This is a genomic window from Mucilaginibacter sp. L196 (assembly GCF_009765905.1).
Taxonomy (GTDB): domain Bacteria; phylum Bacteroidota; class Bacteroidia; order Sphingobacteriales; family Sphingobacteriaceae; genus Mucilaginibacter.
The window spans coordinates 1,253,990-1,311,660 of sequence record NZ_LMUO01000019.1 but is presented as its reverse complement, the minus strand read 5'-3'; the positions used below and the strand labels follow the sequence as shown (position 1 = coordinate 1,311,660).

General features: G+C 40.1%; 48 protein-coding genes, 1 tRNA gene and 1 pseudogene (2 of these 50 running past the window's edge). 34 read left to right on the top strand and 16 right to left on the bottom strand.

Translation table 11 applies throughout. The features are described 5' to 3' along the window. The 9 genes from metN to GSQ74_RS21990 form a co-directional block, all read left to right on the top strand. Positions 1-121: the 3' portion of a methionine ABC transporter ATP-binding protein MetN gene (metN, locus tag GSQ74_RS22030; protein WP_305777736.1), read on the top strand. The gene continues 917 nt to the left of window position 1, outside the view; only the last 121 of its 1,038 coding nucleotides appear in the window; its start codon lies beyond the left edge, outside the window; the stop codon is at positions 119-121. Between the two features lie 10 nt (positions 122-131). Further along, positions 132-770 carry a methionine ABC transporter permease MetI gene (metI, locus tag GSQ74_RS22025; protein WP_371724791.1) on the top strand — a complete coding sequence of 213 codons (639 nt, stop codon included), beginning with the start codon at positions 132-134 and terminating at the stop codon, positions 768-770. A gap of 14 nt (positions 771-784) precedes the next feature. Next, positions 785-1,594, top strand: a complete 810-nt coding sequence (gene metQ, locus GSQ74_RS22020; RefSeq protein WP_158996348.1) for a methionine ABC transporter substrate-binding lipoprotein MetQ — start codon at positions 785-787, stop codon at positions 1,592-1,594. Positions 1,595-1,807: 213 nt separating this feature from the next. After that, the gene (locus GSQ74_RS22015) at positions 1,808-2,017 is read left to right on the top strand and encodes a CHC2 zinc finger domain-containing protein (RefSeq protein WP_158996347.1); all 210 of its coding nucleotides are present in this window, start codon (positions 1,808-1,810) and stop codon (positions 2,015-2,017) included. Between the two features lie 42 nt (positions 2,018-2,059). Further along, entirely contained in the window at positions 2,060-2,401 is a 342-nt protein-coding gene (locus GSQ74_RS22010) for a HopJ type III effector protein (RefSeq protein WP_158996346.1), read from the top strand. A gap of 189 nt (positions 2,402-2,590) precedes the next feature. Continuing rightward, a complete protein-coding gene (locus GSQ74_RS22005; RefSeq protein WP_158996345.1) occupies positions 2,591-3,178 on the top strand; it encodes a TetR/AcrR family transcriptional regulator in 588 nt (195 codons plus the stop codon). Positions 3,179-3,248: 70 nt separating this feature from the next. Then, complete coding sequence (locus tag GSQ74_RS22000; protein ID WP_254060947.1) at positions 3,249-4,433, top strand: efflux RND transporter periplasmic adaptor subunit; 1,185 nt, start codon at positions 3,249-3,251, stop codon at positions 4,431-4,433. A gap of 4 nt (positions 4,434-4,437) precedes the next feature. Further along, positions 4,438-7,587, top strand: a complete 3,150-nt coding sequence (locus GSQ74_RS21995) for an efflux RND transporter permease subunit (protein WP_158996344.1) — start codon at positions 4,438-4,440, stop codon at positions 7,585-7,587. A 23-nt stretch (positions 7,588-7,610) separates the two neighbouring features. Then, positions 7,611-9,008, top strand: coding sequence for an efflux transporter outer membrane subunit (locus GSQ74_RS21990; RefSeq protein WP_158996343.1), 1,398 nt, complete (start codon positions 7,611-7,613; stop codon positions 9,006-9,008). 315 nt (positions 9,009-9,323) lie between these two features. Here GSQ74_RS21990 and GSQ74_RS21985 read toward each other — a convergent pair whose 3' ends face one another. Beyond that, a complete protein-coding gene (locus tag GSQ74_RS21985; RefSeq protein WP_158996342.1) occupies positions 9,324-10,178 on the bottom strand; it encodes a YitT family protein in 855 nt (284 codons plus the stop codon). A gap of 273 nt (positions 10,179-10,451) precedes the next feature. Between GSQ74_RS21985 and GSQ74_RS21980 the strand changes: the two genes are divergently transcribed. After that, the gene (locus GSQ74_RS21980) at positions 10,452-10,934 is read left to right on the top strand and encodes a hypothetical protein (RefSeq protein ID WP_158996341.1); all 483 of its coding nucleotides are present in this window, start codon (positions 10,452-10,454) and stop codon (positions 10,932-10,934) included. A 30-nt stretch (positions 10,935-10,964) separates the two neighbouring features. Here GSQ74_RS21980 and GSQ74_RS22825 read toward each other — a convergent pair. Next, positions 10,965-11,051 (bottom strand): annotated as a pseudogene (locus tag GSQ74_RS22825) (helix-turn-helix domain-containing protein); the annotation flags it as partial. A 584-nt stretch (positions 11,052-11,635) separates the two neighbouring features. Between GSQ74_RS22825 and GSQ74_RS21970 the strand changes: the two are divergent. From GSQ74_RS21970 to GSQ74_RS21915, 13 genes are all read left to right on the top strand, one after another. Continuing rightward, positions 11,636-12,205, top strand: a complete 570-nt coding sequence (locus GSQ74_RS21970) for an RNA polymerase sigma-70 factor (RefSeq protein ID WP_158996340.1) — start codon at positions 11,636-11,638, stop codon at positions 12,203-12,205. A 79-nt stretch (positions 12,206-12,284) separates the two neighbouring features. Beyond that, positions 12,285-13,448, top strand: coding sequence for a FecR family protein (locus tag GSQ74_RS21965; protein WP_158996339.1), 1,164 nt, complete (start codon positions 12,285-12,287; stop codon positions 13,446-13,448). 122 nt (positions 13,449-13,570) lie between these two features. Beyond that, positions 13,571-17,116 (top strand): TonB-dependent receptor, encoded by a 3,546-nt coding sequence (locus GSQ74_RS21960; protein ID WP_158996338.1) that lies wholly within the window; start codon positions 13,571-13,573, stop codon positions 17,114-17,116. A gap of 16 nt (positions 17,117-17,132) precedes the next feature. Then, positions 17,133-18,887, top strand: coding sequence for a RagB/SusD family nutrient uptake outer membrane protein (locus GSQ74_RS21955; RefSeq protein WP_158996337.1), 1,755 nt, complete (start codon positions 17,133-17,135; stop codon positions 18,885-18,887). A 27-nt stretch (positions 18,888-18,914) separates the two neighbouring features. Beyond that, positions 18,915-19,445, top strand: a complete 531-nt coding sequence (locus tag GSQ74_RS21950) for a DUF1735 domain-containing protein (protein ID WP_158996336.1) — start codon at positions 18,915-18,917, stop codon at positions 19,443-19,445. Positions 19,446-19,740: 295 nt separating this feature from the next. Further along, complete coding sequence (locus GSQ74_RS21945; protein ID WP_158996335.1) at positions 19,741-20,520, top strand: glycoside hydrolase family 16 protein; 780 nt, start codon at positions 19,741-19,743, stop codon at positions 20,518-20,520. Between the two features lie 32 nt (positions 20,521-20,552). Next, positions 20,553-22,070 (top strand): alpha-L-fucosidase, encoded by a 1,518-nt coding sequence (locus GSQ74_RS21940; RefSeq protein ID WP_158996334.1) that lies wholly within the window; start codon positions 20,553-20,555, stop codon positions 22,068-22,070. 203 nt (positions 22,071-22,273) lie between these two features. Next, the gene (locus GSQ74_RS21935; protein WP_158996333.1) at positions 22,274-24,103 is read left to right on the top strand and encodes a family 20 glycosylhydrolase; all 1,830 of its coding nucleotides are present in this window, start codon (positions 22,274-22,276) and stop codon (positions 24,101-24,103) included. A 103-nt stretch (positions 24,104-24,206) separates the two neighbouring features. Beyond that, positions 24,207-25,787 carry a sulfatase gene (locus GSQ74_RS21930; protein ID WP_254060946.1) on the top strand — a complete coding sequence of 527 codons (1,581 nt, stop codon included), beginning with the start codon at positions 24,207-24,209 and terminating at the stop codon, positions 25,785-25,787. Positions 25,788-25,842: 55 nt separating this feature from the next. Further along, positions 25,843-26,784: a sulfatase-like hydrolase/transferase gene (locus GSQ74_RS22820; RefSeq protein WP_254060945.1), complete on the top strand. Its 942-nt coding sequence runs from the start codon at positions 25,843-25,845 to the stop codon at positions 26,782-26,784. Next, positions 26,771-27,367, top strand: a complete 597-nt coding sequence (locus GSQ74_RS22815; RefSeq protein ID WP_254060944.1) for a sulfatase-like hydrolase/transferase — start codon at positions 26,771-26,773, stop codon at positions 27,365-27,367. Before GSQ74_RS22820 ends, GSQ74_RS22815 begins: the two co-directional genes overlap by 14 nt. A 73-nt stretch (positions 27,368-27,440) precedes the next feature. Then, positions 27,441-29,465 (top strand): glycoside hydrolase family 2 protein, encoded by a 2,025-nt coding sequence (locus tag GSQ74_RS21920; protein ID WP_158996332.1) that lies wholly within the window; start codon positions 27,441-27,443, stop codon positions 29,463-29,465. A 30-nt stretch (positions 29,466-29,495) separates the two neighbouring features. Continuing rightward, complete coding sequence (locus GSQ74_RS21915) at positions 29,496-31,580, top strand: sulfatase-like hydrolase/transferase (protein ID WP_158996331.1); 2,085 nt, start codon at positions 29,496-29,498, stop codon at positions 31,578-31,580. A 512-nt stretch (positions 31,581-32,092) separates the two neighbouring features. Here GSQ74_RS21915 and GSQ74_RS21910 read toward each other — a convergent pair. From GSQ74_RS21910 to GSQ74_RS21895, 4 genes are all read right to left on the bottom strand, one after another. Then, positions 32,093-32,443 carry an acyltransferase gene (locus GSQ74_RS21910; RefSeq protein WP_158996330.1) on the bottom strand — a complete coding sequence of 117 codons (351 nt, stop codon included), beginning with the start codon at positions 32,441-32,443 and terminating at the stop codon, positions 32,093-32,095. Positions 32,444-32,459: 16 nt separating this feature from the next. Next, positions 32,460-34,676: a glycoside hydrolase family 3 C-terminal domain-containing protein gene (locus tag GSQ74_RS21905; protein WP_158996329.1), complete on the bottom strand. Its 2,217-nt coding sequence runs from the start codon at positions 34,674-34,676 to the stop codon at positions 32,460-32,462. 8 nt (positions 34,677-34,684) lie between these two features. Beyond that, positions 34,685-36,922: a beta-glucosidase BglX gene (gene bglX, locus GSQ74_RS21900; protein ID WP_371724783.1), complete on the bottom strand. Its 2,238-nt coding sequence runs from the start codon at positions 36,920-36,922 to the stop codon at positions 34,685-34,687. 226 nt (positions 36,923-37,148) lie between these two features. Further along, complete coding sequence (locus GSQ74_RS21895) at positions 37,149-38,795, bottom strand: DUF6377 domain-containing protein (protein WP_158996327.1); 1,647 nt, start codon at positions 38,793-38,795, stop codon at positions 37,149-37,151. A 510-nt stretch (positions 38,796-39,305) separates the two neighbouring features. Between GSQ74_RS21895 and GSQ74_RS21890 the strand changes: the two genes are divergently transcribed. Then, positions 39,306-39,494 carry a DUF3606 domain-containing protein gene (locus GSQ74_RS21890; protein ID WP_158996326.1) on the top strand — a complete coding sequence of 63 codons (189 nt, stop codon included), beginning with the start codon at positions 39,306-39,308 and terminating at the stop codon, positions 39,492-39,494. A 198-nt stretch (positions 39,495-39,692) separates the two neighbouring features. Here GSQ74_RS21890 and GSQ74_RS21885 read toward each other — a convergent pair. The 6 genes from GSQ74_RS21885 to GSQ74_RS21860 form a co-directional block, all read right to left on the bottom strand. After that, positions 39,693-39,782 (bottom strand) — tRNA-Ser (locus tag GSQ74_RS21885). A gap of 105 nt (positions 39,783-39,887) precedes the next feature. Further along, positions 39,888-40,865 carry a YihY/virulence factor BrkB family protein gene (locus tag GSQ74_RS21880; RefSeq protein ID WP_158996325.1) on the bottom strand — a complete coding sequence of 326 codons (978 nt, stop codon included), beginning with the start codon at positions 40,863-40,865 and terminating at the stop codon, positions 39,888-39,890. A gap of 11 nt (positions 40,866-40,876) precedes the next feature. Continuing rightward, positions 40,877-41,284, bottom strand: a complete 408-nt coding sequence (locus tag GSQ74_RS21875; RefSeq protein WP_158996324.1) for a thioesterase family protein — start codon at positions 41,282-41,284, stop codon at positions 40,877-40,879. After that, positions 41,284-42,336, bottom strand: a complete 1,053-nt coding sequence (gene mltG / locus GSQ74_RS21870) for an endolytic transglycosylase MltG (RefSeq protein ID WP_158996323.1) — start codon at positions 42,334-42,336, stop codon at positions 41,284-41,286. Before mltG ends, GSQ74_RS21875 begins: the two co-directional genes overlap by 1 nt. 19 nt (positions 42,337-42,355) lie before the next feature. Next, complete coding sequence (locus GSQ74_RS21865) at positions 42,356-42,661, bottom strand: rhodanese-like domain-containing protein (protein WP_158996322.1); 306 nt, start codon at positions 42,659-42,661, stop codon at positions 42,356-42,358. Then, the gene (locus tag GSQ74_RS21860) at positions 42,645-43,430 is read right to left on the bottom strand and encodes a PASTA domain-containing protein (protein WP_158996321.1); all 786 of its coding nucleotides are present in this window, start codon (positions 43,428-43,430) and stop codon (positions 42,645-42,647) included. The genes GSQ74_RS21865 and GSQ74_RS21860 overlap by 17 nt, the downstream gene beginning before the upstream one ends. 148 nt (positions 43,431-43,578) lie before the next feature. Here GSQ74_RS21860 and GSQ74_RS21855 point away from each other — a divergent pair, with 148 nt between their 5' ends. The 7 genes from GSQ74_RS21855 (at position 43,579) to gap (ending at position 51,593) form a co-directional block, all read left to right on the top strand. Next, a complete protein-coding gene (locus GSQ74_RS21855) occupies positions 43,579-44,562 on the top strand; it encodes a D-alanine--D-alanine ligase (RefSeq protein WP_158996320.1) in 984 nt (327 codons plus the stop codon). 298 nt (positions 44,563-44,860) lie between these two features. Next, complete coding sequence (locus GSQ74_RS21850) at positions 44,861-45,976, top strand: AAA family ATPase (RefSeq protein WP_158996319.1); 1,116 nt, start codon at positions 44,861-44,863, stop codon at positions 45,974-45,976. Positions 45,977-46,041: 65 nt separating this feature from the next. Then, complete coding sequence (locus GSQ74_RS22700; protein WP_216846795.1) at positions 46,042-47,298, top strand: hypothetical protein; 1,257 nt, start codon at positions 46,042-46,044, stop codon at positions 47,296-47,298. Between the two features lie 633 nt (positions 47,299-47,931). After that, entirely contained in the window at positions 47,932-48,480 is a 549-nt protein-coding gene (locus tag GSQ74_RS21840) for a transposase (RefSeq protein ID WP_158996318.1), read from the top strand. A gap of 441 nt (positions 48,481-48,921) precedes the next feature. Next, positions 48,922-49,317, top strand: coding sequence for a VOC family protein (locus GSQ74_RS21835; RefSeq protein WP_158996317.1), 396 nt, complete (start codon positions 48,922-48,924; stop codon positions 49,315-49,317). A 472-nt stretch (positions 49,318-49,789) separates the two neighbouring features. Beyond that, complete coding sequence (locus GSQ74_RS21830; protein ID WP_158996316.1) at positions 49,790-50,632, top strand: GlxA family transcriptional regulator; 843 nt, start codon at positions 49,790-49,792, stop codon at positions 50,630-50,632. Next, a complete protein-coding gene (gene gap, locus GSQ74_RS21825) occupies positions 50,610-51,593 on the top strand; it encodes a type I glyceraldehyde-3-phosphate dehydrogenase (RefSeq protein WP_216846807.1) in 984 nt (327 codons plus the stop codon). The genes GSQ74_RS21830 and gap overlap by 23 nt, the downstream gene beginning before the upstream one ends. A gap of 74 nt (positions 51,594-51,667) precedes the next feature. Here gap and GSQ74_RS21820 read toward each other — a convergent pair whose 3' ends face one another. The 3 genes from GSQ74_RS21820 to GSQ74_RS21810 form a co-directional block, all read right to left on the bottom strand. Continuing rightward, a complete protein-coding gene (locus tag GSQ74_RS21820; protein ID WP_158996314.1) occupies positions 51,668-52,294 on the bottom strand; it encodes a bifunctional 2-polyprenyl-6-hydroxyphenol methylase/3-demethylubiquinol 3-O-methyltransferase UbiG in 627 nt (208 codons plus the stop codon). A 31-nt stretch (positions 52,295-52,325) separates the two neighbouring features. After that, positions 52,326-53,312 (bottom strand): amidohydrolase family protein, encoded by a 987-nt coding sequence (locus GSQ74_RS21815; RefSeq protein ID WP_158996313.1) that lies wholly within the window; start codon positions 53,310-53,312, stop codon positions 52,326-52,328. Between the two features lie 135 nt (positions 53,313-53,447). After that, positions 53,448-54,980 (bottom strand): serine hydrolase, encoded by a 1,533-nt coding sequence (locus GSQ74_RS21810; RefSeq protein ID WP_158996312.1) that lies wholly within the window; start codon positions 54,978-54,980, stop codon positions 53,448-53,450. A gap of 147 nt (positions 54,981-55,127) precedes the next feature. Between GSQ74_RS21810 and GSQ74_RS21805 the strand changes: the two genes are divergently transcribed. After that, positions 55,128-55,829: a diguanylate cyclase gene (locus GSQ74_RS21805; RefSeq protein ID WP_158996311.1), complete on the top strand. Its 702-nt coding sequence runs from the start codon at positions 55,128-55,130 to the stop codon at positions 55,827-55,829. 63 nt (positions 55,830-55,892) lie between these two features. Here the strand turns inward: GSQ74_RS21805 and GSQ74_RS21800 are convergent, their stop codons facing one another. Beyond that, a complete protein-coding gene (locus GSQ74_RS21800) occupies positions 55,893-56,321 on the bottom strand; it encodes a thioesterase family protein (protein ID WP_158996310.1) in 429 nt (142 codons plus the stop codon). A gap of 198 nt (positions 56,322-56,519) precedes the next feature. On the opposite strand from GSQ74_RS21800, the gene rpsO reads away from it, so the two are divergent. Together rpsO and pnp are read left to right on the top strand one after the other, a co-directional pair. Continuing rightward, positions 56,520-56,798 (top strand): 30S ribosomal protein S15, encoded by a 279-nt coding sequence (rpsO, locus tag GSQ74_RS21795; protein WP_158996309.1) that lies wholly within the window; start codon positions 56,520-56,522, stop codon positions 56,796-56,798. A 198-nt stretch (positions 56,799-56,996) separates the two neighbouring features. After that, a protein-coding gene (pnp, locus tag GSQ74_RS21790; protein WP_158996308.1) for a polyribonucleotide nucleotidyltransferase crosses the window boundary here: on the top strand, positions 56,997-57,671 show its start. 1,449 nt of this gene lie beyond the right edge of the window; only the first 675 of its 2,124 coding nucleotides appear in the window; the start codon lies at positions 56,997-56,999; its stop codon lies off the right edge, out of view.

Sequence of the window (57,671 nt, the reverse complement as noted above, 5' to 3'; positions counted from 1 at the left end):
AGGTGGGGTGAAGTATGGCGTGATGCTAATTGAAGTGACCGGCAGTGAAAAAGATACTAATGGCTCCCTTGAATATTATAGAAGCAAACAAGTGGAAGTGGAGGTACTGGGTTATGTCTGAACCGATGTTGATGATGATTTTACAGGGTTTATGGGAAACCATTGTGATGACTTTTGTAGCAGGCTTTTTTGGTTTCGTGTTAGGGCTCCCAACAGGCGTATTGCTTTTTATGACCCGGAAAGGGCAGGTGTCGGAAAGCCGTTTGGTTAATGGAACCGTCTCTGTGCTGGTTAATATTTTTCGGTCTATACCGTTCATTATTCTAATAGTATGGATGATTCCGTTTACCAGGGCATTGGTGGGCACATCAATAGGCGTGCAGGCGGCATTGGTGCCGTTGAGTATTGGTGCGGCGCCGTTTATTGCACGGATGGTGGAAAACAGTTTGATTGAGGTCCCTAATGGTTTAATAGAAGCAGCCCGGTCAATGGGAGCTACGCCATTGCAAATAGTTTTTAAAGTACTCTTACCGGAAGCGCTCCCGTCCATTATTGGCAGCGCATCAATTACTCTTATTACATTGGTTGGTTACTCAGCAATGGGTGGTGCGGTTGGAGCAGGTGGTTTAGGCCAGATCGGTTATCAATATGGCTACGTAGGCTACGATGTAGTTGTTATGAATACAGTACTTGTGCTTTTAGTACTGCTCGTATTTATTATTCAAATAGCAGGTGATTTTATTGCGAAAAAAGCAGATCACCGCAAATAATTTATAAACAAAAAATGAAAAACTTATCACTAATTACTATAGCTGTTTTGTATCTCGGATTATCGGCATGTGGAAGAAAAACTCAACCTAATAATTCTAACCATATTAAAGTTGGTGTTGAATCCGGGCCGGAATATACGGTTGCGCAGGCAGCCCAAAAAGTAGCTAAAGAAAAGTATGGACTTGACGTTGAGCTAGTACAATTTAACGATTACGTGATGCCCAATGAGGCGCTGAGCCAAGGTGATATAGATTTAAATGTATTCCAGAATAAACCATACCTGGATGTGCAGGTAAAGCAGCGCGATTACAAATTTGCGATACTTGGAAATACCTTTGTTTATCCTTTGGCGGGATATTCCAGAAAGATTAAAAACATCAACGAACTGCAAGATGGCAATACAATTATTATTCCGAATGATCCGACTAATAGCGGCAGGTCTTTACTGTTATTGCAAAAAACAGGCTTATTAAAACTAAAAGATAATGTTGGCTTACTTCCAACAGTAAACGACATTGTCGCCAATCCGAAAAGTTTAAAGATTCTTGAATTAGAAGCTCCACAATTGCCAAGAGCGCTGGATGATCAAAAAGTAACCATAGCAATTATTAATAACACTTTTGCAGGTCCGGCGGGGCTGGTTGCTAAACGTGATGGGCTATTTATCGAGGATGAAAAATCTCCCTATGTTAATATCATAGTATCAAGGGACGACAATAAGGATCAGAACAATGTTAAAGAATTTGTAAAAGCATATCAATCGCCCGAAGTAGCAGCAGCTGCCGAGATAGCTTTTAAAGGTGGGGCGATTAAAGGTTGGTAAAAGTTTAGGTAGCGAAAATATTTGCCTGGAATTGAGTTTTAAGCGTGGTTACAACCCCGCTAATTGATTTTCAATCTGGTTTTTACAGATTTTTGTCATCAAAACGCAGGTGCGGATTTTTGCGAATTATCCGGTTTTTAACACAATTATTATTTATCAACAAGTGTATTACGGATTTCGTGAGCATTGGTTCGTTTATTATGTTTGCTGCCAATGATAATACAAACGGATATCGTTCAAATAGTTTCGCAATACACCAACCTTCAACAAGGTAGAAAAGTGATGAAGGGAAATTGCCCTTTTCATGAAGATCTTCATTCCTCATTCAAAGTATACCCATCAAATAATATTTTCAAATGTTTTGCCTGCGGACTGGAAGGTGGCCCTGCTGAATTTCTCCAAAAAATAGGTACGACAATATAGGCCTGTATTTATTTTAGCTTTGTATTCAAAATATTATTCTAAATGACGGAACAGCTAACTACCTTAACTCAAAATTTAAAAGAAAAGTCGCTTGCATTTAATCAGGTTATTGAATTTATAGAGACTTACTACCAGCACCAGCCAACGGCATTTAAAAATGGTGAGGTGTACAATGAAGCCACTCAAAATCAAGGTAGCGCAAAGGTTTTTGCTTTTGCTCAGATAAATGATTTGAATGTGGAAGACACTCTTTATCTATTCGCAGAACACTACCAATCGGTATTGGATAATCCTAATGGTATAGATCATCAAAATATCAGGCAGTTTATGGCCCACGGTTGGCCGGGAATAGCCTTTGAAGGAACAGCACTGCTTTTAAAATAAAAGGTAGGTTCGTTACCGATCAGATATAGGTTATTAAATCATCTTTAGTATTAAAGATTACATTGTAACAAATGTATGTCTATATTGTCTAACAAAAAAGACAAATAAAGATGTTAATTAGTTGACATAACTATCATGCATCAACAGTTATATTTGCCTGACACAAACGTCAAACATTTTAGTAAGACAATGGCAGTTAGAGATACGGGCACCGAACAGATGATTAAGGATACCGCAAAACAGATTTTCTTTGCTGAAGGAAAATTTAATGCGACTACCCTGGATATTGCGGAGGCTGCCGGGGTAAGCAGAACTGTTATTAATTATTATTTCCGCTCTAAGGACATCCTTTTTCAACAAGTATTTCGGGAAGCCATGGCAGACACCGGGCTTAAAATGAACGAGGTATTGGGTGCAGATATGCCTTTTAAGAAAAAAGTTATTTCGTTTATCGATATGTTCACTGCTGAATTAACGAAGTATCCTTACAAAGAATCCTTTTTAATCAGCGAAATAAACACCCATGGATTTAGCCTGCCTACTAAGGATTCATCACCTGGCATGCAGCAATTTTTAAAAGAGATAAAACTGGCATCTGATAATGGTGAGATCAAGGAGGTATTACCTATTAATTTCATGATCAATATATTATCCCTGGTTGCCTATCCATTGTTAACCCGGCGTTTATTTGAACGAATGCTTGAGCTTAACGATACAAATTTTGAAAAATTGATGCAAGAAAGAAAGCAAATGATAATAGATATTTTATTTAATTGATTTTTTTGAATAAATACTAACAAAACCGTCAAACATATACGTCAATCACCAAATCTAATTATTAAAAGATATGAACACGATACCTTATAAAATGAAGAAGACCATTGCCGGGTTAGCTATTATTAGCTCGATGATCATTACATTAAGCTCCTGCGGTGGCAGCGCTAATACAAACGCAGGAGCAACACAGCCGCCAGCAACCTACGAAGTTTTTAGCGTGACAACACAACCTGCTACGCTACATACCAGTTATCCAGCCGTAATGCAAGGTGAACAAACAATAGATATTCGCCCTAAAGTGGATGGTTATGTTGAGAAGATATATGTTGATGAAGGTTCGGTAGTTAAAAAAGGACAGCTATTATTCAAACTTAGCGCACCGGAATACGAGCAAACCGTTATAAACTCCATCGCAGCAATAAATAGTGCAAAAGCGGATATCAATTCAGCAGAAATAGCAGTAAATAAAACCAAGCCATTAGTTGATAAAGGCATCATCTCCGAATACGAACTGCAAACAGATCAAAATACCCTCAATACCAAAAGGGCTGCATTGGCACAGGCTCAAACTACTTTGGCCACCGCCAAAGTAAACCTGGGTTATACGTATGTTACCAGCCCGGTAGATGGCGTTGTCGGCTCAATACCTTATCGTTTGGGTAGCCTGATCACCAGTGCTACTGCCAACCCGTTGACTACTGTAGCCAATATCGGCAAAGTATATGCCTATTTTTCATTGAATGAAAAACAACTCCTGGATTTCTCCCGGTCGGTAAAGGGTGCCACTTTGGATGAAAAACTGAAAAATACTCCCGACGTTAATTTAGCATTGGCTGACGGTTCGGCGTATCCCGAAAAAGGGCGTTTAGAAACCATTAGTGGTGTATTGAATACCACTACAGGTTCAGCAAGCTTTCGTGCCGCGTTCCCTAATCCTATGCACTTGTTAAGAAGCGGTAGCTCAGGAAGTGTAGATATTCCCCAGGCATTAACTGCGGCTATTTTAATTCCTCAAAAATCCGCATACGAATTACAGGGTAAATATTTCGTATACGTGCTCGACAATAACAACCTGGTAAAGAACCAGGAAATACAAATAATGGAACTTACAGCAGGCCAGTATTATGTAGTTACCGGTGGTATAAAAGCGGGTGATAAGATCGTTTATGATGGCACGATCTCATTAAAAGATTCTACTAAAATCGGACCACAAGTTATGAGTTCTGACAAAGTTTACGGCGATCTAAAAAACTAAAAAGATGATAAAAACATTTATAGAAAGACCGGTATTATCTACCGTAATATCGGTCATATTAGTTATTTTGGGTATCATTGGACTCATAGAGCTGCCGATAACTCAATACCCAGACATTGCTCCGCCTACTGTAGTGGTATCTGCCGCCTATTCAGGTGCTAACGCCGATGTTGTACTGACCAGCGTAATCGTTCCTTTGGAGGAACAGATCAACGGGGTAGAAGGCATGACTTATATGACTTCTACCGCTGCTGATGACGGATCCGCGACCATTACCATTTTTTTTGCTTTAGGTACAAATCCAGATATAGCAGCAGTAAACGTACAGAATCGTGTTTCTAAAGCAGCCAGCTTACTGCCTGCAGAAGTTACCGAGGCTGGCGTAACTACACAGAAACAGCAGAGCAGCGATATCCTGATATTTTCACTGTCAAGCAGCAACAAATCGTACGACCAGACATTCTTGCAGAATTATGCGAATATTAACTTGCTGCCGCAGATCAAACGTATCAGTGGGGTAGGGGACGCAACAGCTTTCGGCAGTAAAGATTATTCTATGAGGATTTGGCTGAAGCCAAGCGTTATGGCTGCCTATCATTTAATACCCGATGATATAAATACCGCCCTTGCAGAACAAAACATTGACGCGGCGCCAGGAAAGGTGGGCGAAAACAGTAATCAGTCCTATCAGTATACGCTTAAGTACAAGGGCCGTTTAAAATCAGTAGCCGACTTTGAAAACATCGTGATCAAATCAACCAGTTCCGGACAAACATTGCTGCTAAAAGATGTGGCTCGCATCGAATTGGGTTCACTCGATTATAGTGGTTATACTACTACCGATGGCAATCCATCAATTGGTATAGCTGTTTCCCAGGTAGCAGGTTCCAATGCACACTCATTGATTCAACAATGCGAGGCTACCATCGCCGAAGCTTCAAAATCTTTTCCACCGGGTGTAAAGTACACTTCGTTGCTAAATGCCAATGATTTTTTGGATGAATCTGTATCCAAAGTTATACATACACTTATAGAAGCGTTTGTCCTGGTTTTTATTGTGGTATTTGTGTTCCTGCAGGATTTTCGTTCAACATTAATCCCGGCCATTGCTGTTCCGGTGGCTATTATCGGTACATTCTTCTTTTTAAACCTTTTTGGGTTCACCATTAACTTACTAACGCTGTTTGCGATGGTGCTGGCTATTGGTATTGTGGTGGATGATGCGATTGTCGTCGTCGAGGCGGTACATGCCAAGCTTGACCAGGGTGCCAAATCAGGGAAAGAAGCCTCCATAAGCGCGATGCGTGACATTAGCGGAGCCATCGTTTCTATTACCCTGGTTATGGCCGCGGTATTTATCCCGGTATCGTTTATTTCCGGCTCTTCGGGGGTATTTTATAAACAGTTTGGTTTAACGCTGGCTATTGCCATCATTATTTCGGCAGTTAATGCACTAACACTTAGTCCGGCGCTATGCGCTTTGTTTCTAAAACCGCACCCCGAAGGTGAGCATAAGGATTCCAGTGTTATTCAACGATTTTACACTGCTTTTAATACCGGTTTTGAATCGGTAACAGGAAAATATAAGCGTTCGGTACATTTTCTTACTGGAAAAAAATGGATTGCCGGACTAGTCATTTTAATCTTTGCAGGTATTTTCTACTTCCTTATCAAAACCACTGCAACCGGTTTTGTTCCGAATGAAGATCAGGGCGTGCTATTCGCCAATATTAGTTTACCTGTTGGTTCATCGCTTGAGCGAAGTACGGTAGTTGCTAAACAAGTTGAAGGGATCATCAAAACGTTGCCGGAAGTAGAATCAACCTTAACCATTACCGGGCAAAGCTTTATTGCCGGTGCTGGTGGCTCATATGCTATGGTGGTAATTAAGTTAAAACCATGGAACCATCGTACAGGAAAGGGTGAGGATATTAATAGTGTCACCGGGCAACTTTTCGGAATGACAGCGGGCATCAAAAATGCACAAGTCATATTTTTCGCACCTCCTACTTTACAAGGTTTTGGTATCAACAGCGGTTTTGAGTTTCAGCTACAGGACAAAACCGGAGGCGATATTAATAAATTTAATGACGTGAGCACTAAATTCCTTGCTGCACTTGCCAAGCGTAAGGAAATACAATATGCTACAACGTCTTTCAATACCAATTTTCCGCAATACATGATCAATGTTAATGTGGCTAAGTGCCACCAGGCGGGCGTAACTGTAAATAGTGTACTGAGCACACTGGAAGGTTATTATGGAGGTGTTTATGCTTCAAATTTTAACGAATTTGGAAAGCAATACCGTGTAATGATACAGGCTGATGCTATATATCGTGGCAATACCGCAAGCTTAAATGATATTTATGTGCGAAGCGACAGCACCAGCGCTATGGCGCCGATCTCAGAATTTGTAACGCTTACCAAAGTATATGGCCCACAATCCATCAACAGGTTTAACCTGTATACCTCTATTGATATACAAGGCGCGCCAAATGCTGGTTACAGCTCAGGCGATGCCATCAAGGCTATTAATGAAGTGGCAGCGCAAACGCTCCCTGTGGGCTACGGCTTTGAATACGCCGGTATTACCCGTGAAGAGATTGCCGGTGGAAGCCAAAGCGTTTATATATTTATATTATGTCTCATTTTTGTTTACTTCTTGCTTAGTGCGCAATATGAAAGTTATATACTGCCGTTTGCAGTTATATTATCATTGCCTGTAGGTTTAGCGGGAGCATTCATCTTCGCGAAAATATTTGGAGTTGAAAATAATATCTATTTGCAGATAACGCTTATTATGCTTATTGGCTTATTGGCCAAGAATGCCATCCTGATTGTTGAATTTGCAGTAACCCGCCGGCGACATGGCCTAAGCCTTGTAGATGCCGCTATTGAAGGTGCAACAGCAAGGCTACGACCAATCCTGATGACGTCATTCGCTTTTATACTTGGATTACTTCCGTTGATGCTATCCACCGGTGCCGGTGCAGTAGGTAATAAATCAATTGGTACGGGTGCTGTGGGGGGGATGCTTATCGGTACGCTGTTTGGCGTTTTCGTAATACCTATATTATTTATCGTTTTTCAGGGATTGCAGGAAAGGATCAGCAGTAAACCGTCTGTTCAACCCGAAGAGCCGATAGTTAACTAAATTTTAAGCTTAAGTTCAATCAAATGAAAACAAGATATTTTTTATTAGCCGCAGCCGGATTGCTCATTATTGCATCCTGTAATGTGTCAAAACACTATAAACGGCCAAATGTAAATGCGGCCAATTTATACCGCGATAGTTCTGCAGTAGATTCTAGCTCCATCGCGGCCTTGCCATGGCGGTCGCTATTTGCAGATACGATATTGCAAAACCTGATACAGGAAGGGATTAACAATAACCTTAACCTGAAAACTGCAATACTAAAAATAGCTGAAGCTAATGCGACACTGAAAGAAAGTAAGGCAGCTTATTTTCCAACATTAAGCGCAGGTGTTTCTGTTACAAAAGCAAAAGCTTCACAGGCTGCACAAACATTTCCGGCAGGTTTAGGTATCGATTTGAATACAACAACTTACCAAGGAGATTTCAGTGCCAGCTGGACGGTTAATGTATGGGGGCAACTAAATAGCTTAAAACGGCAGGCGATAGCCCAATTCCTGGAAAGTGATGCCTCAAAACGTGCTGTTCAAACAGCACTAGTGGCCGATATTGCTAATGATTATTACGCACTTTTGTCTTATGACCAACAGTTAGCCATAACACAGCAAACCGTAAAAAACGATATACAGGATGTAGAGACTAACAAGTCGTTACTGAAAGCAGATGTGGTTACCGGGGCTGCCGTTGTACAAAGCGAAGCCAACAGATATGCAGCAGAAATTACCATACCTGACCTGGAATCGAATATAAGAGAAACAGAGAACGCCCTATGTATTTTATTGGGACGTAGACCTGGATCCATCAAACGCCTGACCATGGCGGAGCAGATACCGATTGAAACATTGAATGCCGGCCTCTCAACTCAGCTGTTAAAGAACAGACCAGATGTACAACAATCAGAATTTGCTTTTATGGCAGCTTTTGAAAACACCAATGTGGCCCATTCGTATTTTTATCCAACGCTTACTATAACGGCTGAAGGCGGCCTTTCAACGCTGCAATTAAAAGACTTGTTTAATAATTCAATATTCTACAATTTAGTAGGTGGATTAACCCAGCCCATATTCAACCAGGGGCAAAACAAGGCACGCTATCGCATTGCAAAAGCACAACAGTTAGAAGCCTTTAATGCGTACCAGCAAAGCATTTTAACAGCAGGCCAGTCAGTAGCTAACGACTTGTTTTCTTATCAACAAGCATTAAAAAAAGCAGCTTTAAGAAAAAAGGAATTGAATGCATTGGAAAAATCGGTTGACTACACTAAACAGCTGTTAACCTATAGTTCAGCCACAAATTATACTGATGTTTTAACTTCTGAACAGAGTTTGTTAGCAGCCCAATTAGCCGGTGTTAATGATAAATTGCAGCAATTACAGGCCATTGTTAATTTGTATACCGATTTAGGCGGCGGTTGGAAATAACAAATAACGAGTTTTCTGCCAAAATATGAAATTCTGATTACGGTTTACGGCCTTTACTACATAGTAAAGGCCGTATCATTGATATTTAAAATATCAAATTTTTATAATGAAAGTGGTATAGGCATATATTTGTTCACAGCACTACCGCCTGTATATAAATCTAATATTGCATAGCCGGCCAGGATGCGTTTCTTCATAATATCCGTTACCTGCAGAGTGCACACCACCTTAAACTTCAACCGAAGAGAAACTAAATTCCATTTGCCAGACGATGGGCTGTATTAAATGATTTTATTTTTGCTTATCGCTCATTGCTCAATGTATACCTTTCCTCTTTAGTAAACCGCCGGTTGTATCGTCAATACTTTGCTGAACAATAAATGCTGTAGGGTCAATAGCTAATATGTGTTGTTTTAAAGCGGGGATTTCAAGCCGTGTGGCGACAGTGAAAATAATGTCACGCGGATCATTGATTTCGCCGTCTTTTCCATAACCATTTTTCCCCTGGTAGATCGTAACGCCCCGGCCAAGCTTTTCGGTAATAACCTGCCTGATCTCCTCGCTTTTGATTGAAACTACGGTTATACCAGTATATTGGTCAACACCATTTAAAATAAAGTTTATCATTTGGGAAGCGGCCAGATAAGTCAGGATAGAGTAAAGCGCAGGTTCGATTCCCAAAAAGAAAGCAGCCGCCGAAAAAATAACTACGTTCAGCAGTAAGATCACATCATTTACCTTTAACAGCTGGAACCTTTTGCTAAACAACAAAGCGGCTATCTCAGTTCCGTCCAGTACAGCGCCGCCCCTTATCGCCAGCCCGATTCCCACGCCGATGAAAAATCCACCAAATACAGCGGTCAACAGCCTATCCGGAGTAACATCCGGGAAAGTAATAAACGCCAGACAAAGTGAAAGCCCGGCGATGGCTAATGCGCTTCTGATCGCAAACGCAGTGCCCAGTTTGCGATACCCTATAAAAATGAAGGGGATATTAATAATAAAGATCAGGATAGATATCGGCAGGCCTGTTATATCTGCCAGTAGCATAGATATGCCAGTAACGCCACCATCAATAAAATGGCTGGAAAGTAAGAAACCCTTCAAACCCATGCCCGCAGACAGGATTCCGAGCGTTATCAATAGCAGGTTTTTGAAATGGGTCTTCATTTTAGAGTCAAATATAACTTTAACGTTTTAAAGAGAACGAAGCTTTGGAGCATCTTTCTTTTCGTACTGATTAAATTAGGCCAGCGTTAGGGATTGGATCTGTCTTGTTTTCGGGTAATACCTTAAGCAACCAAAGCTGAGCCCGATTTCTTCGCTATCTTTGTATTAGGGATATACATAGTTATCAAAAGCAAACTTGTATTCCGGCGCAAAACGAATTAACGGGCTTGCATAGTAAATAAATAATAACACTTTTATAGCTTAATTTGCAGAATGACCGATCTTAATGAATACGATTGCGAAATGCTGGATGCTATGTTGGAAGCCTTTGGTATTCCGGATAGTCTGACACGCAATCAGCTGCTCGAACTTTTTGATAATGACGAAGCCACCGCCTTTGCCATGGTACAAACACTAATTAGGGAAGGGCTTATCGCCGAATCTGGCAAACATGGCGATTTTGAATTGCCTGAAAAACTAATTCTAAAACTCAAAGGTGACAAATTCCTAAAGGCAGGAGGCTTTACCCGCCGCTACCAGTTGGAGCAGGAAAAACCGGTAGAAGTAGGGGGGACACTTGCGAAATTACAACAGCAAAACATGCGGCTGCAAAATGAAAAGCTCTCTAATAGGTCAGAGATTAGCGACCTCCAAAAAACAGTACAAAGTTTGCAAAATCGGCAATATTACTGGTGGATGTTGATTGTCGTTGCTTTGATTATCGGCTATTTAATCGGACATCTTCGTAAATATTAGCAGCGCCTAATAACCGGTTGCAGCAGACAATCATTCTAATCCGTATTCCTTCAGCTTCCTGTACAGCGTGGCGATACCGATATTAAGCAGTCTTGTAGTTTCGGTGTAGTTGCCGCTGGTATAGTTGAGACTTTATCCCTGGAATAAGAGGAGTTTCATTATAGTATAAGGCGAGCAAGTATTATTTCTTATACCTAAGAGCTAGCTAATAGAATTTCAATTTTATTTTCTTTCAGGAATTAAGAAATATTTAGCTGTAAAGCCGCTATTAATAACCAATTCCTAACATTATTAGGTTAAATAATCAAAAATAAATTATTATTTCTTGCGTCATATAAATGTAAATCTTACCTTAGGTGCATTATGTATTACATAATGCATTATGTATCAATTGCTAATAAATCAGCGGTAAAAACAACACGAACAAAACCGGAAGCAAAATCATGGCTTAGATATGAGTTATTGGTGATGCGGGCAATAAGAAGTTATTAAGCCAGCTTTAAAAAATGGTTAATAATTGCGTTTTCATAATTAATTAAAATTAGCTACAAAATGCCCCCTTGAATTAAAAAATGATCCGACAAAACTCACATAGTTGATTTTAATAAACACATTATCAAACGCCTGAGTAAATATTTACTTTGATTTTATATTTTGAATGAATAGATTGCACGCTAGAGTGCCCCTGGTTTCTGCCATAAATGACCAATTATACTAAATTCACGGATGATAAATTACTTGAGCTTATGGCCCAGGATGACCATGTTGCGTTCAATACAATTTATAACCGTTATTGGGTCAGGGTGCTTAATCTTGCTATACATAAAATCGGTGATATTATGGAGGCGGAGAATATTATTCAGGATATTTTTGTGTCTTTATGGAAACGCAGGCATTCATTGATAATTACTAATGCTTTAGAAAATTTCCTTTTTGTTTCTGTTAAATACCGCGTAATTAAGGTTCTGAATAGTCAGCGTACGGAAAGATTATATAATGAAATTGATGGTTTAACTGTTGATGTGCTGGATGACTCGACCCAACAGTATTTATCATTTGAAGAATTGCGTCAAAGGCTGGAAATGTTGATCGGTAAATTACCTGAACAAAGCAGGCTGATTTACCGGATGAATAAAGAAGAAAACATGAGCTATAAAACAATCGCTGAAGAATTGAATATAACTGAACGATCTGTTGAAGCACACTTAGCACGTGCTAAGAAAACCCTAAAGACAGCTTTAGGATCTTTCCTTACCACATTTTTGCTGTAAAATTAAACTGCTAAAAAAAGATTAAATATTTTGCGGGTTTTTGCTTTTTGCGGGTACTTGTTATAAAAGCACCTTAATAATGCCTATTGATCCGCAAAAAATTAGAATTCAGGAATTAGCCAATAAATATTTAAAAGGCCAACTAACTCATTCAGAACAATTAGAATTTGATGAATGGTTTAAGAATGAAGGCAGCGAAAATATTTATATTGATGCAAATATTGCTGAATCTGAAGATAAACACCGGCAACTGATATTGAGCCGGATTAACGAGCAGATTAAGTCTGTTCAAGATATTAAAGTTAAAACGATATGGCCCCGGATAGCAGCTGCGGCTTCGATTTTGTTATGTATTTCCCTTGGTGGTTATTTCATTCTTAATAAAAAGCCAACCCAGCAAATAGCCAAAAATCAAAAACAAGAGATTCTCCCCGGAACCAATAAGGCGACCTTAACGCTAGCTAATGGTCAAAAGATAATCTTAACTAGAGGTTTAAATGGCAGACTGGCGCAACAGGGCAGTGCGCTTGTGCAAGTTAATTCCAGCAAATCCATTACCTACACGGCTTCAGGCATTAATAGTTCTTTAGCAACCCAGGTGCAGTTCAATACGCTTTCTACAGTACGTGGTGAGCAATCTCCTTATCCATTGGTTTTAGCAGACGGAACCAAGGTTTGGTTGAATGCAGAATCATCAATTACTTTTCCAACTAGTTTTAGCGGAAATGAACGTGTTGTGAAAATTACAGGGGAAGTTTATTTCGAAGTAGTGCATGATGCATTGCATCCATTTAAAGTAAAGGTACGAGATCAAACAATTGAGGATTTAGGAACGCAGTTCAACATAAATGCTTACCAGGATGAACCTACTATGAAAACCACGCTTATAAATGGGAAAGTTAAAATCTCAGTAGGTTCTCAGGCAACTCTCCTTAAACCAGGTTTTCAAGCAGTTGTATCGCCATCAGGTTCTTCTATCATAGTGCAGGCCGCGGATTTAGACGAGGTTATGGCGTGGAAAAATGGAAATTTTGAGTTTGAAGGTACACCGCTGAAAGACATTATGCGCCAAATCAGCAGGTGGTATGATGTGGATATAAGTTACAAAGGAACTATTGAGGATGCTGAATTTGGCGGTTCAATTTCAAGAACAAAAAATATCAATGAAATTCTTTCTGTATTAGAAACTACAAAAGGTGTACACTTTGAATTAGAAGGAAGGAGGATTTTAGTTATGCCATAACATTCATAATCTATGGATAACTGTAAAAGAAATCGGAGGCGTTGGACCGCCCCCGATCAGATTTCAGGATTCCCACATAATTTAACTGTTGCGAACAATATCAATTATTAAAACCCTAACAAATGTATAAATTTTACAATGTAAATGGATACGGCTTAAATAGCTGTACTAAATATTTGTCATCAAAAAATAAATGGCTTACAATTCTTAAAGATCCGAATTTAAAACGCTGGCTTATGAGGATAAATCTTACTTGCTTTTTATTGTTTTTTGCTTTTTTACAAGTGTCAGTGGCGGCTGATGGGCAGTTTGTTACCCTGACAAAAAAAAGCACATCCTTAACTAAAGTATTTAAAGAGATTAAAAGACAAACAGGTTATGATTTTGTATATGAATCGAATTTACTAAAAACTGCAAAAGAGGTTGACATTCAGGCTAAGAATGAACCATTGATAGAGGTTTTAAATAAATGTTTTGAAAATCAGCCATTTACTTACTCAATTAAAGATAAGACAATTATCCTTCAAAAAAAAGAAGCTACAAATATCCTCTCAAACAAATCGGTTATAGCCCCGGTACGTGTATCAGGGAAAGTAGTGGACAGTAATAACATGCCTTTGCCGGGCGTAACCGTAAAAGTAAAGGGCGGCAAAGCAGCTACTCAAACTGATGCCAACGGTAAATTTACATTAGAAGCGCCAGATAATTCGGTATTGAGTTTTTCATTTGTAGGATTCGTTACCAAAGACGTTCCGGCAACTCCGGGAAGTGAAATGATCATTCACCTGCGACCCAGACCAACTGATCTTAATGATGTAGTCGTGGTAGCCTATGGTACCCAGAAAAAGCTGGACCTTACAGGCGCTGTAGATCAGATAGGACCTAAGCAACTAATAGACAGGCCGGTAACCAATATTGGTGATGCTTTGCAAGGTTTAATGGCCAATCTTAACATAACTACTGGTACTGGTGGTGGCGCTCCTGATGCTACAAAAAGTATTAATGTGCGTGGTTTTACAGGGTTCAGCTCTACTAGTGCTACCGGAGGTAATCTTAGTGGCCCGCTGATCCTGGTTGATGGTGTGGAAACCGATATAAACAGCTTAAACCCAAATGATATTGAAAGTGTAACCTTATTAAAAGATGCCGCCTCATCGGCACTTTACGGGTCAAGGGCGCCAAATGGGGTGTTATTAATTACTACAAAACAAGGCAAAAGAAATCAGGCCCCACAATTAAGCTACAATAATAATTTTTCATATGCCCAGCCAATAGATGTGCCGGTAATGTCTAATTCACTTGTTTTTGCAAATACTTTTAATGAGGCAAACGTTAATTCAGGTGGGGGATTATTCTTTAGCCAATCTAACATTAACAGGATCATAGCATATATGAATAATCCCAGCGGTACCCCAACTACCATTGCTCAAAGTAATGGTGTTTGGGCGGCTTATGGCGGGGGAAATGCCAATAATGACTGGTTCAAAATTTATTTAAAAAAATGGTCTCCCAGCCAGCAGCAAAATTTTAGTGTAAGCGGAGGCAGCGAGAAGATAAACTACTTTGTTGGAGTGGGTACTGAAAATCAAAATGGTTTATTTAACTATTTTGCCGATAGTTATAAACGCGACAACCTAAGAGCAAATGTTACCGCCGATATTAATAAGTATATCACCTTTAGTGTAAAATCATCATTTGCACAAGAAAATGATAACTCTCCTTATAATGGCGGCGCAAATACCGGCAGTAACTTTTTTCACCAGATAGCCAGGACATGGCCCATTATTCCTTTGTATGACCCTAATGGGGGGCTGGATCCATCCTCATATTTAGCTCAACTCCAGCAAGGTGGCCGTAATGTATCCCGCAATAATCTAAGCAGCATAAGTGGCGATGTCATCATTAAGCCCCTGCCTGGATGGAATATAACCGGCCATTATAGCTATAATTACACCAGTTACAATATCAATTCCTCTATTTTGCCTTTCTATACTGCTAGTGTAGCGAACCCGCAAACTATTAGTAATACCATAAGCTCTATAAATGAGGACTATCAGTTGAGCAGTTATTACATGTACAATGTTTTTACCAGTTACGAAAAACACCTCGGCGGAAATTATTTTAAAATACAGGTGGGTGAACAAGCAGAACAGAAAACATACTCAGAATTGTCCGGTAATGCACAAAATTTATATAATCTTTCCCAACCATCAATTAGCCTGACCGACGGTATACAAAGCACAGCCGATAATGGTTATAGCTGGGCTACTAACAGTTTAATCGGCAGGATAAACTATAACTATGAAGAGAAATACCTGGTTGAAGTTAACTCCGACTATATGGGTACTTCATTATTCCCCGCTGATACACGCTATCATGATTTTCCATCAGCGTCTGCAGGCTGGAACATTTCAAAGGAAGGTTTTTTTAAACCTTTAGCAAAATCAATTGACAACCTCAAGTTCAGGGCGTCTTATGGCAGCTTAGGCGATATTAGCTCACTCCTTAGTGGCGGTAATTATTATCCTTACATCAGTAATCTGCCTGTCACCGCACCTACAGGTACCAGTTGGATATTTAGCCCTTCAACCGGCGGCCGTCAGCCCGCTATATCCAATCCGGCTTTGGTAAGCCCTACAATTACCTGGACAAAGCCATCTGAACTTGATTTGGGTATGGATGTGACTTTCCTGACCGATTTTAGCGCTACATTTGACTGGTATAACAAGCATATAACCGACCAGTTGGCCCCTGCAAGCACTCCTCCGGCTACGTTAGGCGCTACTGCGCCACAAATAAATAATGCAGCATCAACTACAAAAGGATGGGACTTGACGGTTACATGGCAACACCAATTTAACCAGGTTCATTTAATGGCAAGGGCTACATTGTCGCATTATTCGGGCAAGGTAGATCAGTATAGCGGAAACCCCACGGACTTCATTAATCAACCTTATGCGGGCGAACAAATGGGTGCTATTTGGGGATTCAAAACCTTAGGTAAATTCCAGTCGCAGGCACAAATTGCCAACGCCCCAAGCCAGGCAGCAATCAGTGGCAGCACCTGGTACCCGGGCGATGTTCAATATGCTGATCTTAACCATAACGGCAAAATCGACTATGGAAATGGTACTGCTACTAACCCAGGTGATGAGGAAATTATCGGCAACAGCACCCCCAAATATTTTTATGGCTTTACTACCGGCGCCAGTTGGAAAGGAATTGACCTGAGCATATTCATCCAGGGACAAGGCCCTGCCGACTACATGCCAACTAACGAGTATTTTTGGAACATTACCAGTACCTATCAAAGTATGGTAACTCCCAAAATAGCAGACAGGTGGACACCTTCAAACCCTAATGGCTATTTCCCACGGATTGACTTGGCCAATGGAGCAGCTAAGAATGAAATTTCTCAATCGGGGTATTTGTTAAACACCGCTTATATGCGTTTAAAAAATGTTCAATTGGGCTATACTTTTCCCGACAGGCTCACCCAAAGGTTTCATATTTACCAGCTAAGATTATACACCAGTGTTGAAAACCTCCTTACTGTTTCAGGAGCATTTGCACATCAATATGTAGATCCTGAGCTATTGCAGTCGACTGAAGAGATTTATCCTTTGGAGCGGACCTTCTCGTTTGGTGTAAAAACGAATATCAAATAATATAAAAACATAACATATGAAAAAGTTACAGATCATATATACCTATTCAATCATAAGCATATTATTGGTTATTGCTTCCTGTAAAAAGAGTGCATTGAACCAGGCACCGCCTACCAAATTGTCTGATGCCACCTTTTGGCATACCACGGGTGATTTGCAGAATTACATGAATTCACTTTATAGCATTTTTCCTCTTTATACGACGAACAATGGTGTTATGGGCATCTATAATATAGATAATAATAGCGATAATATGGTTCCGTCAGGTGCAAATGCACGCTTGAATGGCCAATATACCGTTAACGGGAACTCAGGGTATCCAGACTATACACATATCCGTACTGTAAATTATTTTTTAGCTAATTATACAAAGGTTAGCGCAGCCCCCAGTGCAATTGCACCGTTTGTGGGCGAGGCATATTTTTTTAGGGCCATGCTATATTTTCAGGCCCTTCAGTCCTATGGCGGGGTGCCTTACATAACCTCCCCGTTAAATTTAAATGATGAGGCAGGATTAAATTCCCCAAGGCTTCCAAGGAATGTGTTGGTAGATTCGATAATAAACGACCTGAACAGGGCTATTACCAATCTTCCTACAAAAAGCCTTGCCCAAACACAACGCATATATAAGGAATACGCCGAGGGTTATGAAGCAAGAGTGTGTTTATATGAAGGTACATGGGAAAAATACCATGCTAATGACGCTTTTGGTGTTAGCGGTCAAAATGGTGTTAATTTCTTGCAGTTAGCCGCCACTGCCGCAAATACAGTAATAACATCAGCCGTATTTAAGCTGGATAATGTACCCGTGCCTAATGGTTATTTTAATTTGTTTAACCAAACAGATTATACCACCAGTAAAGAGATAATGTTCTGGGGAGCATTTAACCTGGCGGATAACGTTGTATCCTACTGGCAAAGTTTTTTCTCGGCAGGTGGCAGTACCGGTTTGTCAAAAGCATTAGTAGATGATTACCTGTGTACTGATGGTAAGCCTACTAGTGTAAGCCCGTTATATAAAGGCGACGATTCGCTTGCACACGTTTTTAAAAACCGTGATCCCCGTTTAAGGCAAACTATTTTTTTCCAGGGGGATACTGTTGTATCAAATGCTCCTGGTAACGTTCCAGACGCATTGTTTACCTATCCGCAGTTTTTTAACACTACTCCTAATACAACAGGCTACCAGATAAAAAAAGGGTTTGATTCAGATTATTTGCAGGATTCTCATAACAGCGCCGGTGGCACCACTGGTGTTATCTATATGCGTTACGCCGAAATTTTACTGATTTATGCTGAAGCCCGTGCGGAATTGGGTTTATTAACTCAAGCGGATGCGGATATGACAATTAATGTACTGAGAGATAGGGTTGGAATGACGCATTTGAATATAGGTGCTATTGCTACTGACCCTAAATGGAGTTACCCGGAACTCTCTCCGGTTATCAATGAGATAAGGCGCGAGCGCCGTGTTGAGCTGGCTTGCGAAGGCTACAGGCTTGATGATATTAACCGCTGGGCCGCCGCGCCTGACGTGATAGTAGGCAAACAACCATTAGGTGCCATGGCAAACCAGTTTGTTACTGTTGTTCCGGGCTTTACTATTGGCAATACTATATATGTTAATGCACAGGGTTATATTGAACGCTATGCGAAGACAACTGCTATGGCAGCCGGTTACCAATTTAATGTGAAGAGGGATTACCTTTTACCACTTACTTTGGCGCAAACAGTTATAAACCCGCTAATAACACAAAATCCGGGGTGGTAATTTTTTTTAAATCTTAAATAGTAAAAAATGAAAAAGATATTAATGATAATATGCGGAGCAATTATTTTTCTTAATAGTTGCAAAAAAACGGTGAACGAGACGGTAGCGGGAAGCAATACCTTATTGCTGGCTTACCCCTCTGGTACCATTTTTAATACCTTAAGCAGCGGTTTAAATTATTTCAATAATTCACTGCTTACTTTTAAACTCACCGATAAAATAGATACGCTGAATGTTTCGGCTAATATAGGCATCCCGGCAAGTAAAGATTTGACCATAACGATAGGAGTGGATCAAAACGCCTTTGATGCCTACAATGCAAATACAAGCAATATCGTTAAATACGCGGTTATGCCTACTACCTATTACACTATTGCAAATAATAATGTAACTATTAAGGCCGGGCAAACCAGTGCTATATTTAAAATCGCGTTTTATCCCTCCTTATTTGATATTAGCCAAACGGGGTACCTTTTACCATTAAGTATCAACAATGATCCGGGTTACGCTGTAAATAGCAATATGAAAACCGTTTATTTCCATATCAATGAAAAATAGTGGTAAGGCGTGGGCTAACCTTGAAAAATTGAAAACCTATTAGCACGGTTTCAACAAAAGGCCTTCAGCCAAATTATATTATAAACAGTTGCCTTTCACAATGGGGTGAAGGCAACTGTTATTGAACTTAAGTCTTATCACTTTTAAATTAATGTGAGTTAGATCTGAGACAAAATGACTGCAAATTAATATTCACTAAATATAAATCGACATGAGAAAACAGTTTTTTAATCGAGTAATTGTAATTGCCCTTTTTATTGCATGTATATCGTCGATAGCATGCAATAAAGCAAGCGTGAAATCAGAGCCAGCAATACCAGCGCTGAATTCCTCTAGCAGCTTAAATGCAACAGACTCAACCTACCAGTTAGTCTGGTCAGATGAATTTAATGGCACAGGGGCATTTGATTCAACTAAGTGGGCTTTTTGTCCGCGCCAAACTTCGGCATGGAACGAATATTTAACCTCTTTACCCGCGTATGCATCCCAGGATGGCGGTGGTAATTTGGTGCTTAAAATGGATAATGCTACGATAGCCGGTGACCCTGTCCCTTATCATTCTGGCGGGATACAATCGTTGGGAAAGTTTAGCATTGCCTATGGCAAAATAGAAGTGAGCGCGAAATTTACACAAGGGCAGGGATCATGGCCGGCAATTTGGATGATGCCAGTGCCGGCAACAGCCGATACAAGTAGCTGGCCTGGTTGTGGCGAAATGGATATTATGGAACATATAAACAACTCTTCGGTTATTAACGAAACTGTCCATAACCTCTCGGTAGATAATGCTAATGGAGCAAGTTCGGCTACCCATACAGCGTCATATAATACAACTGGTTATAATACCTATGGCTTGGTGTGGACCCCAACTGCTGTTCAATTTTACGTTAACAACGTCCTTCAGTATACTTATAACAAGGTGGCTAGCGGAGGATGGCACCAATATCCATATAATGTACCTTTTTATATAATACTTAACCAGTCAGGGGGCGCTGGCTGGCCCGGGCCGATCACCAATTCTAATCTTCCTTTTACGATGCAGGTAGATTATGTCCGCGTGTATCAGTTACAATAATCAATAATGATTTAGAAACTAAGATAATTAACATGTTTAAAAAGTTATTTCAAGTTATATTATTCCTACAAATAGTAGTTTTTGGAGTTTACGGACAGACCTCAAAAAGCACAAATTATGCCATTATAAAACCAGCTACCAATTTAACTGCCATAGTCAATACAGCAGCAAACGTAACACCATCCGCCCGGCAATTACGCTGGCAGGAGTTAGAGCTTACCGCTTTTTTTCATATTGGTATGAATACTTTTACCGGGAGAGAATGGGGAGACGGAAAAGAAGATCCTAAATTATTTAACCCTACTGCACTTGATACCCGCCAATGGGTTCGGACGGTTAAAGCGGCTGGTTTTAAACAGGTGATCATTACAGCCAAACATCATGATGGTTTTTGTTTATGGCCAAGCAAGTACACCGAACACTCGGTAAAAAATAGCCCCAGGAAAAACGGGCAAGGAGATGTTGTTAAAGAGGTAGCGGATGCTTGCAGGGAATATAAAATAGGATTTGGCATTTACTTATCCCCCTGGGACAGAAATTCGCCGCTTTATGGCAGCGGTACTGCTTACAACGATTATTTTGTAAATCAACTTACCGAACTGCTTACCCAATATGGCCGTGTTGACGAAGTATGGTTTGATGGCGCAAACGGCGAAGGCTCTAATGGAAAAAAGCAGGTATACGATTTTGATAGGTGGTATAAAGTAATACGTAAGCTGCAACCTTCGGCGGTTATCGCTATAATGGGACCGGATGTACGCTGGGTGGGGACTGAAACCGGTTATGGCCGTGAAACCGAATGGAGTGTTGTGCCTGCAAATAATTTGGATCAGTTAACAATAACCGCTAAATCCCAGCATGATATTACTTTTAAGCCCAAGGGCGATATGAGGGGGGATGATTTAGGCGGCCGCGATAAAATAAAAACTGCCACTGGATTAATCTGGTATCCGGCAGAGGCTGATGTTTCTATCAGGCCGGGATGGTTCTTCCATGCAGCGGAAAACGATAAGGTAAAATCCCCTGAAAAACTGATGGATATTTATTACAATTCGGTTGGTAAGAATTGTGTATTGCTCTTAAATATTCCACCCGATAAAGAAGGCTTACTTAATGCTAGTGATGTAAACGCGTTGCAGGGCTGGAAAAAGTTGAGGGATGAAACTTTTAAAATAAACCTGCTCAAAGATGCTTCTGTAGAATGTAATAACGGAGTGAATTTAAAATCGATTTTAGATGATGATTATAATACTTGGTTTACTACCCATAATAAAGATACATCTGCAGTAATCACACTTAATTTAAAAGGATCAAAAACGTTTGATGTATTACTCTTACAGGAAAATATAGCCATCGGTCAGCGAGTTGAAAAATTTGAGCTGGATTATTGGGATGGTAATGATTGGAAGAAAGCGACAGAAGGTACTACCATTGGTTATAAACGGTTATTGCGGTTTTCGCCGGTAACCGCAAATAAGGTGAGGCTAACAATTGAATCATCAAGGTTAAACCCTACCATAGCAACAATGGGGTTGTATAAACAGCCATAAATTTCGGAAGCAAATATCATGAAGCAGCGAAAGGAATTAAAATACAAACAAACATCATTTGTTTTAAAGAGAACAGCCAACTAGGTTGGTTAGTTTAGTGTAAGTGTTAATGAGGCCGGCTTCGGCCGGTCTTATTATATTCTGAACGAGGGCGGAAATTTAACCCTAAAGTCCCGAGTGGGACACGTAAAAAGAAAGTTATTATGAAAAAAAAAATAATCCCCGTACTCTGCCTGCTTTTATTAAATACCATATCATTTGCCCAACAGGCTGATGAAGTATCAATAATCCCTAAACCAGCCTCAGTGGAAAAAGGCATAGGGTCGTTCATTATTAGCAAACGCACAAATATAGTAGCAAAGGGAGCCGATGCTGAAAAAGTGGCTGGTATGTTCAACTATTTTCTGAATAAAAAGTATGGCTTCGTATTAAAGGTTAATAATACGGTAACTAATGGCGCTATTGTTTTAAATACCACATCGCGTGTTAAATTGCCCGATGAAGCCTATCAACTAAAAGTAACCAATCACAGCATAAACATATCAGGAGAACGAAGCGGTGTTTTTTATGGCGTTCAATCCCTGTTGCAATTAATTCATAAAAATGGCAGGCAACTATCAGTTCCGGCAGTAACGATTAATGACGCGCCTAATTTTGCCTATCGCGGACTTATGTTAGATGTAGGTCGGCATTTTTTTGAGGTAGATGAAATCAAAAAGATTCTCGATGTGATGGCTTCGCTCAAATTAAACAGGTTCCACTGGCATTTAACAGATGACCAGGGGTGGCGATTAGAAATTAAAAAGTATCCAAAATTAACTTCTATCAGCGCATGGCGCGATTCAACTACTATTGGGGGATATAATGAGTTTAAACCATTTATTTATGATGGACAAAGGAGCGGAGGTTTTTATACCCAGGATCAGGCACGCGAAGTGGTAAAATACGCTGCTGAAAGAAATATTGTGGTGATCCCGGAAATTGAGATGCCGGGCCATAGCACGGCCGTGTTAGCTGCCTATCCGGAATTAGGCAATGGAACCGGCCCTTATAAAGTGCCGGGTTACTGGGGCGTGCTTCATACCATTTATAGCCCCGGCGAGCAAACCTTTAAGTTTTTAGAAGATGTGCTGACCGAGGTTATGGCTATCTTCCCAAGTAAATATATACATATCGGCGGAGATGAAGTTCCTAAAGATGAATGGAAAAATTCACCACTTGCGCAACAGCTAATAAAAGACAATCACTTAAAAGATGAAAATGAACTGCAAAGCTGGTTTATAGGTAGAATAGAGAAGTTTTTAAATAAGAACGGCAGAAACCTGATAGGATGGGATGAAATATTGGAAGGCGGCTTGTCGCCCAATGCTACAGTAATGAGCTGGCGGGGTGAACAGGGGGGCATAGATGCCGCAAAACTAGGGCATAATGTAATTATGTCGCCAGGTGCTTATATGTATATAAACCGTGCCCAGGCTAAGGATAAAGCAACAGAACCCTTGGCTATGGGTGATTTTTTACCGTTGAATGTGGTGTATAATTATAACCCTCGTCCTGCCGCTTTAACTCCCGATCAGCAAAAATACATCTTAGGTGTGCAGGCAAACATGTGGACGGAATATGTGGCAACTGACAATAAGCTGGAATATATGTTATTTCCTCGTGTTGCAGCTCTTGCAGAGGTTGGCTGGACAAAACCAGAAAATAAAGACTATAAAAGTTTTACCGAAAACAGGTTGCCGGATTTTTTTAAGAATATGGATCAAACAGGTATAAACTACAGGATACTGGAAGCTGATATAGTAATTAATGATAACGCGCAAACAGGGAGAAAAACAATAATGATCATCCCTTTTGTTGCAGACAGCAAGGTATATTATACTGTTGATGGCCACAAGACAGATAATACGGCTAATTTATACATAGGTCCAATACTTACCCCATATACCAATGGCCGCCCGCTAACTTTAAAATATATAATAGTTACAGCAGGTAATAGGGTGAGTAATGAATTTAGTGTAGATATAAAATAGGTTTAACATAACATCGACCTATCAATAACTTGTCCTACTTAAGGAAGAAGGCAAGTTGATTTGAGTTGCGAAAAATGAAATTATTAATATAACGATAAATAGAATGTATAAAGATTTATTTAGAATTACAAGGATGGCTTTGAATAACTCATCTAAACTGATTACAGTTGCTACACTGGTTTTCATCTTAGTCAACCAATGCCATGCTCAAACAAAACCTAATATCGTAATAATTATTTCGGATGACCATGCTTACCAGTCCATTAGTGCTTACGGCAGCAAGCTGATGCAAACGCCTAATATTGACCGGATAGCCAACGAGGGGGTAATCTTTAATAAAGCCTATGTTACCAATTCTATCTGCGGCCCTAGCAGGGCTACTATTTTAACGGGTAAATACAGTAATAAAAATGGTTTTAAGGATAATGAGCATTCCACGTTTGACGGTTCACAGGATTCATTTATAAAACAGTTGCGTGCCTCGGGTTATTTAACCGCGTGGATCGGCAAGTGGCATCTGGAGAGCCAGCCGCAGGGTTTTGATTACTGGCAGGTACTGCCGGGACAGGGCCAGTATTACAACCCGGACTTTTTGATGATGGATGGTTCAAAAAAACAAATAGAAGGTTATGCCAGTAATGTAATTGAAGATGTTAGTGAAAATTGGTTAGATCACCGCGATAAAACCAAACCGTTTTGCCTGGTGATAGGGCATAAAGCAACACATCGCACCTGGCTACCGGACACCACTGATTTGGGCCTTTTTGATAAGGTGACATTCCCTTTACCACACGACTTTTATGATCAATATGTTAACCGGGAAGCAGCAAAGATCCAGGATATGACCATTGCCAAAACAATGCTGATGGGATACGACTTAAAAATGTTTCCTGATCCGGAGTCGGAAGATAGGGAAAGCACAATCAACAGGATGAATGCTGCGCAAAGAAAAAGAATGGATGCTTATTACAAACCCATATATGAAGATCTAAAGGCAAAAAATCTATCCGGGAATGCCTTAACGGAATGGAAATATCAACGTTATATGCGCGATTACTTAAGTACCGCAACTTCGTTAGACCGGAACATTGGCCGCACTTTGGACTACCTGGACAAACACAACCTTACTAAAAATACGATTGTGATCTATATGTCTGATCAGGGCTTTTATCTGGGCGAACATGGCTGGTTTGATAAGCGCTGGATCTATGAAGAATCGTTCCGTACGGCAATGGTCATGCGTTATCCGGGTAGAATAAAACCAGGAACAAAATCAAGCGATTTTGTGCTGAATTTAGATATCGCCCCTACTGTTTTAGATGCTGCCGGCGTGGCTATACCAAAAGATATGCAGGGCGAGTCGATGCTGCCATTGTTTGCAAAAAACAAAGCTAAAGGTCGGAACGTGATCTATTATCACTATTATGAAAATGGAGAGCATGCTGTATCACCGCATTTTGGCATCAAAACCAAACGCTATAAACTTATACGTTTTTATACCCGGGTAAATAACTGGGAGCTTTATGACCTGCAAGCTGATCCTCACGAAATGAATAATATTTATGGCAAAAAAGGATATGAAAACCTTACCAGGCAGTTAAAAGCAGAATTAAATCAACAGATAGATAAGTTTGATGACAATGACGCGAGACAAATATTGATAAATGGTAAAAGTATCATATAGGTTTATAAGTTTAAATTGTCATAACAAGTAATTTCTAATACTATAAATGTTTATCATGAATAGAAACCTACTATCCTTGCTGTTTATTGTAACCGCATTTACTGCGGCCGGGCAAAGCCCATCAAAATCAAAAGCCAATCGCCCAAATGTTATATACATTTATGCTGATGATTTGGGCTACGGCGATTTAAGCTGTTATGGGGCTACTAAAATTCATACGCCAAATGTGGATAAGATAGCCGCGGCAGGTATCCGTTTTACTAACGGGCATTGTACCTCGGCAACGTGTACGCCATCCCGGTATGCCCTGATGACGGGCGAATATCCCTGGCGCAAAAAAGGTACAGGCATTTTACCTGGTGATGCAGCTTTAATTATTCCTACTGACAGTACCACCTTACCCAATATGTTTAAAAAAGCCGGGTATAAAACCGGGATTGTAGGTAAATGGCATTTGGGTTTGGGAAATGCCGTGGCAAAAGATTGGAATGGAGAAGTTAAACCGGGGCCAAATGAGGTAGGCTTTGACTATTCTTTCATCTTCCCGGCAACAGCAGACAGAGTGCCAACTGTGTTTTTAGAAAATCACCATATAGTAGCATTAGACCCTAATGACCCCATTGCGGTAGATTATACCAAAAAGATAGGCAATGACCCTACAGGAAAAGAACATCCGGAGTTGCTGAAATTAAAATCATCGCCAGGGCAAGGCCATGATGGGACTATTGTAAATGGAATAGGCAGGATTGGCTATATGAGTGGTGGCAAATTAGCGCGATGGGTGGATGAAGAAGTATCGTCAACCTTTTTAGCAAAAGCGGAGGGTTTTATAGAGGAGAATCAGCATAAACCATTCTTTTTATACTTTGCTATGACGGAACCGCACGTGCCCCGGATGCCCGCGACCCGTTTTAAAGGCACAAGTGGTTTAGGTTTGCGGGGCGATGTTATTTTACAACTGGATTGGGCAGTTGGGGGAAATAATGAAGCAGCTTAAATACCTGGGCCTGGAAAAAAACACGATAGTTATTTTTACCAGTGATAATGGGCCGGTATTGAATGATGGCTATCAGGATGAAGCTGTGGCAAAACTGAACGGGCACACACCGGCAGGCCCGATGCGAGGCGGGAAATACAGTGCTTTAGAAGGTGGTACACGTATTCCGTTTATTATCAGTTGGCCGGGGAAAATCAAACCGCAAGTTTCAGATGCTCTGGTATCCCAAATGGATATGCTCGCTTCTTTCTCCGTGTTTCTTAAACAACCTATTCCAGCCGGTGATGCAACCGATAGCGAGAACTTAATAGATGCTTTCCTGGGCAGATCTGATAAAGGGCGTTCGGTATATATAGAGCAGGGAGGGGCGCTTGCCATTGTTAGGGATGGATGGAAATATATTACGCCGAACAATGGTGCACCTTATAATAATTTAGTAGAGATAGAAACAGGAAATTCAACAGAGCCTCAATTGTATAACTTGAACAATGATATTGGAGAAAAGCATAATCTTGCCGCCCAATATCCCGAAAAGGTGAAAGATTTGAAAGCCTTATTAGCTTTAATGGTACAAGGTAAATAGAAATTATAGCGTTGCACTATCAAATACGCGTAATACAAACATTCTTGTAATTTATTGAACGTAATACCCGCATATGAAATTTGTTTATACTGCCCTATTCTTTTTTTTAATAAGCCATGCGGCTTTCGCTCAACGGGATACCATTAACCTGAATGATTCATGGAAATTCTGTATCGATAAAAAAACAGAAGGGCTGACCGGAGAATGGTATAAAAAAGACTTGAAGAATGGTGCCGATGTGAAAATACCGCATACCTGGAATGTAGATAAAAACACTCAAAATTATTATGGCTGGGCATGGTATCAAAGAAAAATTATGATACCCGCCCAATGGAAAAATAAGCATATTGTTTTACAATTTGGCGCCATTAACCATACTTCATTTATTTACATCAATGGGAAAAAGGTTAAGGAGAATATTGGAGATGGGTTTAACAAGATCTTTATTAATTTAGATGACCAGGTCAGATACGGAGCTGAAAATACTATTACTGTAGCTTGCAATAATGATTTTGGGCGTAATAAAGTACCTTTTGGAGATTCATTTGATTGGCCAAACGATGGAGGAATAATCAGGTCGGTTAATCTTATCGTTAGTGGCAAACCGGCAGCAAGTTATTTAAATGCAGAGCCGGTTTTAAATCCTGATCATCAATCCGGAAAATTAAAAATCAGAATAGATTTCGATCAAACCGTTAATAAAAATATTAAATTACTGGTTTCTATCTCAGAAGAGAACCAACCCACCAGGAAAGTTGTTTTACAAACAACCACCCAACCAGTTTGGGAAAATGGTGAGGCTATTGTTAATTATACTCTGCCTAAAGTAAACGCATGGCATTTTGACTTTCCAAATCTTTATCACATAGATGTAACTATTTTAAATGGTAAAAAAGCGGTAGATAAAATTAGCGCCAATTTTGGTTTCCGGGAACTAAAGTTTATAAATGGTCAAACTTTTTTGAATGGTGAAAAGGTAAAGTTGATGGGTATAGAGTGGACTGCGGGCTCTAATCCCAATTTTGGGCTTGCGGAGACCAAAGCAGAGATACTTCGCAATTGTAAATTAATGAAAGATGTGAATGCGATCTTCAGTCGTGTGCATTTTCAGCAAGATGATGTTTTTTATGACTTTTGCGACCGTAATGGTATTCTTTTACAGGAGGAAATTCCATTATGGGGGGCAGAAACGCCTGTAAATGATACTATTCATACCATCGCCAATAAACAACTCGGTGAAATGGTCCGCAATCATTACAACCATCCATGTATTTTCGCTTGGGGAGTAGGTAATGAATTAAATGGCCGGAACGAAAAAATGAAAGCGATGATCCAGGCCCTTATAAACAAAGCGCGCCAACTGGACCCAACACGTATGGTAAGCTATGTAAGCAATACATTAAAAAGTGGCTTTATTAATGATCCCGGTTTTGTTGCAGATGCTGGTAGCCAGGGTGATTATTTGATGATGAACGAATATGCCGGAACCTGGTGGGATATACCAGTTGGTAAATTGTCGAATTATCTGGATAGTATTCACGTTTCCTATCCTGACAAACCCTTCTTTATATCAGAATTTGGTTTATGCGGCCCTAATTTTAAAGGAGGAGATGAAAAGCGCATAGAAGATCTGATCTATCATATGGCTGTATACGAGACGAAGCCTTACATACAAGGTGCCATTTATTTTGATTTAACAGATTACAGGACGCATTATCCGGGTACTTCGGATACCACTAAGTTTAGAAGACGTATTCATGGCGTTTATGATATGTATGGAAAACCCAAGCCATCGATGGCTGTATTAAGAGAGTTGTCTTCCCCTATTGAAGTACAGCAAATGTCTAAAAAGGGCAATAAATTGAGTTTAAGGATTTATGGAAGTATTGGGCTTCCGCAGTATATTGCAAGAGGATATAAATTATATGTTTCTGATAAAACAGATAATTATTCCTCCTATAAAGTGTACGACTTACCTGAAATAAAGCCCGGACAAAGAATAGATTTTGAAGTGGATAATTTATTTGGTGGTAAAGGCATTGTAACAATAGTTACGCCACTCGGTTATATCACAACTCAAAAATCATTTTTAGAATAATCAAATAAAGCCCCTGCAAAAATGAATTGGATGAAAAAAAAATATGCCGCTATTATCATCATAAATGTATTGCTGTTGACTTTCTTTAATTTAACAACTCAGGCACAACAGAAGCCCAACATCATATTTATCCTGACAGATGATATGGGTTATGGAGATGTGGGTGTATTCTTTCAAAAACAGCGGCAAGAATCAGGCGATAGGAGCAAGCCTTATGAGCTAACTCCCAATTTAGATATAATGGCAAAAAAGGGCGCGAAATTTACCCAGCAATATTGCGACGCGCCCGTTTGTGCACCATCCAGGGCATCTTTATTAACAGGTGTTAACCAGGGAAATGCGAGTGTTAGGGATAATCAATTTGATAAAGAACTGGAAAACAACCATACTTTGGCCACAGTATTGAAGCAGGCCGGTTATAATACGGTAGCAATTGGAAAATGGGGGCTGCAAGGTGTTAAAGAAGAAGGCCCAAATTGGCCCGCACATCCCCTAAAAAGAGGATTTGATACTTATTATGGGTACATGCGGCACAAAGATGGGCACGAACATTACCCCTTTGAAGGTATTTATGATGGAAAAAAAGAAGTTTGGAGCGATTATAAAGAAGTGTCGGCTGGTTTAAGTAAATGTTACACGGCAGATTTGTGGACTGCGGCCGCAAAAAAATATATAATAGCACATGAAAGAGGTAAAGATGCTGCCAAACCTTTCTTTATGTACCTGGCTTATGACACACCGCATGCGGTTATAGAATTGCCTACCCAGGCCTATCCACAAGGTGGGGGATTAAAAGGCGGCATGCAATGGCTGGGCGAGTCAGGGCACATGATCAATACAGCAAGCGGCAAGGTTGATTCATATATGTATCCCGAATATGCCAATGCTACTTATGATAATGACAGTAATCCTGCTACCTCCGAAGTAGCCTGGCCCGAAACTTATAAAAGATACGCCACAGCTAACCGCAGAATAGATGATGCTGTGGGAGATATTATGCAACTATTGGTCGATTTAAAGATAGATGATAATACGCTGGTCATTTTTACCTCTGATAACGGTCCGTCTATTGAATCTTATTTGCCAGCTTCCTATATACCCAATCATCCCACCTTTTTTGGAAGTTACGGGCCTTTTGACGGTATAAAAAGAGATTGTTGGGAAGGTGGCCTGAGAATGCCAACACTGGCTGAATGGCCTAATCATATAGCACCCGGGAAAACAATTGCCACACCCAGCATGCTGTCAGACTGGATGGCAACTTTTGCCGACGTAGCACACATTCAGCCTCCGGCCAGAACGGATGGTGTTTCCTTGCTGCCTGATTTAACCGGTAAAGAAAAACAACAAAATAGCTTGGTTTATGTAGAGTATTATGAAGGCGGAAGAACTCCGGATTTTAAAGAGTTTGAAGCCAGCAGACGTAACAGAAAAAGAGACCAGATGCAAATGATACGAATGGACGATCTGGTTGGTGTACGGTACCAAATTGAATCTGCCGATGATGATTTTGAAATATACAATGTAGTTAAAGACCCAAAAGAAGCAGATAACCTGGCGCTGAAACTCGGGTATGAGAAAATACAGGCGCAAATGAAAACCAAGGTATTGCAGGTGCGCCATACAGATGCTGAAGCGCCCCGCCCTTATGATAACGTACTGATCCCGGCGGATACGGTTGCAGGGGAATTAATGCCGGGAGTTAACAGGAAGTTTTACAAGGGAAACTTTCCCTGGGTAATTTCTGAAAAGAATTTGACCCCGAATGAGAAAGGATTAACGGATAATGTAGCTGGAAAAGAAGATGATAAAAAAGAAGGTATGATCTGTTATCAGGGGTTTATAAAGGTACCGGCCGATGGTATCTACACTTTCTCCATGCAAACAACAGGAAAAGCTTATTTACGCTTACATGAAGCCACGTTAATTGATGAGGATTTTAACTATCAGTCGAATTCAGAAATCACACAGGATGCTTATCTAAAAGCTGGCTATCATGCCATAAAACTAAATTATTTGTTGCAAAAAGGAATATCACCGCAATTAAAGCTGAGATGGAAAAGTGATAAGGGTGATTGGGCCAATATTGATAGAAAAGTTCTTTATCATTTATAAATAGAAATTGATTGAATGAGTAAATAAAATATAAATTATATTGTTTATATAGTCTTTGTAATCAATTAGTTAAGTAATGTTTATTTAATGATAAGTTGAGATAAATCTACTCATCGAATCACTTACCTTTTATTTGAGAAAAGATGCATAATTTGGATGGGGGCAAATAAAAAGCCAGTAATCGTTTTATTTGCAGGTTTTTAATATGTTTTGATATTGATACCAGCGGAGAGTTAGAGGATTTCGAACCTTGATATAAACGAGATATTTTACGCATTTATTGTAACTTGGAACTGCCTGGTTAAGCTTCTCTCAATATCTACTTAGGCCATTATTCGTTTGATTTATGGATGCTGGATTGTAATAGTAAATATTCTCCGTCTAATTGTCGCCAATGTAAAACCCGTACTGCTTTGTATTCAAGGACATTTACCACAAACGATAAATCATATACCCCCCCAAAAAAGCCTTATTTTTTTCGTTATCCAACACTATTTATTTCCATCTTTTCTTTAGCACGCCCTGACAGGTTCATCATAATGAGAGTCTCCAAAATAAAAACAGGCTGCGCCAATAAGCATTCCCATTATAACCATTGGCTGCAACCGCCCCAGGCGGCGTTTAAAAAATCCTCCTATAGTGAGCTTACCCCATCGGTCATCGTAAGCGTAACCTATCACAAACCCCGATAGAACAAAGAAGAAATCGACTGCCAGATAACCGTGATTAATCAGCTGGTCATATGGGCCGGTGGAATTTGCTTCACAAATATGGAATAGTACAACAATCATGGCGGCAACCCCACGGAGCCCGTCCAGTATCGGGTAATGTGGTTTGGATTTTATAGAATTTGCGTCCAGCATTATTTTTGTTTTAAATTTAATTTAGGGTGAATAAGATTTTTGTCCTGATATCATCCGATGCGGCCCCTACAAGTGCTGTGAAGTCGCCCGGTTCGGCAACCCAGCCATGTTTAGCAATATCAAAATAACTTAATGCTGATTTGTCAATTGTGAAAGTAACTGTCTTCTCCTCGTTTGGCTGAAGCGTGATTTTTTCAAATCCCTTTAATTCTTTAACAGGCCTTGGGACGGAACTTTTGAGGTCGCTAATATACAGCTGAACGACTTCTTCCCCAGCCCGAGTTCCTGTATTTTTCACTTTGACCGAAAAGGTAATTTGATCTGACGATGACATGCTTTTTTTGTCACTTGTCACTTTTCCATATTCAAAGGTAGTATAGCTGAGCCCATGCCCAAAGGCGAACAACGGCTTGATGTGTTTTTCTTCCGCCCAGCGATAACCTACAAAAATGCCTTCTTTATAAGTGACCTGGTTTGTCCCCGGAAAGGCATCTAAAGCCTGCGCACCATTATCATCAAGTTTTACCGGGAAGGTAAAAGTGAGCTTTCCCGAAGGGTTTACATCACCCAACAGGATTGCTGCAAGGGCATTGCCCGCCTCTGATCCCAGGAACCATCCCTGAACAATAGCTGGTACCTGATTAACCCATGGCATGGCAACGGCATTACCGGAAATATTTACATAGACCACATTTTTGTTAACCCTGGCAATTGCCGCAATTACATCATCCTGCCCATAAGGAAGGTTTAGACCGAGCCTGTCGAAACCCTCATCGTCCTGATGAGGACTCTTGTTCAGGCCGCCTACAAATATCACGACGTCCGCGTCTTTTGCTACACGTACAGCTTCATCGATGAGTTGGGCCGGTGTCCTGTTATCAGTGAGGTGCTGCCCCGTTACCACTCCGTTATAGTCTCCGGTTGTATCGCCAACGTAGCCGCGTGCGTAAACAATTTCGGCCTGATTACCGATTCTTTTTTTGAGTCCTTCAATCGGCGAGATCTCGTACTTTGCTTTCAGAGACGAGCTACCGCCGCCTACTGTCATCCATTTGATCGCATTTTCACCGATAACCGCGATTCGTTTTACTTTATGCACATCGATTGGCAGTACATGCTTATCGTTCTTTAACAGTACGATTCCTTCTTCGGCAATCTTGCGCGCTGCAAGCGAATGTTCCTCCGACCCCAGTGATCCTACAGGACGGTTCTTATTCATGGTTGTTAGGAAGCACAAACGGAGAATGTGGCGGACTTTATCATCCAGTTCTTTGGTGCCTACCTCACCGGATTGAATCATTTTTAGGTATGGCGCAGCCAGGTAATAGTTGTCATAGGCATTGCTTTTCCCAAAGTTCAAGCCATTTGTCCAGCTACCAAATTCCATATCCAGCCCGTTAAATATAGCTTGCTTGGTGTCGTGAGTACCGCCCCAGTCGGATACGACGACACCTTGAAATCCCCATTCTTTGCGTAGAATATCATTAAGAAGATATTCATTCTGGCAACAATACTCCCCTTTGTACATATTATAAGAGCCCATTATTGCCCATGCTCCGCCTTCCTGGACTGCGGCCTTGAATGCAGGTAAGTAAATTTCGTAAAGAGTTCGGTCATCAACATTTACATTAACTGTATTGCGGTTACTTTCCGAATTGTTCAGTGCAAAATGTTTTACACACGCTGCGACACCATTTTCCTGAATCCCCTTGATATAAGGGACAACCATTTTGGAAGTAAGAAACGGATCTTCACCAAAATATTCGAAGTTTCGACCGTTCAATGGGGAGCGGTAAATATTGACACCCGGTCCGAGTAGTATATTTTTATTGCGATAGCGGGCTTCTTCGCCCAGTGATTTGCCGTATAGATGGGACATATCCCGGTTCCAGGTCGCGGCCAGGCAGGTAAGCGCCGGAAAAGCCATACAAGAATCATTGGTTTGCCCTGCTTGTGTCCACTCATCCCACAGTACATCCGGCCGGATACCGTGAGGCCCGTCATCGGCCCAGTTTTCAGGAATGCCAAGGCGAGGAACACCTGGTGAGCTGAATTTGGATTGTGCGTGGATCATATTAATTTTTTCCTGTAAAGTCATTCGTGATAAGGCGTCGTCGACCCTCACATTGATTGGCTGGCTGTCATCCAGATAAACCGGGACATGATTTTGTGCCTTGCTGATTGTAGTGGCAACTACAGAAATAAAGAGTAAAACAATAAATTTTTTGAACATAAGATGAATTATTTAAGAGTCAATTTTGTAGATTTTACATCCCGGCTATTGGTACCGATCATGACATCGAAATCTCCAGGTTCGGCCTTATAGGCCAGGTCTGCATTATAGTACTTAAGCATGTCGTTATCGATGGTAAAGCGTACTGTTTTTGCCTCGCCCGCTTTTAAATGGATCCTTTGGAATCCTTTTAGCTCCTTAACTGGGCGTACAGTAGAACCTACACGCTGATGGATATATAATTGAACAATTTCGTCACCATCTTCCTTGCCGTCATTTTTTACTTCGATAGCGGCGGTAACGTTACTTTTAGTACTAAGTTCCGAAGCGCTTAGTTTTATATCGCCGTAGGAAAAATGGGTATAACTTAAACCATAGCCAAAGGGATAAAGCGGTGCGTTTTTTTCGTCCATGTAATTGCTCCTGAACTTTTCAAATCCGTGATCGGAGGCAGGACGGCCAGTGCTGAAGTTATTGTAATACAGCGGTATCTGGCCAACGCTCCGTGGAAAGGTAGACACTAATCTTCCGCTGGGGCTAACTTTACCATATACAACATCGCCGATAGCATTTGCGGCTTCGCTGCCGCCAAACCAAACGTTCAATATGGCAGGGACATTTTTATCTTCCCATACTAGTGTCAGCGGCCGGCCGGTAAAGAGCACCAATACCACAGGCTTGCCGGTTTTTACCAGTTCTTTAAGCAAGTTTTCCTGCACATCGGGAATAGAGATGTCCGTGCGGCTGCTGGATTCGCCGCTCATTTCCGAAGCTTCACCCATAACCGCCACAATTACATCTGCCTTTTCAGCAGCCTTGATAGCCTCCGCTCTGAGTTGGTTATCGGTGCGATTGTCGCGATCCAGTTTTCGCCCGAACATTGTCCCATTGGCTTCCATGGTTGAATCGGCAAATAGATTAGAGCCTTTAGCGTAAATAATTTTGGTGTCCGGTCCGGCGGCAGCTTGCAAGCCTTCCACAACGGTTGCCGGTTTAGTAAGATCAGCTGCAACGCTCCAGGTGCCAACCATGTTTGAGCGTGTGTTTGCAAGGGGGCCGATTACAGCTATTGTTTTTCCTGGCTTCAGGGGTAGCAGGTGTTGTTCGTTTTTAAGCAGTACAAAACTTTCTGCCGCGGTTTTACGGGCAATTGCTAAATGTTCAGGCGTGTAAATGGATTTACTCGCGCGGCTTTCGTCACAATACTTATAAGGATTAGCGAAGAGACCCAGCTTGTACTTTGCTTCCAGCATTCTGCGACAGGCTGCATCGATTTCTGCCAAAGTAACTTTTCCTTCCTGGTAAGATTTCTTCAAGGTAGACAAGTACCCCTCCGAAACCATATCCACATCAAGGCCGGCTTTCAGGGCACGTGCGGAAACTTGCTGAATATTTCCAAGGCCGTGGTTAACAAGTTCACCTACGCCGCCATAATCTGCCACTGTGAACCCGTTAAAGTGCCATTGCTTTCGCAGCACGTCTGTCAACAGCCAGCGGTTAGCATGGGCGGGGGTGCCATTTACCGAATTGAAGGAAGCCATTACACTACCGGCACCGGCATCTACTGCAGCCTGGTAAGGGTATAGGTAATCATTGAACATACGGAAAGTGCTCATGTCCGCTGGATTATAATCACGACCTGCTTCTACAGCCCCATATAACGCAAAATGCTTAACACATGACATAATATCCGTGTTTGAGGAAAAGTTGTCTTTACCCTGGTATCCGGTCACCATCGCTTCGGCGATCCGGCCGCCAAGATATGGGTCTTCGCCGCCAGCTTCCGCCACGCGGCCCCAACGCGGGTCACGGGTGATATCAACCATCGGGCTGAAGGTCCAGCAAATGCCGTCTGAACTTGCTTCAATTGCCGCAATACGCGCGGATTGCTCAATTGCTGGCATATCCCAGGTACATGCCAGGCCAAGAGGAATAGGAAAGATCGTTTCATAACCATGAATCACATCCATGCCGAATAGCACCGGTATCTTCAGGCGGCTCTGCTCAACTGCTATCTTCTGTATGGCCCTGATTTTTGCCGCGCCTTTTATATTAAACATCCCGCCAACAAGACCCTTTTTTAGCCTTTCTGTACTTAGGCTGTTACCGCCTACACCGGTAACGATGTCTCCTTCCGTCTGAAGGTTTAGTTGACCGATTTTTTCATCGATGGTCATCTTTTTCATCAGCTGCGTAACGAACACATCCATTTTGGCATCTTTGGGTTGCTGGGCATGCAGCGTCACAGCAATGGCGCACGCCAGGAGCGTGGCTAATAATTTTTTCGGCATGGTATAGTTTTGGGTTTATATAGTTTGGTTGCCGTGAGACAACCGAGTGTAAAATTAGCGGGATAGGTTGGAAGGTTAAATAGCGCTATAAAAATAGTAGTGGATTTGTGTACCTACAAGTCTTATAATCAATTATTTATAAGATTTGTAGGTGCACAAAAAGTAGTATGAAGGAGTACTTTTACGGCTGGAAATCGATGCTGCCTATTTTCATCACTTGTGACTCAAACGTATCACGGGATACCGCCGCTTTATTACGCGCTGCTGTGCGATAGTTATAGATTGTACTTAGAGAATAGCGCAAAAAGGATGCGATTTTAACACTATCAGTGATGCCCAACCGGATTAAAGCGTAGATTCGTAATTCAGTGTTTAAAAACTCGCTGGCTTTTACTATTATTTTCTCCTCTGGCATCAGCAATGAATTGAATTCACAAACAAAATTCGGGTATAGGCTTAAAAAGATATTGTCAAATATTTTATAGAGTTCATCAGCCTCATTGTGGATCATTTGGGTAGAACGCAACATCCGGAACAGGTCTTCCAACTGTTTATCCTGCGCCTTTTTATTCAAGAGCTTACGGTAGTCTTCCAACTTATTGATGTACGTGGAGCAGAGATCGAAAAATTGCGCGATATATGTTTCCTTAACCTTGTTAGCTTCCGATAATTCTCCGTTAATATCATTCAGATGTACATTTTTCTCACTTATTTCTTTGTTTAGCGCGCTTAACTGCTTTCCGGTTTCATCCAGTTCCTCCTTTATCCCGGATATTTTCTTCATTTGCTTATAAAGGTAAATAACGGTTATTATAAGAAAGCCAGACAGGATGCTAATCAACGACAAATAGAATTTTAGTTCTGATTTTCCTTTTTCTTCTTTCTTCTGATAAGCGGAGTTAATTATGGTATACAGTTCGGACATATACGCTGTGCGAAATTTCACATTGCTAAAGATTGCATCCTGAATTGCCGACTGGGTAAATATATAAGCATGATTGATGTCACCGGTTTGATAGCAGGCTAATGCCAATGCCTGCATGGAGGCGTTATCCTTAATAGCGTTTTGCACGTCCACAATTGCTGATAATGCGTAATACCTTATGGCGGAATCTGGTTTATTCTGTGATTGATAACTGGATCCTAAAAGGTAGCTAGCCATAGCATAGTCGGCAAGACTTTTCCCTTTGGTAAGAAGCATAGGCTTCAATAGATCATCGGCAGCCTTGAAACTGTCGGAGTTAATATATTGTTGTGAAAGATTAATATCATACGCTGTTGAGGAACGTGGCAATATTTTTAACAAAGAATCACGATAAGATTTTATGCGGTTCCGGTTTGTCTGGGTATAAGTGCCGGAATTATAATGTTCATAAAGTTGTATCTGAGATTGGTAAAAGTCAATTAAATTCTGTCCGGATAAAGTAACCCGGTTTATGGAATTCAGCAAGTCTTTGGCTTCAAGGTATCGGTCTGAAGACGAATAAAGATTGGTTAACTGCAATTTGGATTCAACCAACAGATCGCCTCTATTGAGCTGTTGTGCTATATTTATGTTCCTGGTTGCATAAATTACAGCGGAATCGATCCGGAATTTTTGATACTCCTCGTATAGCAATTTATTAGCCTGATACTGATTGGTAGGGGATAAGGCTCGTAGGGTCATTTTTTTAATGACTTCAATGCGCGCCTCTTTTTGTACCGCAAACTCAGCTTTTTGACCAATAGCCAAATTGAGGGAGTTTAAAGCAATGGTTTGCGCATAGGTATTTTGGAAAAGTAAAGTGGTAAAGACAATGAGTATGATTGAAAAATATCGTGTGCACATCAATGTTGTAGTCGTATATTTTTTGACAATCTTATCCGTAAACTCATATAATGCGACCTTTTTTGATTGGTTATTTAATTCCACCATTCGAATTTACCTTTTCTGTTTAGCTATTTTATCATCTGTTAAATATGCATTTATGCCAATCATATATTTTTTTAAAGATAAGATCAATAGTTAAGAACTTTATTGGGGATTAGCATTCGCTGGCAGCTTATTCGCTCCAAGCAGAATGCAATCGCAAAAATTCTTCCTATGGAAATTAGGTATCATAAAGGCACATACATCAGCTTTAATATTACCAAAAGTTGTAAGTTATCCGCTCAAAACCAACAACTACACTTTGATCATTTACAACTAACTCAGGTCTTTCTGATCTTAATCCGATATGTGTTTTGCAAGACAGCTCAATACGTCGATGGTTAATAAATTGTTATTTTGTTAACATTAACTTTACATTAATGCTTTAATTATAGGCTAATTTTATAAACACTTAAAAATGTAATTATTATGGAAAGTTCAAATCAATTTCAGGAACAACAAAGTAACTCACATTTATCTGATGATGAGCAGGAATTAAACTATTGGTCTGAAGAATTTGGCATAGCTAAAGAAGAGTTATTAGCAGTACTTAAACACGGTGGTACAGTTGCAGCTGCGGTCGAAGCTTATGTTATGAAGCTTAAATTTGCAGTTTAAATCATAGTCATTTTAACAAATCCATCTCAAAAGCTGTACTGTACATTATTTCATCAGTATCTTGACTATTGCAAAGAGTTAGCTTTAATATTTTACAAAGTCATTAGTTGACGAACTGCGCCATTTTCGGCGTTAAGGCTTTTCGGAAAGACTCATCAAAAATAAAGCCCTGTAAATATTTACAAGGCTTTATTTTTTTGGCGGAGAGCTAGGGATTCGAACCCCAGGAACCTTTCACAGTTCAACAGTTTTCAAGACTGCCGCAATCGACCACTCTGCCAGCTCTCCGGGGACAAAAGTACAAATCCGGGCTGAATTGGCAAATATGATATTGCTTTTTTTTTAATACGGGGAAAATAGTCGATTAAGTGCGTGATAATGACATAATTAATTTTACAATTTATGCCCTTTTTCGATGCGAAAAGCGTTAAAATTGGGTTTTACGACCTTAATATTACGCTTAGCGAAGTCAATATTGGCGTTTAATTCGAATCCCATCAGAATAATTAACGAGTTTAAGTACAACCAAAGCATCACAACGATGAGGGTACCTATCGAACCGTATATCTTATTATAGGAAGCAAAATGGTTAATATAATAAGTAAATCCCAATGATGTTACTATAGCCAGGCCAGTTGCTAAAAGAGATCCTGGATTTAGAAAATTCCAGCGTTGTTTATGGGCAGGGCCATAGCGATATAATATGGATACTGTTACAAAAAATATAGTAACTACAATAATCCATCTTATTAAAGTAAAAATATAAATCCAAAAATGATGTTTGGTGAATATATGAGCTTGCAAAAAACTAAGTACTACCTGGCCACCAATCATAATAAGAATAGCTATCAATAAAGATATGCTTATGTAGATAGTAAGCACAAGGGCTACCCAACGCCTTTTAAGCCACGTACGGGTTTCTAATACTAAAGAAGACCTGTTGAATTGCCGCATCAAATTGGCGACCCCATTTGTGGCAAAAATTAAAGCTGATAAAAAACCGAATGAAAGCAATTTTCCATTTTGGTTTTTAATAATATCAACAATATTTGAATTGAAGAATTGGGTAGCTTTTTGGTTGGGCAATACCAATGAAATAAGGTCGATGAGGTTTTGCTGAAAATTATGAATAGGGATGTAGGGGATGAGCGTGAACATAAATATAGTTGCCGGAAAAATAGCCAGCATAAAACTATAAGCTAAAGACGATGCCTTATTTACCAACGTGCCGGTAAGAAATTCCTCAACAAAAAAAACAACTACAGAATATAACGAAAGCGAACCAAAGCCAGCGGGCTTAATGGATTGAGTCCACTGTATAAATGATTTGTAAAATTTAAATCGTAATAAAAAGCGGTTCAGCCATCTCATTTACCTCAAATCTACTTAAAATATGGCTTTAATTTATTAGCTAACTCTGTTGGAATAAAGCAAATACGATTAGTTTTCATATTAACAAATACCAATAACGTTTCCCCAGTATTAATCAGTTCTCCGGCTTCATTGGTTAGTTCATATGTAAAGTTCATGCGTGCGCGTGGCATTTCGGCAATAATAACTTTTATACTAATCTCCTGATCGTATAATGCCGGTTTTAGATATTTACAGTGCAACTCCACTACAGGCATCATCACACCTTGATCTTCCATAGATTTATAAGTCATGCCTAAACTACGCATCATTTCAACACGTGCTACCTCATAAAACTCAGCATAATTACCGTAGTAAACATAACCCATCTGATCAGTCTCGCCATAACGGACACGGATTTTAGTAGTGAACTCAAACATTAGTGTTTAATATTTCGCTCGTTAAGTGCCTGTTGAAAAGCATGCGCGTTTTTCAAATGATCGGTAACATTTGTAGCAAATGCATGGTATCCCGAGAAGTCTGCTTTAGCACACATGTAGATATAATCGCTCTTTTTGTAATCAAGTACCGAGTTAATTGCATTAATTGAAGGCATCATTACCGGCCCCGGAGGCAACCCGGTATGCAAATAAGTATTGTAGGGTGAGTTAATGGTTAAATATTTATTTAGTACGCGATGAATGGTGAAATCATTTTCTGCGAATATCACTGTAGGATCTGATTCCAGTTTCATACCCTTTCTTAAACGATTTAAGTACAATCCGGCTATAGTTGGCATTTCATCGTCATGCAATGCTTCTGCATCAACAATTGAAGCTAATATGGATACCTGTACCGGACTTAAATGTAATTCGTTGGCTTTTTGTGTGCGCTCGGGTGTCCAAAATTTGAGATAAGCGCCATACATCTTTTTAAAGAATTTCTCTGGCGATGTATTCCAGTACAATTGATAGGTATTCGGCAAAAACATGGTATAAACGTCATCCGTCGTAAACCCATATTTTTTTACAAAATCAGCAGAATCAAGCAAGTTGATAATTTTGGCTGAATCCGGTTCGATCTTTTTGCCTAAAAATCCTGCAAAATCAGTTTTTAACCGCATGGTGTGGAACGCTAATGTAACCGGGGTCTGCGTGCCTGAAGCCAGCATATTGATTAATTTCCTGTTACTCATCCCGGCATGAAGATGATACCTACCTGCTTTTACACGGGTAGTATATTTCATATTTTGCGCAGCCCAATTAAATGTTGTGGTGTCTTTTACTATACCTTCCTCTCGAATGGTTTTGTAAACATCATCATAAGTAGCACCCGTATGTATATATAAGAACTCCTGTTTATCGGTAACATTTGGCCCGAAGTAATTCAAATAATAAATAACGCAGGTAACGCCAAGGGCTATTACAATTATAAGTATCAGGGTGATTATAAATTTTCTTAATAAACTCCCGTTTGACTTTTTCTCAGCCATAGTAGATAACGATTTTTTTTTATTGTTTAATTTTTTGTAAAGCTATTAAGCCACCAGCTAAATTCCGAACATTTTGGTAGCCTTTTTCCTGTAATAATTTACATGCGGTTTCGCTGCGCATACCAATTTTACATATAACAACAATTTCATCAGTTTTGTTATAATCCAATTGATCTATACTGCTGGGTAGTTTAGATAAAGGTATGTTTTGGCCACCAATATTATAGGTCGAAAACTCAATTACTTCCCGAACATCCAAAAGATTAATAGCATCTCCGTTTTGTAATCGGGAATAAACTTCAACAGCACTAATTGGCAGGGACATCTGATTTTTTAGCTTGGGAAACCGTAAGATTTATCCTTGTACCTAAACTGGTTTTACTGGTAGAATCTGTTTTTGCAGGATATTGGGCTGTAACCACTACACTGCTCGAATCAGTAATCGTTCCCTCGTAGGTAATCGTTCCAACGCCTAAGCCCGCACCTTTTATCACAAATTTAGCGGCATCAAGGTCTTGATTTACCAAATCCGGTATATCTACTTCACTTGCACCGGCACCATTACCTATTACAAGGTCAACCTTTGAGCCTTTTGGCAGTTTCGTGCCCGGTTTGATGATCTGCCCGGCAAAATGAACTTCTAATATATGGTTAGCAATATCTGATTTTGTGGTGGTATCGCCAACCTTTAAGCCATAGTTTGATAGCGTAGCCACAGCCTCCATATAGTTCTGATCTTCCAGATCGGGGAGGGCTACGTTAGGTGCTAAACGGGTAACCATAGTCAGGTAAATAATACGGTTAGCTTTTACCATGGTACCTGCATCCGGATCTTGCTCAACAATGGTTCCGGGTGGTTGATCTGGTACATAAACGGAATCTATCTGGTAACCAAATCCCTGGTCGGTTAAGGTACTGATGGCCTTGTCTACCGACATCCCTTTTACAAGTGGTACAGGTGCACCCGAACCATGACGGGTATAATAATCTAAGCTTAAATAAGCTATAAAAACCAATAACAATACGGAACCAATTGCCGCGAAAAATGTATTACGGAATGATGTAGTTTTTAAGTAAGCCCAAAATCTGTTCATGTATCAGTAGGATATTAGCGTACCAAACATAGTGAATATTTCGGAATTTGGATTTATCGATGCCGGAATTTGCTGATTAACAGAACCAATTAAATTTTAATACTTCCAAATAAGAATTATAACAACAAACAAATATCTTTGATTTATCATGACAGTTAAAAATATCGCCCTTTGTGCCGGTGGTTATACCGGGGAGTATGAAGTATCTATCAACAGCGCCAAAAATATCGCCGCTAACCTCGATCCCGCTAAGTACAAGGTTTATACCGTGCTCATTAACCGCGACAGCTGGTTTCACGATACCGGCCACGAACACATCAGCATAGACAAAAACGATTTCAGCCTGACTATAAAAGGTGAGAAGATTAAGTTCGATTTCGCCTTTATAACCGTGCACGGCACTCCCGGCGAAGACGGCAAACTGCAAGGTTACCTGGATATGATGGGCGTTCCCTACAACACTTGCGATGCAACTACATCCGCCATTACCATGAACAAAGCCTACACCAAAACCATAGTACATGGTATACACGGGCTGCACGCCGCTCGTAGTATGCAACTGCACCGCAAGGATGGCCACGATGTAGCAACTATTGCTGCTAACCTTAAGTTCCCACTGTTTATTAAGCCGAATAACGGTGGTAGCAGCGTAGGCATGAGCAAGGTACATAACATTGCCGGACTGCCAGAAGCTATCGAGAAAGCTTTCCACGAAGATGATCAAGTATTGGTCGAAGAGTTTATCAAAGGCCGCGAGTTTAGTCGTGGTATAGCACGTATTAAGGGTAAGATTACCGTGCTGCCTGGTACCGAGATCATTAGTACTAAAGAGTTTTTTGATTATGAAGCCAAGTATACCCCCGGCGTTTCGCACGAGATAACCCCGGCTGATCTGAGCCCTGAAAAAAGCGACGAAATAGCCGAAATCCTAACCGAGATCTACCTGCGACTAAACTGCAAGGGCATGGTACGTATTGATTTTATTTTGTTGGATGATACGCAGGATTTCTATTTCATCGAGGTGAACACTACGCCCGGCCAGTCTTCAGCCAGCCTGATACCACAGCAGGTGAGGGCAGCTGGTATGGATTTAATGGAGTTTTACGGCGACCTGATAGAAGGGGCTTTCTAAGTACTGTACCAACATGGTGCATTGAAACAGGTGGTACATTTGGTACACTTTTTAGCCCAAAATCGCCCTAAAAGGTACTAAAAAGGCCGTTTTTAGATCTATAATTCGACTGAAATCGAGCTAAAAATGACTGTTTTTGCCCTGAAAAGTATCAAAAAACGCTTGTTTTAGCCGCTATTTCGACCAAAAATGCTAAAAATATTTGCATTTTTTAAGGTTTTTTCCGATATTTGAATACACCAGAAGCCTATAACTGTTCCGTTCTGATACAGTTTTACCGGCTCCCAAATTTATCTTCATGTATTATTCTAATAAGCCCGACCATTACGTGGAACGCCCCGCTGTGATCGAAGAAATTCGCGATGCTATCCGTGGCATTCACCCAATTACCAAACCTAATCAGCCCAAGCCAACCGCCTGGCAGCTCAAGCATCCTAAAAAAGAGATCAATGGTTCCGAACCCGAGTTTATCATCAAACGCGCAGGCAAATGGCTCAGAGATGGCGCTAAACTACCCGAACCCAAAATGCTATTCGATCGTTTTTGGTTCGAGGGTGAGCTGTGTATTATGTTTGCCGACACCAACTCAGGCAAGTCGGTACTGGCGGTGCAGATAGGGGATAGCATCAGCAAAGGCGAACCCATTGCACCACTGCAAATGACGGCTGCGCCATGTGGCGTGTTATATATTGACTATGAACTGAGCGATAAGCAATTTCAGCAGCGTTACTGTACCAAAAATAACTGGAACTATAAATTCAGCAATAAATTTTGTCGAGCGGTCACCAATCCGCAGGCTAATAAAATGTATAAGTTTAGTACATACCAGCAATATCTCGAAAACGAGATCGAAAATTCCCTGCTCATCGCCAAAGCCAAAGTGCTCATTATCGATAACATCACCTGCCTCAATTACGATGCTCACCACGCCACCGGCGCCCTAAACCTGGTGCGCAGCCTGCAAACCATCAAAGCCAAATACAACATCTCCATTTTGGTGCTGGCACATACTCCCAAACGCAACCCCGTAAAACCCATCACCAAAAATGACTTGCAAGGCAGTAAAATGCTCATCAACTTTTGCGACAGCGCCTTCGCCATCGGCGAAAGCCAAACCCAGCCCGGCATCCGCTACCTCAAACAGATCAAACAACGCAGTACCAAACAACACTACGGCCCCGAAAATATCTGCCTCGGTAAAATTGAAAAGTCCGGTAATTTCCTGCGTTTTAATTTTGATGGTTATGATTTAGAAACTGCGCATTTGCAGCGAAATAATGAAAAGTATCGGGAAACTGTGGAAGCGAAGGTAATGGCTTTGAGTAAACAGGGGATGAGTATTCGGAGGATTGCTGTGGAGTTGAATTTATCGGCGAGTACGGTTAATCGGGTAATAAAGCGAGTAAATTACTAACATTAGCATAAGGTGCTCATAGTCAAGTGTATTATTGCTAATAAATATAGCTATTTTAATGTTTTTTGAATGTTGATAAAAATAACGCTAATAAAAATAGCAATAGTGAATTAGTCAATATATTTGAATATATATATGCAATGAATATGGCTGACGAAATTATAACACCAATAGAGAAAAAAAAAGTTGTTAAAAAAATAAAATCCAAGGATTCTAAGATAATTTCCAAAGCAACTAATAAAGCAAATATTACGATCAAAAAAGATGCCTCAAAGCCTCAGAATAAAAGTAAAATAGAAAAACCTCAAAAAAACTATCCTTCTGTAACTTTAGAAAAATGCCTAAATATAGCATTGAAAATAAAAGAGTTGAATGGTGGAAATCCTTGGACGCCTAAAGAAGTCTCTCAGGCAATCAACGTTAAGGGCACAATGGATTTCTTTTATACAACATCTTCCTCCAGAGATTTTGGATTAACCGTCGGTACAAGTAGTGCAAAACAAATTGAATTAACAGAATTTGGCAGAGCTATAGTATATGCACCTAATCCTGATGTCGAAAGAAATAATAAGATTCAGGCATTTTTAAATATACCAATTTTTAAAAATGTACTTGAATATTATAAAGGAAGTATGCTTCCTGAAATGAAATATTTAAGTAATACACTTGAACATCAATTTAAACTAAGTCCTGATTTTCATGAAGAGTTTTCGCGAGTTTTTAACGAGAACTGCAGATATTTAGGTATAACAACTGGGGAAAATTTAACTGGTAAATTAAGTAATACCTCAAATGGTGTATCTAGATTTACCCCAACCACAATAGTTGTCGGAGAAACGAAAAAAGGAAAATTGAAGGCTTTTGTAATAATGCCTTTTGTAGAAAGAGATAATAAGCGGCCTTTAGGTTTTTTTAAAGAAGTTTTAGATAGTCTATTAATTCCAGCTGGAATTGACGCTGACTTTACAATAGAAACTGCGAATAAACAAGGTTCGGATGTAATCCAATCTACTATTATAAATGATTTACTTGAAGCAGATTTAGTAATTGCTGACCTAACCGACCATAATCCTAATGTACTTTTCGAGTTAGGTGTAAGGATGGCTGCTGACAAACCTGTTGCATTAATAAAAAGTAAAGATACGGGGCGAATATTTGACGTTGACAATATGCTTCGGGTTTATGAATATAATCCAAACCTTTGGAAATCAACAATAGAAAAAGACGTTCCCGAATTAAAAGAACATTTTAGAGCGGCTTGGGATAATAGAGATAGTGAAATGTCTTATATGAAGATATTGAGAAGAGAGGCTCAAAAATAATTTCTATTAAAAGTGTTTTTTATAACAATTACAACATCCAATAACTAACTAATTTAGTTTAATTTAATTAATATATATCAATAATTATGCAAAGAGTCATTACTATATCAGACACCGGTTTTACACATTCAAACAATTCTGAAAACTTTAATGTGGATGAACATGTTGAACTAAATAAAATTTTGGCAGAGGGTTATAAAATTCAAAATGTTATAGCAAGGGAAAGATCAGTAACATATGTTTTATCCAACAGTGATCATGATAATAGACCAGTGGTCGCTATATAGCTGATATTTTTTAGTTTCCGCAGGGTCCCCCACTGGTTTAAGAGTTAGCGCAGCGCTCTTAAACCCACCATGAAAAACAAAGACTCCGTCTGGCTTATGAAACGAAAATTTTGTGGTATACCAAATATTCCCTCACTGGTTTAAGAGTTAGCAACGCGCTCTTAAATCCACCATGAAAAACAAGGACTCCGTCTGGTGTATAAAACGAAAAGCTTTCCAATAAACAAACATTCTGTTATTTTACCCGGACGGAGTCCTTCATCTCCTGCTTGGATTTAAGAGCGCTGCGCTAACTCTTAAACCAGTGAAACTTTTTTATTACCTTCAGCGCCATAATCTAAACTACATGGCTACCCGCTACCATTTCGGCGATAATGAAAAACCACATTTTATAACTTTTTCGGTTGTTAACTGGATAGATGTTTTTACCAGAGAGAGCTATACACAGATATTACTTGATAGCCTACGATTTTGTATTGAAAAGAAAGGTTTACGACTGCATGCATGGGTAATAATGAGTAACCATGTGCATTTAATCGCGTCAGCAAAAGAAGGATTTAAATTAGCTGATATTATGCGGGATATGAAAAAGTTTACCAGCCAGCGAATTATTGCTGCCATTACAGAAAACGAGCAGGAAAGCCGTAAAGACTGGCTGATATGGATGTTTAAAAGAGCAGGGGCACGTAATAAGAATAATGAAACTTACCAGTTTTGGCAACAGGATAATCACCCAATTGAACTAAGTACCAATGAAATGATGGATCAGCGATTAGATTACCTGCACAATAACCCTGTAAAAGCTGGTGTGGTTTGGGAGCCACAGCATTACAAATACAGCAGTGGTGTCGATTACTATTCAGAAGGCAAAGGGTTACTACCGATTGAAATATAGTTTAGGCTGTTAAGTATTTATGTGCTTTACCGGACGGAGTCCTTCATTTTCTGCTTTGTTTAAGAGCGCTACACTAACTCTTAAACCAATAGGAGAGGAACCCGAATAGAAAAAAGCACAAACTCTCCGTTAACCGCCCAAAAACGGCATCGTCTGGCTCGGCTATCACAGGCCAACTAAAAGCACTGACAATAACAGAGGCAGACGCAGCCGGGAGTTTTCTTTGGTTACTTTTCTTTGACGGCCAAAGAAAAGTGCGCGCTTAGCGCAACGATACCAAAGAAAGTCAAACGACAGTACAGTAAAAAGCTTGCCTTATTCCTCACAACAATGACACGCGAATATTCCCCAATAATTAAAAAGAAGAAAAATATATCCAACCCTCCTGACATACTGTTGTCACCACGCCAATTTACCTTCGTGAAAAACAAATAACACATCATGAATTTAACATCATTAAGAATTATAACCGCCGACATTAAGCGTTTAGTTCAATTCCTTGAAAAAATAACCGGTTTAACTGCTACATGGTACACGGAGGATTTCGCAGAAATAGTTACCAGTACATCGACCTTAGCTATAGGAAGTACGAAAACAATGGCCCTGTTTGGCGGAGAAATTGCACAGCCTGCCAGTAACAAAAGTGTAATTATAGAATTTCGGGTTGAAGATGTGGATACTGAATATGAAAGGATTAAAGATTTAATCAGCGATGTTGTTCAGAAACCAACAACAATGCCATGGGGAAACCGCTCGTTACTATTCCGCGATCCGGACGGTAATTTAATAAACTTCTTTACTCCGGTTACACCCAAAGCCATCGAGAAATTTAGTTAATATGAACAGCCGCCTCACAAGTAATCATGAGGCGGCTGTTATTGTTTTGTTACTTCAATTACCAGGCAACCTCTCCTCGCTACCGCAAGCGCAATGTCATTAAGTTAAGCCCCACCTAAATCCTCCCCGGTAGGGAGGACTTAAAAAAACAAACGCGGGCGAAGCTAAAGTCTCCCCTTCCGGGGGAGATTTAGAGGGGGCTATATGCTTGGCGCCCCCTTAACTTAATGACATTGACCGCAAGCGTCCCGCTTGTGAGTTCGCTCTGTACAGCAACGAGTTTGCTTCGTTCCTTAAAACAATGCTCTTTGTGGAAGAGCAACAATCACCAACCCAATGCCTATACTTCGACTACGCTCAGTATGACACCCTACTGCGCTTAAGGCAAAGAAATGCTCTTCTTCAAAAAAAGTGGCCTAAACTGTATAATTTAAGTCCTTTGAGACAGCTATTATAAACAGTAATTTTGAATATGCCCAGGAAGAAAATCGTAATTGTAATATTATCCCGTAATCATTTGATGGATTTTTCCGGGCCGGCTGATGTTTTTACGTATGCTAATGAACTACGAGATTGTTATGACATAAAATTGGTTTCGCCCACTGATAACCTGACAGAGTTTTACGGAGGTATTGATACCTTACTGCTAACCGGAAATGCCGACGAGCCGGGCTATGAACTTTTCTTCTCCTGGCTGAGAGGAGAACACGACAATATCCGCAGAATAGGTTTTGTAGGCGTTGGTTCTGCCATTTTAGAGAAAACAGGACTACCTCTCGATCGAAACTACTTCCATTCCAGGGACGGACATGTTTATACATCTGGCGGGGTATCCTCAGGGATTGATCTTGCTTTGGCGATGGTGGAGGAAGACTGCGGCAAAAGGGTTGCATCGCACATAGCCAGTAAACTTGTATTTTTTTATTTGAGCAGACAGGTTTATCAGATCCAGTTCGGCAATATGGTTGATAGTTCGCCTTTGGTAGAACAATTAAAGGGATGGTTAGCAGCGCACCTGCACGAGTCATTATCTGTTAACTTGTTAGCGGAAAAAATGAATATGAGCACTAGAAACTTCACCCGTGTATTTACCCGACAAACAGGGCTTTCACCTGCGAAATTTATTGAAAAACTCCGTGTGGATGAGGCTTGCAATTTGCTGGTGAAAACTGATGAAGCGCTTGAAGAAATTGCTTTGCGTTGCGGGATGGGTGGACTAGTATCTATGAGGCGGTTATTTTTAAGGCACCTGATGGTTACACCATCTGAATACAGAAGACTTTTAAAACTACATAAACATGAAAATAGCTATTAATGGCTTTGGCCGAATCGGGCGCATGACGCTTAGGGCCTTGCAAAACAAACCTGATATAGAGGTTGTTGCGATCAACGATCTTACAGACTTGCAAACGCTGATCCACCTGTTGAAATATGACAGCGCGCATGGGCGTTTCCCTGGTACAGTTGAGGAGGAGGGTGGTTCGATGATGGTTAACGGAAAGAAAATTCTTTTACTGAGTGAAAAAGACCCTAAAAATTTGCCATGGGGAGATTTAGGCATTGATGTGGTGATCGAATCAACCGGCCGTTTTACAGATAAGTCTGCCGCTCAGGCGCATATTGATGCAGGTGCTAAAAAGGTATTGATCTCCGCTCCGGCAACTGGTGGGATAAAAACAATTGTACATGGCGTCAACAATCATTTAATCGGCGGCGACCAAATTTATTCGACAGCTTCTTGTACTACAGGAAGTATAGCCCCGGTTTTGTATATATTAGATAAAGAGTTTGGAATTGAATCGGGTTTTATGGCAACGGTACATGCTTTTACGGCTGATCAGCATTTACAGGATGCGCCACATAAAGACCTCAGGAGAGCACGCTCTGCACCTCATTCGATCATTCCAACCACTACTGGCGCAGCCAAAGCGATAGGGGATGTGCTACCCGAATTAAAAGGAAAACTGGACGGTTTTTCATACCGCGTTCCGGTAATTGACGGCTCAATTGTTGATCTGTCAATCAATCTTAAAAAAGAAGTTTCGGCTAAAGATCTGAATGTCATATTAAAACACTATGCTGACAACTCGTTGAAGGGCATTTTAGAATATACCGAAGAACAGTTTGTATCGGCGGATATACTTGGCAACACCCATAGCTCTATAGTAGATGGCAATCTTACAAAGTCAATTGGAAAACTGGTTAAGGTAGTTGCTTGGTATGATAATGAAGTAGGTATTTCCAACAGAATAGCCGAATTGGTTTCGGAACTTTAATCTGGCTTTTTCGTTTAGTTCCCGCAGGGTCTCTCTCAAAGAGAACCCTGCGTTACTTCATCCGTAGACTTTCTTTATTTATCCCCTTTTTTACATTTGATCAAAAAGAAAGGATAGCTTTCATCGATCTCTGTGATTTCAAATAATCCACTCTGGTCAAATTCTGCATGGATCGATTCTCTATCATAAAAAAACATTTTAACCCCATCAAATATTTCATAACGATCTTTACTGATGAGCTTGCCTTTGCCATAAGTTGCAGCTTCTTTCGAAATAACTGTAAAAACCATATAGCCACTATCAGTGAGTTGATTATAGCAATCACCAATCAACTTTTTCCGCTCGCTACTGTCTAATAAATGAATTAAAGCATAGCAAAATATTCCATCATATTTGCATTGATCAAATGGCATATTAGTTACGGAGCCATGATAAATAGTCATACCAGTTCCGTAATGTTTTCCTGCCATTTCAATAGCTGTTTTTGATATTTCTATCCCTGTTACTGTTATTCCACTATCCCTGAAAATTTGTGCATTGCGCCCATAACCAATTCCGGGGATGAGTATGTTCTTTACAGATTTTTGAATAAAAAAATCTCTTGTCAACACTGCAGAATGTGCTGGTTCAAATCCCCACATTTCTTGCTTCTCAATAAAATTAGACTCCCAAAATTCGGTCTTTCCGGCCTTATCTGCCATAATCTCTTGTCTATATGTTTAATAATACCATTTATACCTTTAATTTCAACAGTTTGTCAGCATTACTATGAGCAATTTTCGCTACCTGTTCATCAGGTAACTCAATCGCATTCAAAAATTCAATACCCATTTCGTTTGTGCTGAATGGATAATCAACAGAAAACATAATGTTATCGATACCAAAAGTATCTAAAGCAATCTTTAATGGTGGCTGGGTAAAAAAGCCGCTGGTAGTAATGTGAACCTGATCGCGGAAAGTATCGGTGAGCGTACGCTGGTTAGCGCCACCGTTTCCGGGTTTAAAAGCTTTTTCCGACCTTGCCATCATCATCGGCAGCATTTCTCCCATATGGCCAATAATTAATTTTAGTTTGGGATACTTATCGAAAATGCCTGAAAAAAGCAGGCGTAGAACATGAAGCGCTGTTTCTGAGTGCCATCCCCAGCCATAACAGGCTAAAGCTTCCGCCATACCCGAATAGTTGGGCAGTCCGCTATAGTAAATGTCAGCAATGCCTTTTGGGGGAAGGCCAGGGTGCAAATAAATCGGTACGTCCAACTTTTCAGCCCGTTCAAATATCGGTGCAAATTCAGGCTGATCTAAAAACTTATCTTGTGTCAGTCCCCGAATCATTGCGCCACGAAAATGGTATTCTTTTACAGCCCGTTCCAATTCATCGGCCGCGGCGAGGGGGGCTGTCATCGGCAAATGAGCAAAAGCTGTAAACCGATTCTCAAAACCAGCAATCCTTTGCGCGATCAGGTCATTGTATTGCATCGCAAAAGCCGGACCTTCCTGTGCACTCAATAGATTAGCGCCTGAGCTATCCACAGAAAGTACCTGCACTGTAATGCCGTTATCATCCATTGATTTTAAACGCTCGCCGGTAATATCGGCCAGTTTTGGAGCTATTCGCTGCATAACTTCCGACTGGCCAAATCCGCCCAAAGCCTCTTTGGGTATTTGGTTAGCCATCTCTGGGAAGGATATATGTTCTTCAAGTGTAACTATTCGCATGTTAAATTGATAAATAAGATGTCTGCAGCATACTATGGATGTTCACAATATACAATGCAAAGAAACGCACTCAACTTACAAACCGCAATGCACTATTGATGGTAGTAATAGGATTATTCATGGATTAAAATGGATTTAATTCTTCAATCCACCCAATACGCATTCTATCAGCAATTTATTAGCAGGTGATTGCGTATTGTAATTGCCTGCCGTTACAACAGCTACCATATTTTCATCGGGCCAAATAAAAATACGCTGACCGCCGTTACCTTTGGCCGCGATGCCTCTATATTTTACGCCATTAGGAGCGGTCAAATCATCGCACCACCATAAATAACCGTAATTTATTCCATCAACCACACTTTGTTTGCTTAATGATTGTGCTACATAATCCTTTGGTACTACTTGTTTGCCGTTCCATACGCCGCCATTTAAGTACAATAGGCCAAATTTAGCCATATCGCGCGGAGTAAGGTATACCTGTCCGTAGTCATCCTGGTGGCTTTTGTTGGGTGCATAGTTCCATATAAAATCAGTAATGCCTAACTTATTAAATAGATTCTGCTGGGCAAAATCATGTAACGATTGGTGCGACACATTTTCAATGATCTTATCTAGCAATTGTATATTCCCTGAGCAATACGAAGCAGCCTCACCAGGGTTACCTGCCATTGGCAAGTCGAGCATAAACTTAATCCAGTCCTCAGTAGGGTACATCTTACTCTCGTTTCCCGGCGACTTTGGATCATAATCATAACAAGCAAAACCCGACTGCTGGGTAAGCAAATTTTTTATGGTGATCTGATTTTTTCTTGGGTCAGGGTTTTCCGGGTGATATTCCGGTAAATAAGTAAGCATAGGTGTATTCAGGCTTTTGATAAGGCCCTTGTTTATGGCAATACCCACCAATGCCGATGAAAAGCTTTTTGTGGCCGATCTGAGCTCTTGTAGCGTTTCAACATCGTACTCATAAAAATATTCTTCTAAAATCAGTTTACCATCCTTAATAATCAATATGCTATGGATCCCCGGATAGGTATGGTCAACAATACGGTTCATTAATGTTCGTATAATCGCGGTATCTAAACCCGAATTAACCAAAGATCCTGTTTGTAACCCGTCGTTTTTTTGTTTCGGTATAGTGTATTGGTAAACAAATTTCTCCCCGTTAAGCTGCCTTGCATACCACATTTTATCAGAGAAGGTCACTTTCGGAGTAATCAGTTTATAAACAGTATCCGGTTTATCATTTTGTTGCTTATAGCCAATAATATTGCCACCATCCCGAATAAACTGAACCTGGGTATTTCCTCCATCTAAAAAAACATCCTTACTGTAAGGTCTTAGTTTATACATCGAAGTACCAATCATCGCGTAAAGCATGGTATCAATAGGCGATGCCGCTATTTGTAACGTTTTATTGTTTTCGTATTGATATATACCCTGGTAAGTTTTAAGCTCAGCGTAGGGAACCTTATAAGTTGTTTGGGCGAAACCGTTCGTGATGGTGAACAGCCCAAAAGCAATTAATAAAAAAAAATGGTAAACTTTCATGGTGGTAATATGATGGCTACGAGGGCTTACAACTAATTCAAATATAGATGTTTTAATAAGATTATTTGATACATACTTACGCTCATTTATAACGTGAATTAGTCTGCTTTTCAATAATTAATTAGCAGTATTTCAAAACATTATATGGTTTTACTGTTATATAACTGTAGCTACTTAACGTAATAAATTAAGTTATTTCGCATTCGTCCTAAACTTGTTATTGCAACAGCTTTATCATCACATTTTAGCCCTACCTTTTATATGTCATATTCCCATAAAACAAAAGAATTTAGAGGTACCCTGCATCAGGAAGAAGACACCAGTGCAGCTGAATTGATCATTGCTAATAAGGAATTGTTATTTCAAAACCAGGAGAAAGAGGCGCGGGCAGCTGAATTGGTCATTGCTAATAATGAACTTTTATTTCAAAATAAAGAGAAGGAAAACAGGGTTATTGAACTCGCCTTTCAGAATAGCGAAAAAGAAAAACGTGCAGCGGAGTTAGTTGTAGCCAATATTGAACTTGCGTTTCAGAATGAAGAAAAAGAGAAACGCGCGGCGGAATTAATAATGCTTAACCAGGAACTTACTTACCAAAATGAGGTGAAAGATCAATTCGCTTTTGAATTAAAGCAGGCTTACAAGAAAATAAGAAAAGCAGATGAATATTTAAAAGAGCATATGAAAAGCCTTGAACAAATGACGTTTATGACGTCTCATAGGGTAAGAAAGCCTGTAGCCAACATTATTGGACTAACTGGCATTATCGGCGATTTTATAAATTCGCCGGCTCAGTTAAAAAGACTAATAAATTATATTAAGCTGTCTGCCACGTCGTTGGATATGTTTGTAACTGAATTCACCTTGTTTATAGGTGAACTCGAGAAGAAAGGGATAGCCGCTAGTGATTTTACTACCCAATCTATTACGGATGATCGGGATGTCAATCGACATATTGCTTAGTATTTGGTCGATTTTCATCACAGGTGTTCGGAAAATTAAAAAGGGGGAATACATACCACTTTCTTACTCCGCCACACAATTCTTGCTATCCACATAATGCTCAATTATATCCTGTGGTATAGCCATTCCTTTGCCGGTAGTCATGTTTATCATCACAAAATCAAACCAACCATCGCAGCTGATTTTGCCGGTTGCTTTGCTTAGTATCTCAAAATGAACCCTACACTTTTTCTCGTTGATGCTATCAATACGGGTTCGCACCAAAAAATAATCGCTCATTTTTAGGGCACGCTTGTAGTCCATATAAACCGTGCTTACCAACCAGCCCATGCCCCGTGCCATAAATTTCTCCATACCCAAACCGTAGCAACGCTCCATCTGATCATATCGAGCAGCCAATACATAGTCAAAGTATTTGCTGTTATGCACATGGTTAAACATGTCTATATCATCAGGGCGAACACGTAGTTCGGTTTCGTAGGTCTTATACATGGTGGTAATTCAAAAGTAATAATTCAAAAAGTATCGGCTGTATATAATAAATACAAAATTAACATTATTGTTTACTCAATTTGTGGCTATAACAAGTTGCAAATCACTTTTGAATTTTGATTTTTTACTTTTGAATTTAATCCCTATCTTTGCGCCACAATTAACAAAAATTATTAACACTTTAGTATTATTCACGTAATGTATTTAAGTAAAGAATGGAAATCAGAGATTTTCGAAAAACACGGTAAATCTGCTACCGACTCCGGCTCAACCGAAGCACAGGTTGCTTTATTTACCAATCGTATCGCTCACTTAACCGGGCACTTAAAAAAGAACAAACACGATTTTTCAACCCAGTTGTCTCTTCAAAAATTAGTAGGTAAGCGCCGCGGGTTGCTTGCATACTTGTACAAAAAAGATATAAACAGGTACCGTGCTATCATCAAAGCCTTAGCGCTTAGGGATATCATCAAGTAATATCTGCAAGTTTTTAATAAAAAGCCGTCTCAAATTAAGGAGATGGCTTTTTTACTTTAACCACCAAAATTATTCCCCTAAAATACCAATACCCCCCTGTACTATTTAGGTACAGCATATCCGCTCAAAAACAATATATTTACACACAAATAAAATCGATGCGCCCTAAAGATGAAAGCGCATCACAACACAAAAAAGATGAATGTAATTAAAAAAGTAATCGATTTAGGTGACGGCCGCACCATCGAGATCGAAACAGGAAAACTGGCCAAACAAGCTGATGGATCAGTAGTAATAAAAATGGGTGATACCATGTTATTGGCTACTGTGGTTTCATCACCCGATGCAAAAGAAGGCGTTGATTTTTTACCCCTTTCTGTTGATTATCAAGAAAAATACGCTGCCACAGGTCGTATACCAGGTGGATTTTTACGCCGCGAGGCTCGTTTATCAGACTATGAGGTATTAATCTCTCGTTTGGTTGACCGCGCATTGCGCCCAATGTTCCCTGAAGATTATCATGCTGATACACAAGTAATGATAACTTTAATTTCAGCTGATAAAGATATCATGCCTGATTGCTTAGCTGGTTTAGCTGCATCAGCTGCATTATCAGTTTCTGATATCCCTTTCAATGGCCCAATATCCGAAGTTCGCGTTGCTAAAGTTGATGGTAAATTAGTTATCAACCCAACTTTAACCCAATTGCAAACTGCAACGTTAGAATTTATTGTAGCAGGTAGCGAGCATGACATTAACATGGTTGAAGGCGAAAGCGCCGAAATTCAGGAAGCTGAATTAGTTGAAGCCATTAAATTTGCACACGAAGCTATTAAAGTACAATGTTTTGTACAAAAGCAATTAACAATTGAA

Bases quoted from the DNA above. Each gene is read 5' to 3' on its own strand.
- metI (WP_371724791.1), top strand. From the start codon at position 132: ATGATGATTTTACAGGGTTTATGGGAAACCATTGTGATGACTTTTGTA.
- metQ (WP_158996348.1), top strand. From the start codon at position 785: ATGAAAAACTTATCACTAATTACTATAGCTGTTTTGTATCTCGGATTA.
- GSQ74_RS22015 (WP_158996347.1), top strand. From the start codon at position 1,808: ATGATAATACAAACGGATATCGTTCAAATAGTTTCGCAATACACCAAC.
- GSQ74_RS22010 (WP_158996346.1), top strand. From the start codon at position 2,060: ATGACGGAACAGCTAACTACCTTAACTCAAAATTTAAAAGAAAAGTCG.
- GSQ74_RS22005 (WP_158996345.1), top strand. From the start codon at position 2,591: ATGGCAGTTAGAGATACGGGCACCGAACAGATGATTAAGGATACCGCA.
- GSQ74_RS22000 (WP_254060947.1), top strand. From the start codon at position 3,249: ATGAACACGATACCTTATAAAATGAAGAAGACCATTGCCGGGTTAGCT.
- GSQ74_RS21995 (WP_158996344.1), top strand. From the start codon at position 4,438: ATGATAAAAACATTTATAGAAAGACCGGTATTATCTACCGTAATATCG.
- GSQ74_RS21990 (WP_158996343.1), top strand. From the start codon at position 7,611: ATGAAAACAAGATATTTTTTATTAGCCGCAGCCGGATTGCTCATTATT.
- GSQ74_RS21985 (WP_158996342.1), bottom strand. From the start codon at position 10,178: ATGAAGACCCATTTCAAAAACCTGCTATTGATAACGCTCGGAATCCTG.
- GSQ74_RS21980 (WP_158996341.1), top strand. From the start codon at position 10,452: ATGACCGATCTTAATGAATACGATTGCGAAATGCTGGATGCTATGTTG.
- GSQ74_RS21970 (WP_158996340.1), top strand. From the start codon at position 11,636: ATGACCAATTATACTAAATTCACGGATGATAAATTACTTGAGCTTATG.
- GSQ74_RS21965 (WP_158996339.1), top strand. From the start codon at position 12,285: ATGCCTATTGATCCGCAAAAAATTAGAATTCAGGAATTAGCCAATAAA.
- GSQ74_RS21960 (WP_158996338.1), top strand. From the start codon at position 13,571: ATGTATAAATTTTACAATGTAAATGGATACGGCTTAAATAGCTGTACT.
- GSQ74_RS21955 (WP_158996337.1), top strand. From the start codon at position 17,133: ATGAAAAAGTTACAGATCATATATACCTATTCAATCATAAGCATATTA.
- GSQ74_RS21950 (WP_158996336.1), top strand. From the start codon at position 18,915: ATGAAAAAGATATTAATGATAATATGCGGAGCAATTATTTTTCTTAAT.
- GSQ74_RS21940 (WP_158996334.1), top strand. From the start codon at position 20,553: ATGTTTAAAAAGTTATTTCAAGTTATATTATTCCTACAAATAGTAGTT.
- GSQ74_RS21935 (WP_158996333.1), top strand. From the start codon at position 22,274: ATGAAAAAAAAAATAATCCCCGTACTCTGCCTGCTTTTATTAAATACC.
- GSQ74_RS21930 (WP_254060946.1), top strand. From the start codon at position 24,207: ATGTATAAAGATTTATTTAGAATTACAAGGATGGCTTTGAATAACTCA.
- GSQ74_RS22820 (WP_254060945.1), top strand. From the start codon at position 25,843: ATGAATAGAAACCTACTATCCTTGCTGTTTATTGTAACCGCATTTACT.
- GSQ74_RS22815 (WP_254060944.1), top strand. From the start codon at position 26,771: ATGAAGCAGCTTAAATACCTGGGCCTGGAAAAAAACACGATAGTTATT.
- GSQ74_RS21920 (WP_158996332.1), top strand. From the start codon at position 27,441: ATGAAATTTGTTTATACTGCCCTATTCTTTTTTTTAATAAGCCATGCG.
- GSQ74_RS21915 (WP_158996331.1), top strand. From the start codon at position 29,496: ATGAAAAAAAAATATGCCGCTATTATCATCATAAATGTATTGCTGTTG.
- GSQ74_RS21910 (WP_158996330.1), bottom strand. From the start codon at position 32,443: ATGCTGGACGCAAATTCTATAAAATCCAAACCACATTACCCGATACTG.
- GSQ74_RS21905 (WP_158996329.1), bottom strand. From the start codon at position 34,676: ATGTTCAAAAAATTTATTGTTTTACTCTTTATTTCTGTAGTTGCCACT.
- GSQ74_RS21895 (WP_158996327.1), bottom strand. From the start codon at position 38,795: ATGTGCACACGATATTTTTCAATCATACTCATTGTCTTTACCACTTTA.
- GSQ74_RS21890 (WP_158996326.1), top strand. From the start codon at position 39,306: ATGGAAAGTTCAAATCAATTTCAGGAACAACAAAGTAACTCACATTTA.
- GSQ74_RS21880 (WP_158996325.1), bottom strand. From the start codon at position 40,865: ATGAGATGGCTGAACCGCTTTTTATTACGATTTAAATTTTACAAATCA.
- GSQ74_RS21875 (WP_158996324.1), bottom strand. From the start codon at position 41,284: ATGTTTGAGTTCACTACTAAAATCCGTGTCCGTTATGGCGAGACTGAT.
- mltG (WP_158996323.1), bottom strand. From the start codon at position 42,336: ATGGCTGAGAAAAAGTCAAACGGGAGTTTATTAAGAAAATTTATAATC.
- GSQ74_RS21865 (WP_158996322.1), bottom strand. From the start codon at position 42,661: ATGTCCCTGCCAATTAGTGCTGTTGAAGTTTATTCCCGATTACAAAAC.
- GSQ74_RS21860 (WP_158996321.1), bottom strand. From the start codon at position 43,430: ATGAACAGATTTTGGGCTTACTTAAAAACTACATCATTCCGTAATACA.
- GSQ74_RS21855 (WP_158996320.1), top strand. From the start codon at position 43,579: ATGACAGTTAAAAATATCGCCCTTTGTGCCGGTGGTTATACCGGGGAG.
- GSQ74_RS21850 (WP_158996319.1), top strand. From the start codon at position 44,861: ATGTATTATTCTAATAAGCCCGACCATTACGTGGAACGCCCCGCTGTG.
- GSQ74_RS21840 (WP_158996318.1), top strand. From the start codon at position 47,932: ATGGCTACCCGCTACCATTTCGGCGATAATGAAAAACCACATTTTATA.
- GSQ74_RS21835 (WP_158996317.1), top strand. From the start codon at position 48,922: ATGAATTTAACATCATTAAGAATTATAACCGCCGACATTAAGCGTTTA.
- GSQ74_RS21830 (WP_158996316.1), top strand. From the start codon at position 49,790: ATGCCCAGGAAGAAAATCGTAATTGTAATATTATCCCGTAATCATTTG.
- GSQ74_RS21820 (WP_158996314.1), bottom strand. From the start codon at position 52,294: ATGGCAGATAAGGCCGGAAAGACCGAATTTTGGGAGTCTAATTTTATT.
- GSQ74_RS21815 (WP_158996313.1), bottom strand. From the start codon at position 53,312: ATGCGAATAGTTACACTTGAAGAACATATATCCTTCCCAGAGATGGCT.
- GSQ74_RS21805 (WP_158996311.1), top strand. From the start codon at position 55,128: ATGTCATATTCCCATAAAACAAAAGAATTTAGAGGTACCCTGCATCAG.
- GSQ74_RS21800 (WP_158996310.1), bottom strand. From the start codon at position 56,321: ATGTATAAGACCTACGAAACCGAACTACGTGTTCGCCCTGATGATATA.
- rpsO (WP_158996309.1), top strand. From the start codon at position 56,520: ATGTATTTAAGTAAAGAATGGAAATCAGAGATTTTCGAAAAACACGGT.